This window comes from Arthrobacter sp. TB 23, assembly GCF_000294595.1.
Lineage (GTDB): Bacteria > Actinomycetota > Actinomycetes > Actinomycetales > Micrococcaceae > Arthrobacter_D.
In genome coordinates, this window is sequence record NZ_ALPM01000122.1 from 18,648 (window position 1) to 74,504 (window position 55,857).

Sequence of the window (55,857 nt, forward strand, 5' to 3'; positions counted from 1 at the left end):
CGGACACCCGCCGCGTCTGGGTGCCGGACTGGTAGTGCTCAAGGAGACGGCCGGTCGCGAGGAGCAGCGGCGCGGGAACATTGGAGCCGATCGTTGCGGCCTGCGGAGCGACCCGGACCAGGGCGGCGCGGCCGCCCGGATGCGCGAATGCATCGAGGAAGAGCCGGGGCGTGCCGGTGCCCCCCATCGGGTAGGGCCAGTAGGCAGCTGTCCCGCCGTCGAGCAGATCGTAGTCAAGCCCTGAGTAGTCGGCCAAGCCACCGGCGCTGGCACGGGCGAGCTCGTTGAACATCGTCTCGGGGTCCTCACTGAACAGCGAAGGGGCCTCCAGGAGCCGCGCGAGTTCCTGCATGATCCAGAGCTCACTGCGGGCACTTTCCGGAGGTGCCACGGCCGCCCTGCGGCGGAGGACGCGGCCCTCAAGATTGGTGATAGTGCCCTCTTCCTCGGCCCACTGCAGGACCGGAAGGACGACGTCGGCCAGCGCGGCGGTCTCGGACAGGAAAAAGTCGGAAACGACGAGCAGGTCCAGTGAGCGCAGACCGTCGATGACCGTCGTCGCGTTCGGCGCCGAGACGGCAATGTTTGCCCCGTGCACGAAGAGGCACCTGACGCCGTCCGGGCGGCCCAGTGCAGCGAGGAGTTCGACGGCGGGAAGTCCCGGCCCGGGGATCGCATCCTCGGGCACTCCCCACACGTTGGCGATGTGGGCGCGGCCGGCCGGGTCGGTGATCTTCCGGTAGCCGGGCAACTGGTCGGCTTTCTGGCCGTGCTCGCGACCGCCCTGGCCGTTGCCCTGCCCGGTCAGCGTCCCGTAGCCGCTGTGGGAGGTGCCGGGCAGCCCGAGGAGTAGGGCGAGGTTGATGGCCGCCGTCGTGGTGTCCGTGCCATCAGCGTGTTGTTCGATGCCCCTGCCGGTGAGAATGTAGGCGCCCGGACCGCCGTCGGCTCCGCTGCGTGCGCCGCGCGCCAGCAGCCGTGCAGTCGCCCGGATGGACGCAGCAGGAACGCCCGTGAGGCTCTGAACGCGCTCGGGCCACCAGCGCGCGAGCCCGCGGGCGACGTCGTCGTACCCAATGGTCCGTTCCTCAAGGAACGCGCGGTCCTCCAGGCCCTCGGCGACCACCACGTGGGCGAGTCCGAGGAGGAGGGCGAGGTCAGTGCCGGGGGTGGGCTGCAGGTGGATGCCCTTGCCCTGGTCAGCGAGGCGGGCCGTCGCGGACCGTCGGGGGTCGACGACAACGAGCCCGCCCGCACCCCGGGCGCCGCGGAGGTGCTGCACAAAGGGCGGCATCGTGTCAGCTGCATTCGAACCGAGGAGGAGGATCACCGAGGCAGCGTCGAGGTCCTCGAGAGGGAAGGGGAGGCCGCGGTCGACGCCGAACGCCCGGTTCCCGGCTGCCGCAGCGGACGACATGCAGAACCGACCGTTGTAGTCGATGCGGGAGGTGCGCAGGGCGAGGCGGGCGAACTTGCCGAGCGTGTAGGCCTTCTCGTTGGTGAGGCCTCCGCCGCCGAACACCGCGACGGCGTCCCGTCCATGAGCAGCCTGGATGGTGCGGACGCGGTTGCTGATGAGCTGCAGGACGTCATCCCAGGGGGCCTCCCGCAGGACGCCGTCGCTGCCGCGGAGCAGCGGCGCGGTCAGGCGATCCGGGTGGCGGAGCAGGTCGGCTGCCGACCAGCCCTTCCGGCACAGGCCGCCCCTGTTGGTGGGAAAATCGCGGCCGGCGACCGTAGCCCCACCGCCGGCGGTGGACGCGCTGACAGTCATCGCGCATTGCAGTGCGCAGTAGGGGCAGTGCGTTTGCTGTCCGGGGCCGGTTTGCTCCATGGTGGTCAAACCTTGCCGAGGGTCGAGGAGCGGCGAAGGTAGAAGAACCAGGTGACGACGAGCATCAGCACATACCCGCCGACGAAACCGTAAAAGGCGAAGTCGTAACTGCCGGAGGCACCCTTCGATGCGTTGAGGACCTGCGGGATGAGGAAGCCTCCGTAGGCGCCGATCGCCGAGATGAGGCCGAGTGCTGCCGCGGATTTGCGCGCGGTGCTGACTGATTCGCGCAGGTCTGTCTGTCCTGCCACGGCTCCCCTCACCGCGAAAATTATGGGGATCATCCGGTAGGTGGCGCCATTGCCGGTTCCAGCAGCGGCGAAGAGGACGAGGAAGAGGCCGAGGAAGAGCCAGAAGTTGGCGAGCGGAAGAGTCCAGACAACCGTGAGGGCGACCGCGGCCATGACGGCGAAGGCTGCGACGGTGATCAATGCTCCGCCGAAACGATCGGCGAGGCGGCCGCCGAAGGGCCGGGCGAGGGATCCAACCAGCGGTCCGAGGAACGCCAGAGACAGGGTCACCGGTCCCATCGCGAGGGTGGAAAAGGCGGGGAACGAGTCGACGATCAGTTTCGGGAACACCCCAGCGAACCCGATGAAGGATCCGAAGGTGCCGATGTAGAGCAGGGACATGATCCAGAAGTGCGGTTCGCGAAGGGCCGCGAGGGAACCCGCAATGTCGCTTTTCGCGTTGGATAGGTTGTCCATGTACTTCCAGGCGCAGAAGGCCGCGATGAGAATTAGCGGCACCCAGAGCCAGCCGGCCAGCGGAAGGTTCAGGGTAGCGGCAGCGCCCAGCGCGACGGCGATCGGTACCACCAGCTGTGCGACGGCGGCACCCAGGTTTCCTCCGGCGGCGTTCAGGCCGAGCGCCCAGCCCTTTTCACGGGCAGGGTAGAAATAGGTGATGTTCGCCATCGAGCTGGCGAAGTTGCCACCACCAAACCCTGCCAGTGCTGCGACAGCGAGCAGCACGCCGAAGGGCGTGTCCGGGTTCGAGACGCAGACAGCCAACCCGATGGTGGGAATCAGGAGAAGCAGGGCGGAGATAACCGTCCAGTTCCTGCCGCCAAATCGCGGCACCATAAAGGTATAGGGGATCCGGAGGGTCGCCCCGACGAGAGACGGCATGGAGATCAACCAGAAGATCTGCGAGGTCGAGAGGGTGAAACCGGCTGCCGGTAGGTACACGACAACGATCGACCACAGTTGCCACACCACGAACCCGAGGAATTCGCACATGATGGACCACTGCAGGTTGCGCTTGGCAATGGACTTGCCCACAGTGTTCCACTGCGTGGTGTCCTCGGCGTCCCAGTTGTCGATCCACCGGCCGGGCCGGTGCAGGAGTGTTGGCGCGGTCGTGGCGGGTCGAGCACTCAGGTCCGCCGGTGCTGCTTCGTCAATGCTCACGGAGACCTCCAGGGTTGGTGTTCCTACTTCCCCTGACGATACGGAGCCCGCGTTTCCACTCATGGCGTGCCACGTAAACGCTCCGTGACGTTCACCTATCCGGACTGGAATGGCTTTGTGAGAACTTCTACGCCATGAATCATGGGACCCTGAATGATGAGTAACATGTTACTCATGGCAATGACGCTCACAGCACCCACCTCCCTGGTCGTTGAACTTCAGTCCAGGGGAGTCTCCGACGTGCGGATCGACGCAACGTCCCGGGCGACCTACTCATCCGACGCGTCCCTGTACCGGGTGCAGCCGACGGCGGTGGTCTTTCCCCGGCACCTCGACGAGGTCCTCGCGACGCTCGAGGTCTGCCGGGAGCGCGGCATCCCCTTCACCTCCCGCGGCGCCGGCACATCCCTGGCTGGCAACTCCATTGGCACCGGAGTGGTCATCGACTTCAGCCGCCACCTCAATAGAGTCCTGGAGTTCGACGCCGAAACCCGCACCGCCGTCGTCGAACCCGGCGCCGTCCACGCCACGCTCCAGACGGTGGCCCTAGCGAACGGGTTGCGCTTCGGCCCCGACCCGTCCACCCACACCCGCTGCACCGTCGGCGGGATGATCGGCAACAACGCCTGCGGGTCCCGCGCGCTCGCCTACGGACGCACCGCCGACAACGTGACCCACCTCGACGTGGTTACCGGGTCCGGCGCCAGGCTTTATCTCGACGCGCAGGGCACGCCGTCGTCGTCGGAGACCGACGCGCTGCGCTCGCTGGTGGCCGCAGAACTGGGCACCATCAGAACCGAACTCGGCCGCTTCGGCCGGCAGGTCTCCGGGTACTCCCTCGAACACCTGCTCCCGGAACGTGGGTTCGATCTCCGCCGGGCGCTGGTCGGCAGCGAAGGGACGCTCGCCGTCGTGCTTGAAGCGGGAGTGCGGCTGGTCGCTGACGCACCGCACAAGACCATGGTGGTGCTCGGGTTCGAGACCATTGGCGACGCCGGCGACGCCGTCACCAGCGTCCTACCCTTCAAGCCCACCGCCTGCGAGGGCCTGGACTCGCGGATCGTCGACGTGGTTCGCACCCGAAAGGGCCCGCAGGCGGTGCCCGAACTGCCCGGCGGCGCGGCCTGGCTGTTCGTCGAAATCTCCGGGGACGACGCCGTCGACGTCGCCGACCGCGCGGGTCGCCTCAGCGCCATTGCGCAGGCTAAACATGCCCGCATCATCACCGACCCGCGGGAGGCGCTGGCGCTGTGGCGGATCCGTGAGGACGGCGGCGGACTCGCTGGCCGCTCACCGGCGGGCGCCCCCGCCCACGCCGGGTGGGAAGACGCAGCCGTCCCGCCTGAACGGCTGGGTGATTACCTCCGCGAATTCGACGAACTACTCCTAACCCACCACCTCACCGGGTTCCCGTTCGGGCACTTCGGCGACGGCTGCGTCCACATCCGTCTCGACTTCCCGCTGGCACACCATGGCACCACGGTGTTCCGGGAGTTCCTCACCGACGCGGCGAAGCTGGTGGCCCGCTACGGCGGCTCGCTCTCCGGGGAACACGGCGACGGCCGCGCCCGCAGCGAACTCCTGCCCTACATGTATTCTCCCGCCGCCATCGCGCTCTTCGGGAAGGTCAAGGGCATCCTCGACCCGGACAACATCCTCAACCCCGGGATCCTCGTCAATCCTGAGCCACTCGACGCGAACGTGCGGGTGGCGGAAGCGGGGCCGTTACGGTCGAGGCTCGGTTTTGGTTACCTACACGACGACGGCGATTTCAGCCAGGCGGTGCACCGCTGCACCGGGGTGGGGCTGTGCCGGGCGTCGCACGCGGACAACAGCTCGGTGATGTGCCCGTCATATCTCGCGACGCGTGAGGAAAAGGATTCCACCCGCGGCCGGGCACGGGTGCTGCAGGAAATGATCAACGGGTCAGTCACGGGTGGCGCCAAGGGCGGGGCACCGAACTGGCGTGCGCCAGAGGTGCACGACGCCCTGGACCTCTGCCTCTCCTGCAAGGGCTGTGCCTCGGACTGCCCCACCGGTATCGACATGGCCGCCTACAAGGCCGAGGTGCTGCATCAGAGCTTCCAGGGTCGGATCCGGCCGGCCTCGCACTACTCGTTGGGTTGGCTGCCCCGGTGGGCGAAACTGGCATCACTCGCCCCGCGCCTGGTAAACGCTTTGGTCCGGTTGCCTGGTGCCCGCCAGTTGGGGCTCCGGCTGGCGGGCGTCGACCAGCGGCGGTCCATCCCGGCGTTCGCACCGCAGACCTTTCACTCCTGGTTCAACGCGCGTCCCGCCGCTCCGTCTGGTGACAGGCCACCGGTGCTCCTCTGGGCGGATTCGTTCACCAACAACTTCTCCCCGGAAGTGGGACAGGCCGCGGTACGCGTCCTGGAAGCCGCCGGCTACCAGGTCAGGATCCCCGACGCACCGGTGTGCTGCGGCCTCACCTGGATTTCGACCGGCCAGCTCGACTCGGCCCGGAAGATCCTGCGGTCAAGTGTCACCGTGCTTGGCGCGTCGGTGGACCAGGGGATTCCGATCGTGGGTCTTGAACCGTCCTGCACCGGCGTACTTAGGTCCGACGCCGTCGAGCTGCTCGGACAGGCGACGGCCGGCCGGGTGGCCACCGCCACCCACACCCTCGCCGAGTTCCTCGCGAAGACCCCCGACTACACCCCACCGTCATTGGAAGGAACCACTGTTGTTGCGCAGCCGCACTGCCATCACCACGCGGTAATGGGCTGGAGCCCCGACGCAGCACTCCTTGAAGGTGCCGGTGCCACGCTTCAGAAACTCGGCGGGTGCTGCGGGCTGGCAGGCAACTTCGGTGTGGAGCGGGGGCACTACGAGATCTCGGTGGCTGTGGCGGAGCAGCAACTCCTGCCTGCTGTGCGGGGGGCAGCTGACGACGACGTCGTGCTGGCCGACGGCTATTCCTGCCGGACCCAGCTGGAGGACCTCAGCGAGCGCCGCGGCATCCACCTGGCGCAGTTGCTGGACCCCGCGAGGACCGCTGACTAGCTAGTGGGCCGGGTGGACCCGCCGCCCACTAACCTTTTGCGCGGTGATGCCGAAGAACACGTTCCGTTGGCCGGGCGCCCAGGGCTCGTCGGCGCGGCTGCCCCAAAGGGTCTTCAGCAGCTCCGGATCGTTGATGCGTTCCAGAGTGCCGTTGACCAGAATGGTCCAGCCACGGCGCGTGACGGTATCAAGGTGGTCCAGCTGGAATGCCGCCCGCTCCAGCTGCCTGGTGGCAATGACCCCCTCCTCGGCGGTACGAAAGTACACGGCGCGGTCATGAATGATGCAGTTCAACGGAAAAATGGTGACCAACCCGTCATGCAGGAACCCGATCCGCCCGGTTGTCTGCCCCGCCATCAACGCCCAGCATTCGTCGGCGTTCAGCTGCTCGGACGCACGCAAGAGGCCGGGGGTGTCCCAGAACTCGTCGTTAACGGTGGGCATGCTCATGAGGGCCTTCTTTCGCGAGGGCTGATCGGGTTCAGGAATTAGCGGCGGATCCCTTTGAGGAAGTAGAGGACCGGGCCGATGAAGTTGATCGCGATGATCGCAGTCCACATCAGCTTGGGCCCGTTCACCTGAGCTGCTGGCCGTTTGGCCAGGTCAGTCCACGCGGTGGCCGCGAGTGAAAGCTGGATGGAACCCATCACCAGGGTGACCGTCTGCTGCCGGGCGGTGAGGTCGCTCCACTTCCGGGACTTCTTACCTTTGTGCTTGGTATCCATCTGCCCACCGTAGTCTCAGGGACTACCAGCGGATAAGGGTCTTTCGGCACTGGATCAGGTGCCATTCGGGGGCGCAGGCTTAAATTCATGAGCCAGCAGCCGGTCCTGAATCCTGCCCAATTATCGAACATCCACGCCTGGTGGCGTGCAGCCAACTATCTCTCGGTGGGGCAGATCTACCTGATGGACAACCCGCTCCTGAGGGAGCCACTGCAGCCCAAACACATCAAGCCCCGGTTGCTCGGCCACTGGGGGACCACCCCGGGGTTGAACTTCATTTACGCGCACCTGAACCGGGCCATCATGGCCCGGGATCTGGACATGATCTACATCATGGGGCCAGGCCACGGCGGCCCTGCGGCTGTCGGATCGGCCTGGCTCGAGGGAACGTACAGCGAAACGTACCCGGATATTTCCTGGGATGGGGCCGGGATGCGGCGCCTCTTCCACCAGTTCTCCTTCCCCGGCGGGATCCCCAGCCACGTGGCTCCGGAAACTCCTGGCTCAATCCACGAGGGCGGCGAGCTGGGTTACGCCCTGTCCCACGCCTACGGAGCCGCATTCGACAACCCGGACCTCACGGTCGCGGCGATCATCGGCGACGGCGAAGCGGAGACCGGCCCGCTCGCGGCCAGCTGGCACTCCAACAAGTTCGTCGATCCCCGACGGGATGGGGCGGTGCTGCCGATCCTGCACCTGAACGGCTACAAGATTGCCAACCCCACGATTCTGGCCAGAATCAGCCATGCAGAACTGGACGGATTGCTGCGCGGCTACGGCCACACCCCGTACTACGTGGAAGGCTCCGACCCGGAACAAATGCACCAGGACTTTGCCCGCGTGCTGGATACCTGCCTCGATGAGATCCGGAACATTCAGAGCCGGGCACGCACCGAGGGTGAAACCGAGCGCCCGCTGTGGCCCATGATCGTGCTGCGCTCGCCGAAGGGCTGGACCGGACCCGCCGACGTCGACGGCGTCAAAGTGGAAGGCACCTGGCGTGCACACCAGGTGCCCTTCAGCGGCGCCCGCGAAAACCCGGCGCACCGCGAGATCCTGGAGAAGTGGCTGCGCAGCTACCGGCCGGAGGAACTGTTCGACGACGATGGCGTGCCGGTTCCCGCCATCCGCGGCCTTCACCCGGAAGGCGCGCGACGGATGAGCGCCAATCCCCACGCCAACGGGGGGATTCTGCTCCGGGACCTGCAGATGCCAGACTTCCGTGATTACGCGGTTTCCATCGGATCGCCGGGAACCGGGGCCGTCGAATCGACGAGGGTGCTCGGAACTTTCCTCCGGGACGTCATGACCGGCAACATGGAGTCCTTCAGGGTCTTCGCCCCGGACGAAAACAACTCCAACCGGTTGGACAACGTGCTCGAAGCCACGGACAGGACCTGGAACGCCGACGTCGTCCCAGGGGATGACCATCTTGCGCCGGACGGCAGGGTGATGGAAATCCTGTCCGAACACACGTGCCAGGGCTGGCTGGAAGGGTATCTCCTCTCCGGCAGGCACGGCTTCTTCTCCTGCTATGAAGCATTCATCCACGTGGTCGATTCGATGTTCAACCAGCACGCCAAATGGCTGAGCACCACCAACGACATCCCGTGGCGCCGGCCCGTCGCCTCGTTGAATTACCTGCTGACGTCCCACGTCTGGCGTCAGGACCACAACGGTTTCTCGCACCAGGACCCCGGCTTCATTGACCATGCGGTCAACAAGAAAGCCGACGTGATCCGCGTGTACCTTCCACCGGACGCCAACACCCTGCTATCCGTCGCCGACCACTGCCTGCGCAGCCGCCAGTACGTGAACATCATCGTGGCAGGCAAGCAGCCTCAACTGCAGTATCTGGACATGGAGTCAGCAATCCAGCACTGCATCAAGGGCGTCGGTATCTGGGAGTGGGCGAGCTCCGACGCAGGGCAGGAGCCCGACGTCGTCATGGGTTGCGCCGGTGACGTGCCGACGATGGAGACCCTCGCCGCCGTCGAGATCCTGCAACACCACTTCCCTGACCTGCGGATCAGGGTGGTCAATGTGGTGGACCTGATGCGGCTCCAGGACCAGAGCAGCCATCCGCATGGGCTCTCCAGCGTGGAGTTCGATGCCGTATTCACCCAGGACAAACCTGTCATCTTCGCCTACCACGGCTACCCCTGGCTGATCCATCGGCTGACCTACCGCCACACGAACCACAACAACTTCCACGTGCGCGGCTACAAAGAAGAGGGCACCACGACCACGCCATTCGACATGTGCGTGATGAACCAGATTGACCGGTTCAATCTGGCCATCGACGTCATCGACCGGGTGCCCCGGCTCCGGGACGTTTCCTCCCATGTCAGGGAAGAGCTTAAGGACAAATTGATCCAGCACCATCAGTACATCAGGACGGCTGGTGAGGATCTGCCGGAGGTCAGGAACTGGCAGTGGACGGCTGGTTCCTAGCCAGGGTGGGCCATGCCCACCCTGGCCAGGGTGGGCATGGTCCGCCGCCCTAGGTCCGGGGGCGCCGGGAGATCAGAATGTTCCCCTTGGCATGATGAAGAATGGCTTGGGCCGTCGAACCGACAGCACCCATAAAATTGCCCTGCCCCGTCTCGCCTACCACCACAATGCGCGCGGACTCGGCCGCTTCCAGGATTGTGCCGGCCACCGAATGGCCAGTCACCAACACGGATTCGATCTCCACGCCCGGGGCGGCGGCGCGGGCTCGAAGCGCGGCGGCGGCGAGGATCTGCATAGCTCTCACATCCGAGCCGGGGTAGGAGTGATTCCGTCCGAACAGGCGGATGTCGTCGCGCACGTGCATGAGCTTTAGCGGAGCTTTCCATAGGGCGGCGAGGGCGATGGCGTCGTCCAGTGCAGTATCGCTTTTCGGGGAGCCATCAAGGCCGATCAGCACTGATCCGGTTGCATCGGCTTGCTGACGCACCACCACCACAGGACAGGACGCCGTATTAGCGAGTTTGAGGCTGACCGAACCGACCAGCAGGCCCATGAACCCACCCAGTCCGCGGCTTCCGACCACCACCAGGTGGGCGTTGCGTGACATCCGGTCCAGGATTGCCGATGAAACCCCCGAGATGAGGCTCGCCTTCAGGTCCAGCTCGGGAGCGAGACGTCGCGCTTCGGCTTCCCCCTCTGCGACGATCGCCTCCGCCGCATGCCGCAATCCGCTGTCGGCGACGCCCTCGACCGGCCCCAGATCGTCAGTGAACAGGGGCCAGATCCAGCAGTGCACCAGATGGAGGGTGCGGTGCTCCAGCATCGCCTGCGCCACCGCCCACTCGAGTGCTGTGCGGGACTGAGCTGAACCGTCGTAGCCAACAACGATGCTGTTCTTCATTCATTACTACTTTCATTAGGGGGTGATGTTTCCGGGCCATGGGCGATCAGTACCGGACAGGATGCATGCTCGGCGACGGCGGAACTCACTGATCCCAGAAGCAGTCCGACAAAACCGCCGTGTCCCCGACTCCCGACGATCAGCATCTGCGCGGCACGACTCTCGTCAATCAGCACTCCGGCTGGTGGGCCCTGCCGGGTCAGTGCCGTGACATGGGCGGGCGGTTCGCCGTCGAACGCTTTCTCCAACGCATTGGACAGGATGGTTTTGGCAACGCTCTTTGGATCCCACCCGGAGACCGGGAATTCGTAGTAGGTGAAGGGGACCTGCCAGGCGGCAATAGCCCGGATCGAGGTGGCGACGGTTGGTACAAGCCGCTCCGCCCACTGCAGTGCGAGAACTGACGATGGTGAGCCGTCGACCCCGACGACGATGTACTTGTCTTCCATGGTTGCCCCCTCTTGTTGTCCTCCCACCATGCATCAGGAAGCCGGCCGGGGCCAGAGGCTTTGGTCCCGGCCTTCAATACTGCGGGACGCTGCCTCAGAGGGACGCTGCCTCAGAGGGACGCTGCCTCAGGGGGTGGTGTCCGGCGCCTCCCGGTTTCGGGCGACGTGGCTGCGGGCATGTTCCACGGCGGGTTCCAGGGCGGTAAAGAGGTGGTTGTGGTGACGAAGAGATTCAAGGACGCCAACCCGGGTAATGAGTCGCAGATGACGATCCTGGACTCCCTTGACCAGAACTGTAATGCCGCGGCGCTCCAGGGTATTGACGAGATCCGCGATCACCCTTGCGCCGGTCGCATCCAGCGACTGCAGCTGAGACATTCGAATGATCACCACCTCAACATTTTCGATGTCGCTGACCCGTTCCAGGACCCGCTCGGCGGCAGCAAAGAAAAGAGCTCCCTCGATCCGGTAGACGGCGATCCTTGAGTCGCCGTACTGGACTGGACCGGAGATTTCCTCCCGGTGCACCCCGCCGGACTTGACCAGGGCACGTAGGGCGAAGAACGCGGCCACCAGCACGCCGATTCCCACCGCCTGGATCAGATCGAAGGAAACCGTGACGACTGCTGTCACGATCAGGACCACAGTGTCTCCGCGGGTTGAGCCCACCACGCTGCGCAGGGTGGAAAGTGAGACCATCCGGACGGCCGTCACCATCAGCACTCCAGCCAGGGCAGCCAGGGGGATGCGCGCCACGGGGCCGGTCGCCAGATAGACCACAAAGAGCAAAACGAAGGCGTGCGTGATTGCCGCAAACCGGGTGCGCCCTCCCGAGCGGATATTCACGGCTGAGCGGGCAATCGCACCGGTGGCGGGCATGCCACCGAAAAACCCGGACGCCACCGATGCCAGGCCCTGGCCGAAAAGCTCCCGGTCCGCGTCATAGGAGCCGGTGTCGGAGATCGAGGTGGCAACCCGGGCGGAAAGCAAGGACTCGATCGCCGCGAGAATGGCGATGGTTGCTGCCGGTCCGGTCAGTACAATCACCAATTCCCAGTCCCAGCCCGGCACCGTGGGTGCCGGCAGGGAATCGGGGAGGGCCCCGATCCGCGCGACCGGCATCGCCAGCAGTTCAGCCATCACACTCGCTGCGATGATGGCGATAAGGGAGCCCGGAAGGCGATGGTGGAGCCGCGGTGCGCCGATCATGATGAGAGCCACCACCGCAACGAGCGCCCCGGCTGCCAGAAACTCGGCCGTTGAGGCGGTCCCTGCGGCCTGAAGTGCAGAAACGGCCGCATTGCTGCTTGGCCCCGCATCCTCACCGATGGCGGCTGGCACCTGCTGCAGGAAGATAATGATGGCGATGCCGAGGGTGAAGCCCTCAATGACGGGCCACGGCAAGAACGAGACCACCCGTCCCAGTTTCAACACACCCGCCGCGACCACCATCACGCCGGCGAGGACGCTCACCAAGGCCAGCGCCTCGATCCCATGCGAGGCGATGACTGGACCCAACACCACGACCATCGCACCGGTAGGACCGGACACCTGAACGTGGGAGCCTCCGAAGATTGCCGCCACCAGACCCGCTACCACTGCGGTGATGAGGCCACTGGCGGCGCCCGCGCCGGAGCTGACCCCGAACGCGAGCGCCAACGGCAGTGCCACAATTCCGACCGTCAGGCCAGCGATGAGGTCACCCCGCCAGGTCCGGGGCAGCTGGGCGTAGTCCCGAACCGAAGGGAGCAGTGCCCGGACTGTTGGGAGGATCCTCATCTGTTGTCTCCGTCGACAGTGGTGGATCCGGTGGCCGTCGAGTACTCAAGGTCTTCCTTCGTGGCGTTGAGCACGTTCTGGAGGAGTCCCCGGGCTACCGCGAGCAGTTCCGCCGCCAGCGGATCGGCAAGGGTGTAGAACTGCTGGAGTCCGCGCCGCTCCGACTTCACCAGTCGGTAGCGTCGCAGCACCGACAGGTGCTGGGAGAGATGAGAGGCCTCCAAGCCTGTCGCCGTCAACAGATCCGAGACCGAGACCTCGGGTGCGGAAGAGAGAAGTTCCAGGACGCGGATCCGGACGGGATGGGCGAGTCCCTTGAAGAGGTTCGCCTTTACTTCGTAGAGGGGTGCGCGGAAGTCGGCGTACTCCGGTGGTGAATCCTTCATTGACCTTCACTCCAACTAATTGACTATTTGATGATTCTATCATTCAAGAGGGGTACAAAGACCCTTACTCAGCGAAGCCGTCAGAGTCCACACTGGAGAAAGCTGCTGCAATCCTGCCGTGCTGACGAGAGAGGTACCCCATGGAAGCAGCTGAAGCAGTGGATCAACGCCACAAGGGCCAATCGGGCCCCAAACACTTGGCGCAGGTCGCCGAACGAACAGGGCTCTCCGCCGCCGACGTCGCTGTCCGTGTCGAATCCGGTCAGACCAACAACGTCCCGGACCAATCGAGCCGTAGCCTTTGGGACATCTTCAGGGCCAACGTCCTGACGCTCTTCAACGCCATTGTTGCGGGCAGCTTTTTACTGCTCCTCTTCCTCGGACAGTGGCGGGATGCACTGTTCGGGTTCGCTGCAGTCGGCAACGCGCTGATCGGCGTCGTGCAGGAGTTCAAAGCCAAGAAATCCCTTGACCGTCTCGCGGTTCTGAACGCCCCGCGGGCGAGGGTCCTCAGGGACAGCACGGTCCAGGACGTCGACGTCAAAGACGTCGTCAAGGACGACATTCTGGTACTCCGCGCCGGGGATCAGGTCCCCGCCGATGCGGTGATCCTGGAGGCCGAGGGTCTTGAGATCGACGAATCTTTGCTGACCGGAGAATCAGAACCTGTCGACAAGGTGATCGATGATGAGGTGTTGTCGGGCTCCAGCGTTGTGAGCGGGCAGGCCTGGGCGATAGTCAACCGAGTCGGCGCTGACTCCTTCTCCAGCCGTCTGACCGCCGAAGCCAAACGCTTCTCCCTGGTTCACTCAGAAATCCGGCAGGGCCTGAATCAGGTCCTGCGTTGGATCACCTTCGCGCTGCTGCCCGTGATGGCCATTGTGGTCAACGGTCAGATGCAAAGCCAGGGCGGATGGGAACAGGCGATCACCACCGGCGCCTGGAGAACAGGCGCGGTGGGCGCCGTCGCCAGCGTCATCGCCATGATCCCCTTGGGGCTGGTGCTCATGACAAGCGTCGCCTTTGCCGTGGGAGCCGTACGCCTGGCCCAGCAGAACGTGCTCATTCAGGAACTGGCGGCTGTCGAGGGACTGGCCCGGGTGGACGTCCTATGCCTCGACAAGACAGGAACGTTGACCGCGGGGAAGATCGTCTTCGACGAGGTTCACAAAATTGGGACCGCCCCCCAGGAGGGATGGAAACAGGCTCTTGGCTGGTTCGGGGCAGACCCGAACGCCAACGCCACCGCCCGGTGTCTGGCTGACGCCTTCGACGACGACGGTTCGCTCAGCCCGGTCGCATCGGTGCCGTTCTCCTCTGCACGGAAATGGAGTGCGGTCAGTTTTCCCGACGGCACTCCAGCAGCCGGAGCGTGGCTCCTGGGCGCCCCGGAGATCGTGCTGGAGTCGAGCACGTCGAGCACGTCGAGCACCCCGGCGGCACGGGAAGCGCTGGACGCCGCCTCGCGTCTTGCTGGTTCCGGTCTGCGCACCCTCGTTCTGGCTTATGCACCCACTCCACCAGCGGTCCAGAATGATGATGAAGCGGTGCTTCCAGCCGACCCCGCCCCGGTGGCCCTGTTGACCTTTCGTGAGCAGGTCCGGTCAGACGCCGCCCAGACGCTCGCCTACTTCACGGAGCAGGGCGTCTCGCTGAGGATCATCTCCGGTGACGACCCCCGAACCGTCGCAGCGGTCGCACGGGAGGTGGGCGTGGCCACGGACGCAGGCTTCGACGCCCGGGAGCTTCCCGAAGATCCCGAGGAGTTGGCCGAAGTGATGCAGCACCACACGGTCTTTGGCCGGGTGACGCCGGCCCAGAAGAAGGGCATGGTCATTGCCCTGCAACGTCGCGGGCACGTTGTGGCGATGACCGGCGACGGCGTCAACGACGCGCTCGCCCTGAAGGAAGCCGACATTGGTATTGCCATGGACTCGGCCGCCGCCGCCACAAAGGCCGTCTCACGGCTGGTGCTGCTGGATGGTCGGTTCGACCGGCTCCCGGGCGTCGTCGCCGAGGGGCGCCGGGTGATCGCCAACATTGAACGCGTATCGATGCTGTTTTTGGCCAAAACGGCCTACGCGGTCATTCTCTCGATAACCTTCGGAGCGCTGCTCTGGGACTTCCCCTTCCTGCCCCGGCAGCTGTCGGCCACTGATGGAATCACCATTGGTATTCCTGCGTTCTTCCTGGCGTTGATGCCCAACACCCGCCGCTACCGCAGCGGATTCTTGAAGCGTTCCCTGTCCTTTGCCATACCGGCGGGGCTCATCATTGCGCTCGCCGTCGTCGCCATCAACACTTATTCGCGGTGGACAGACACCGGCACCACCGCTGAGGTGCGGACCGCCGCAGCTCTGGTTTTGGCGTTGATCGCACTATGGGTGTTGGTTGTCCTGTCACGTCCGCTGAACCGCTGGCGGGTGCTGATCATCGGGGCGATGTTCGTGGGGCTGGGGCTGGTGCTGACGGTGCCCCTGCTCAGCGACTTCTTCGACTTCACCGTGCCGGGGTGGAACCATCTCGTGGCGTCGGGCGTCGTCGCACTGCTGGGTGGAATAGCTATTGAAATCCTGTTCCGGCACCACCGGCGGCTCCTCGCCGCGCCCGATGACACCCCAGAACGGGCCCTAAGACCCTAACGCTCACGAGCAGGTGCGGGTGAGACTGAAGGAAGCAGCTGCAACCTTGCCGCGCTGACACGGGAGGCACATCATGGAAGCATCTACCTCACCCCGCATCGTCGTCGGAGTTGACGGCTCCGAGCAATCGATTGCCGCACTGCGTTTCGCCCGGAAACTTGCACCACCATTCAACGCGGTGATCCAGGCGGTCAGCACCTGGGATTACCCGCCAGAGTACGCCGGCTATGTGCCGATCGGTAGCGACAACTTCGAGGAAATCACCCACAAACACCTCGATACTGCTGTGCAATCAGCGTTCGGGGATGACCCGCCTGAGGGGTTGGAGAAGGTCGTACTCTTTTCCCACCCGTCCAAAGGGCTGGTCAAGGCGGCTGAGGGAGCGGTGATGCTCGTCCTGGGACGCCGTGGGCACGGTACTTTCAGAGGCCTGCTCATGGGATCGGTCAGTGGCGCCTGCGTGGCCCACGCAAAATGCCCTGTCCTCGTGGTCGAGGGTTCAACAGGGGAAATGCCCGAGGATCACGCGTGAGGGCGCTGCATTATCGCACAGTCGGATCGGCCCCTGAACTCGTTGACATTCCCACCCCAGTCCCCGGACCCGGACAAGTCCTGCTGCGCGTAACCGCGGCCGGTGTCTGCCATTCCGACCAATTCATCATGGATCTTCCCGCGGACCAGTACATCTATGGTCTGCCGCTCACGCTTGGCCACGAGGGCGCAGGCACCGTCGAATCCTGGGGTGCCGGGGTAACCGGGCTCCAGGTGGGTGACTCCATGCTCGTCTACGGTCCGTGGGGTTGCGGGCGCTGCTATACCTGCGCCCAAGGCAACGAGAACTACTGCGAGGTAGCGGCAGAGCAGGGGATCGCACCCCCGGGCCTCGGCGCGCCGGGCGCCATGGCCGAGTTCATCCTGGTCGACGACCCCCGACATCTGGTGCCCCTCGGCGACCTCGACCCGGTGGCCAGCGTGTCACTCACCGATGCCGGGTTGACCCCGTACCACGCCATCAAGCAGAGCCTGCCGAAACTGGTCCCAGGCTCGACGGCGGTGGTCATCGGCGTAGGCGGGCTCGGCCACGTCGGTGTCCAGATCCTTCAGGCGCTGAGCGCGGCGACCATCATCGCCATTGACACCTCAGAGCAGAAACGTGCTCTCGCGCTCGACGTCGGCGCCGACCATGTGCTGGCCCCCGGGGAGGAGGCCGAGGCGCAGATCCGGACTCTTACCGGCGGCAAGGGTGCCACCGCGGTCTTCGACTTTGTGGGTACTCCCGTCACCACGGGGTTCGCGTCCCGGGTGGTCGGAATCGGTGGGGACATTGCCGTTGTGGGGGTTGGAGTGGGCACCGTCGACGTCGGTTTCTTCTCCACGCCGTGGGACGCCCAGGCACGTGCCCCCTACTGGGGATCCAGAGCAGAGCTGATGGAAGTGGTGGAACTGGCTCGAGTGGGGAAAATCCACGTCGAGTACGAGCAGTTTTCTTTGTCCGATGGACCTACGGCCTATGAGCGGCTCCGGGCCGGAACGCTTCGCGGCCGCGCGGTCATCGTCCCCGAAAGCACCACCTCGTGAGCGACACAGCAGGCGCTGACTTCGCCGAGGACCGGCCCATCGTCGTCGCCTTCCGGGACGGGCTGACCGGCCCGGCGCTTCTGCGCTGGGCCGTGCGGCGCGGCCACCAAACCGGGCAGCACATTACGATGCTGCATGCCCTTCCCGACCCGTCACTCATGCTCCCCGTGGCAGCGGGTGGGACACCGTACGGCAGCCTGATCGCTGCGGCTCGCCAGGCGCTCGATGAGGAGTCCCGGAAGGTGTGCGCCGACTATCCCGACGCACACGTCACCGCCAACGTGCATTGCGGCGACATCGTGGACGCCCTGGTCAGCCTCTCCGAGGATGCATCGCTCCTCGTTGTTGGTGCTGACCGGCTGGACGGAAAGACGGGCGAATACCTCGGATCCGTCGGGCAGCAGGTAGCGCTCGGCAGCACCTCTCCGGTAGCAGTGATCCCGCGTGACCCCAGCGCCGGCTCCGACAACGACGGCGACGTGGTGGTGGGTGTCGATGGCTCGGCGGAATCGCACGACGCGTTGCGCGTGGCAGCGGCCGAAGCCAGCCGGTCGGGTCACGGGCTCAAAGTCGTCACCTCAGCGACAGATACCACAGCTCCGGAGGTCAGCGGAACCGCTTCGGTGCTCGCGCAACTGAAGGTGACCTATCCGTCGCTCACCGTAACAAGGGTTCTCGATGACGAGCGGCCACCCGTGGAGTCCCTCCTGTTCCACGCCGCTGACGCGTTCCTGCTGGTGATTGGGCGGCACGGTCGGGGTGCCCGACCGGGAATTATGCTGGGCTCAGTGACTCACACGCTGCTGCTAGCTCCACCGTGCCCCACCCTGGTGGTTACTCTTCGCTCGCTACCGGCATCTCCTGCAGCTGGGGGGCAGGCGTAACGTCGAAGCTCCGACCGGTGACACTCGTGGGCACTATCCGCATAAAGCGGTCCTTCCGCCCGGGCTCCCACGGGTGTAGAGGAAGGTGGATCGTGGACATCAGTTCGGCGGTGCGTTGAATGGTTGATGCATTCCCTTTGATGACCACGCTCCAGGCTCGTGACCCGTCCTGCAGGACACCATCGGCCTCGAACGCCACCGGAGCGCCTTCGGCTGCCCGCTGTTTTGATCCCTCAGAGGTACGGAACACCAGCGTTCCGTGGTCTACCTGCGCATTGATGGGGAAAATTTCGGGCTGTCCGTCGACGCACAGGGCCATCCGACCGTAGGCGGTGCCGCGCAATAGCTCCCAACAGGTGTGGGCCGGTAAAACGGATGTGGGTGTATTCTCGGAGTCCATAGCCCGACAGTAAGGTCGGACGCCCCGCACCACTAGGGCCGGAAGACCTAATCCGCCGGGTCAGCCTCTGTATGCTCCTTCATTTTCACCACGACAACGAATCGAAGGCCAGGGTTCAACTCACTGGAGTCGCACAATGAGTCCCATCCGAACCACCCCAGTCACAGATCCCGATGACGTGCCCCCTCCGCTGAAGTCCGCGGGGGAAATTGACCATCTGCTGGCAGGATTCGCTGCCATCGCGGAAAACCAGGGTCTGCAGACCGTGCTGGAACGGGTGGTGGAGGCGGCCTGCCGGCTGGTGGACGCGAAGTACGCGGCCCTTGGTGTTATCGGTCCGGACGGAGTGCTGAGTCATTTCATCACCGTGGGCCTCGACGGGGACCAGATCAGCCAGATCGGTGCACTGCCCGTAGGACACGGGGTGCTCGGGCTGCTTATCAGCGAGCCGAAACCACTTCGCCTCGAAGACCTCCGCCAACACCCCGCATCCTTCGGGTTCCCAGCGGGTCATCCCCAGATGACGTCCTTCCTCGGTGTGCCGATCAGGGTGCGCGACACGGTCTTCGGCAACCTGTATCTGACCGAAAAGAACGGCGGTGGGGACTTCTCCCAGTCCGATGAGGATCTGACGGTTGCCCTCGCGGCGGCGGCCGGGGTGGCCATCGAAAACATGCGCCTCTTCGAAGCTGAGACGAGACGTTCCCGATGGCTGGAATGCGGACAGGATGCGGTTCAGGCGCTCCTGAACTCCTCCTCGGAGCTGAACCTCAGCGATGTGGAGATCGTTGCCGAACACGCGAAGGCTGCCTCCGGCGCATCCCTAATCCTCATCCTTACCCGGATGGCGCCCGACGAGGCCTTGTATTGCGAGGTGGCTCTCGGCCTGCACGGCGACAGTTTTCGCGGGCGGCTTGTGGGTGACGGGACGGCCCTCCGCAAGGTAACGCTTCCGTTCAGGGATACAGCAGTTCTCAACGGGCGCGACCTCCAGGACGTGCTGCCCAACTCAGAGCCCGATGTGTTCGACGCCGCCATGTACACCCGGATCACCGACCGGGGCAGCCACGCCCGGTTCCTGGTCATTGCCCGCACCAAGGATGATCCGCCGTTTTCGCCCGTGGATCAGCGAATGGTTGCCGCGTTCGCCTCCCAGATTTCCACGGCCCTGGAACTGACCCAGATGCAGATCCAGCGCGAACAGGACGCCGTCTTCGGAGACCGGGACCGGATTGCCCGGGACCTCCACGACCTGGTCATTCAGCGGATGTTCGCCGCCGGACTCAGTATTCAGAGTCTTCGAAAGCATGTGGTCGGGGAGGAGCCCCTCGCCCGGATCGCTTCCGTCACTACTGAGCTCGACGCGACTATCGGTGAGCTGAGGGCCACGATCTACTCGCTGCAATCGGTGACGAACAGCGAGGACAGTCTGAGCTCACGGATCCTCGCGCTTGTCCGCCGGTCCCTCGACGGTTCCGACGTCGAACCGGTCATCCACTTCTCCGGACCACTCGACACCGTGGTCCGGGTGGCGACGGCGGCCCATGTGGAAGCAATCCTTCGGGAAGCACTCTCCAACGCGCTGCAACATTCTCAGGCCACCACCATCATGGTGACGCTGTCTGCGAGCACGGATTCAGTCAACCTGCGGATCGCTGACAACGGCCAGGGATTCGAGCAGACCGGGCGTCGCAGTGGGCTGCGGAACATGCAGCAGCGGGCTGAGGAACTCGGCGGAGAGGTCAGGATCGAATCCTCCCTGGGCCACGGCACCACCATCGACGTGATACTGCCCCTGAGCTGACGATCCGGTGAGCAACCTGGACAGGCCGGGTCAACCTGGGCATTTTGGGTGGAGATTGTGGGCACCGATGTCCAGGTTGCCCACGGGAACGGGTTAGAGGACCGGGACGCGCGGTACGGTCGGGCTGACCGGGGCTGGAGGGCCGGGCGGGCTAGGTGCGCGGGCGCGAAATGTAGACGGCCGCCTGTGTCCGGCGCTGGAACCCGAGTTTTGCCAGCACGGAGGACACGTAGTTCTTGATGGTCTTCTCGGCCAGGAACAGTTCGGCGCCAATTTCCCGGTTGGTCATCCCGGCCCCGATCAGCGCCAGCACCTTCTTCTCCTGGACGGTCAGTCCCGCGAGGCGCGGGTCCTCGGGCTGCACGGCGGTGAAACCGGCAATAACCCGTGCCTTGACGTCCTCATCGAACAGTGACTCCCCGTTGGCTGCACGGCGCACCTTCTCCAGAAGGTCCGATCCGACAATTTCCTTGAGAATGTAGCCGGCAGCGCCAGCCAGGATTGCGCCCCGTACGGCGTCGTCGTCGTCGTAACTGGTGAGGATCACGCACTGCAGCGACGGGTCCACTGACCGGACATCACGGCACACCTCGATCCCGTTTCCGTCGGCGAGGCGGGCATCCAGAATGGTCACATCGGGTGCCAGGGCTGGAATGTGGCGAACTGCCTCAGCAGCAGACCCGGTTTCGCCTATGACAGCAAATCCTTCGCCCTCCAGGAGATCCCGAAGCCCACGTCGGACCAGTTCATGGTCATCCAGAAGGAAGACCGTGACCGGTCGGGTTGGCTCGGGCGTTTCTAGCGTCATCATCGTCTTTCATCATCGGTCAGTTGTTCAATCATCGGTGGCGACACTCTCGAACAGCAGTGCCATAAGACCCGACCACCGGGAATCGGTGCGGAATTATTCGGTGGACCACTGGCTTGCCGTAGATAGGACAGTTCACTCGAGCGGGTGCTGTCACACAAATCGCACCACAAGGAGACCCGATGAGTCACAACGAGCAGGCACCCCTGTCCGACGCGCAAACAGGCGGTATCGCATTGGTAGTCGGCGCCTCCGGCATTGCTGGGTCAGCCCTGGTAGAGAAACTCGCTGGCGAGGGATGGCAGGTGCTCGCCATGTCTCGGAGCGAAGGAACCCCGAAAGCCAACGTGCGGTACGTTCCGGCCGACCTATCCTCGCCCCAGTCGCTGAAGGACGCGCTCGCTGATGTTGCACCCACCCAGGTGTTCTTTACCGCCTGGGCCCGCCAGGACACCGAGGAAGCGAACATCCGGGTGAACGTCGCGATGCTGCGCAACCTCCTGGAGGCTCTGGTCGGAAAGCCGGTGGCGCACGTGGCGTTGATGACCGGGCTGAAGCACTATCTCGGGCCGTTCGAAGCTTACGGCGAGGGCGAGATGCCGGACACGCCGTTCCACGAAGAAGAGCCACGGTTGCCGGTCAACAACTTCTACTACGCGCAGGAGGACGAGCTGTGGGCCGCCGCTGCGGCGCAGGGCTTCACCTGGTCGGTGCACCGCGCGCACACGGTTATCGGGCACGCTGTTGGCAACGCGATGAACATGGGATTGACCCTCTCAGCCTATGCGGCGCTGTGTAAGGAGTCCGGCCGCCCCTTCATTTTCCCGGGCTCTGAAACCCAGTGGAATTCCCTGACTGACATGACCGACGCCGGACTCCTCGCCGACCACATGGTCTGGGCAGCCACGTCGCCTAACGGGGCCAACGAAGCCTTCAACGTGGTCAACGGCGACGTGTTCAGGTGGCGTTGGATGTGGCAGCAACTCGCTGCACACTTTGGGGTCGAAGCCGAAGGGTTCCGAGACCAGCCACGGCCACTCGAGGTCCAGATGGCCGGAGCCGACGCGCAGTGGCAGGAACTCGTCACGGCTCACGGGCTGGCGGAACCGCGCCTGGACCGGGTGGCCTCCTGGTGGCACACCGACGGCGACCTCGGCAGGAACCTTGAGGTAGTCGCCGATATGAGCAAGAGCCGCATCGCCGGTTTTACCGGCTACCGCCGCACGTTCGACGCGTTCACCGACCTCTTCGAGCGCTACCGTGCGGACAAGCTCATCCCCTGAGCTAGCGGCGGGCGGCAGCTTCAAGAGGTGAGGAGCGCCGCCACCCGATAGCTGGGGCCACATGCGCTGCAACGTTCTCCAACAGCTTCGCGTTGTAGTCCACGCCCAACTGGTTGGGGACGGTGAGCATCAGCGTGTCTGCCGACTGGACGGCGGCGTCGTTGGCGAGCTGTTCAGCGATGACGTCCGGCTCCCCGATGTAACTCTTCCCGAACCGGGACAGGGCGCCGTCGAGCACTCCGACCTGGTCGCGGGTTTCCCGCAGGGCGCTCAGCGCAAAGTATTGGCGATCCTCGTCGCTGACCAGCGGAATGACGCTGCGGCTGACCGACACCCTGGGCTCAAAGGTGTGGCCCTGTTCGGCCCAGGTGTCACGGAACATCTGGATCTGCTCGGCCTGCAGCTCGTCGAACGGCACGCCAGTGTCCTCGGTCAACAGGGTGGAGCTCATCAGGTTCATGCCCTGTTCGGCCGCCCAGACAGCGGTCTTCCGGGTGCCGGCGCCCCACCAGATCCGTTGACCCAGACCAGGAGACTGCGGCTGGATGGGCAGCAGACCGCTGCCCATCCGAGGATCGGCCTCGGCAATGCCGGCACCGCTGATTCCGTAGCGGAACACCTCGGTATGGCGGCGTGCCAGGTCGGCGTACTCCTCGCCGTCGACCGGAACGTAGCCGAAGGTCGCGGCGCCATTAACAGCTGGCTCGGGCGATCCCCGGCTGATACCCAACTGCAGCCGGCCGCGGCTGATCAGGTCCGCCGCGGCCGCTTCCTCCGCCATGTAGAGCGGGTTCTCGTACCGCATGTCAATGACGCCGGTGCCGATCTCGATACGGCTGGTGCGGGCGGCGACGGCGGCGAGCAGCGGAAACGGCGAAGCGTGCTGCCGGGCAAAATGGTGCACCCTGAACGATGCCCCCATCAATGCCGATCTCCTCCGCGGCCACCGCCAGGTCGATGGCCTGCAGCAGCGCCTCACCTCCGGTGCGGGTTCGCGATCCCTGCGCGGAGGACCAGTTACCAAAGGATAGAAAACCTATTCGCTTCATACCCGGATCAACCCGTTGCGGTCCCGACGCATTCCCGCTGCTCGTCCAGAGGGATCGCCCCGACCGAGCGACTAGATGATGTTTCGACCGGCCTTCCGGGATTCAGACCAGTCCTTGAAGAAGCCACGGCAGACGGTCCAGAGGACCCCTGCAACGATGACCGGCCAGATCAGCACATACACGGTGAGAAGGATTGTTTCCATGGTGATCTCCTACTTTCGGGCGGACAGCGTGGCGCCGTCCAGGTCGTCGTCAGGGGTGTTGCTGGCGTCGTCGGCCACGGGGTCATAGTCGCCGATGCGCTGTTTGATCAGGGCGAAGTCGAAGTCCTGTTTGCTCCTGACGGACATCAGATAGCAGACGATGGTGCTCACGGCGTAGGCCACCAGCGAACCGGTGAGGACCGTGTAATCGTGCAGGAACCCGATGACGAAGGGGGCCGAGGCAAGCGCGGCGACGGCGCCAGCGATTTTTGCTGGTTTCAGGCCGAAGAAGCCAAACACCATCAGGCCCAGGACAATGCCAATTCCGGCAGCCGACAGGATGTCGAACAGGATCCCGGTGACGCCGTCCATCGAGAACCAGGAGAACCTGACGGGGATGAAGACGGCCAAGGCCACGACCACCGACGTCGTAAACGCCCTGTTGGTCACCTTGTTCCAGTAGAAGCTGGCGATGACCGGGAACACGAGGGCCCCCCACAGGGCTCCCACGAAGACCAGCAGGTCGAGGATGTCCATTTGTTGACTGGCGAAGATCAAGGCCGCGGCAGTCGCCACGATCATGGTGATCCGGCCGACCAGCAGCATGGTTTTGGGGTTGGGTTTCGTCGCAATGTTCTTGCCGTAAACGTCGGCCATCATGATCGAGGACAGTGCGGACAAGTCCGAATCGGCGGTGGAGGACAGCGCGCCGAGGATCATCACAAAGAACAGGCTCAGCAGTACGGGGCCCAGGTAGGTGGATGCCATCTGCGGGATCAGGTTGTTGACGTCGCCGCCGGTGGGGCTGATACCCAGGTACAGGGCCATCACCCCGATCATGCCGATGCCGATCACGGTGGCACCGTAACCAACTGTCGCGGTGACGAAGGTCTTCTTGATCAGGTCCTCGCGGACAGCGAACAGCCGCTGCGCGATGGTCTGGTTGCCGATGGCGTAGGCCAGCACAGCAGCGATATAGGGAGCACCCTGGTTCAGGAACGCGTCACTCGAGAAGAAGTTGGACTGCTCGGGGGTCAGGTTACCGGCCCCCTGGGTGAACATGCCGGGACCTCCGGCAGCGAAGAACACCACCGGGATGATGATCGCGACGGCGCCCAGCATGGCGACCACCTGCGCAAAGTCGGTCAGTACCGAGGCGCGGAAGCCGGACCACAGCGTGTACATGAGGACGCCGACGGCGACGGCGAGTACACCCTGCCCGAAGCTGAAGGGGGAGAGCAATGCTACGAGGGCGCCTCCGGCAATAAAGTTGGAGGTCAGGCTGATCACGCTGCCAACGATGTTGGAGCCGGCGAGCATCAACTGGCTGGACCGGCCGTGGCGGGCGTGCATCACCTCGGCCAGAGTGTGGGCTTTCGGCGCTACTGCGCGGATGCGTTTCCCGAAAGGGTAGATGAACAGGATCATCAGGGCACCCCACAGCCCGTAGTGGATTGGCCCGGAGATGCCGTAGGTGTAGCCCGAGGTGGCGGATGCGTACATTGAAGCCGCCCAGATCCAGGTGGCAGTCATGCTCGCAGCGGAGATACCGAAACCCACCTTGTTGCCGGCGGTCATGTAGCCGTCGGCGTTCTCCTTCTTTTTACCAATGTAGGCGGACACCAGCAGGGTGCCACCGTAGAGGAGTACAAGAAGCAGAATCACCATCCATCCACTTAGTTGATACAACTCAGCATCGTTAGGCACTGTGATCCCTTCGTCACGACGAGCAACGCTTGCAACTCGACATCGTCATCACGCTGGCCTCCTGTGGGCCGTCCCCTCCGCAAGCGTTCCAGGCGCGGAGACCGAGCCCCGAATGAGGGCGCAAGCGCGTCAATCCCGTAGAAAATTACCTGAGGCAATCAAACAGAGCGCATAGCTATGTCTTTCGGCGGCGCGCGGCCAACCGATTCGTGGGTGTTTTGTACCCATACGGGGGCAGGTGCTCTGCAATCTTCGCCGCTAATCAATCCCAATAATGGGGGAACGGTTACTCGCGGGCAGGCGTCCTGCAACGCAGTCAGGCTAGCATGCTTCCGGCGGAGGGGACCTTTGGGCAAGTAGTGGCGCCGGGCAGTGACGATGGCGAGGTGGCCGTCGTCGACGGCGCGGACGACGGCCACTCGGGGGTCCGCTGAAACCAGTAATCCTCGGATGATGCCTGATAGAGCAGTATCATCCGAGGATTGTTGAAGGGTTAGGTGGTAGGGGGTGAGCCTCCCGAGCCTGGCTCTTAGCCGCGGTCGGTGTAGCGGCCCTCTGAATGTTCCTGAATGGACCGGTTTGATGAGGTTACGTAGGTGCCGCGGACCTGGACCGTCCCGCCGCTACGGGTAGTGACGTAGGTTCCCTCGGCTGGGGTGCCGGAGGTCGGCGTCGTCACGTAGCGCCCACCGAGCAGGGGCATCGGGCGGGCGGGGGTGACTGCTGCCCGATGGGCGGCGGCCGGGCGTGTGGTGGTGGTGCGGTTCATCAATGACATGGTGAAGCTCCTATTTTTGGGCGCGGCGAAATTGCCGAACGGTTCAGCGTTGAAGTGGTGATTTTGGGCAGAACTGATCACGGAATGCCGCGTCAGCGGGCCGTGAGAATGAGAAGTGGCTTAGCCGGTTTCGGGTGAGCCGTTGGTCTGGCAAGTGCGACACAGGCCGTTGAAAGTGACCTCGGCCGAGTAAATGGTGAAACCTGAATCATCGGAGGGGGTGAGGCATGGTGCCTCGCCGATCACGCAGTCAACATCCTGCACCAACCCGCAGCCAACGCATGACAGATGGTGATGGTTGTCGCCCACCCTGCACTCGAACAGGGCGGGAGAATTGGGCGGGTCGAATCGTCTGACCAATCCGGCACCGGTGAACGACGCCAGAATCCCGTAGATAGTTTGGGCCGATATTTTGCTCAGGCTCTTTCGTGCTTCATTAAAAACCTGATCAGCACTTGAATGGGGTGCGCTCTGGAGAATCTCCAACACCGCCACTCGAGGCGCAGTCACCTTCAGTCCCGACTCGCTGATAATGGCCCGAAGAGCATCGGGTTGGGTCTGCGAGGCGGTACCTTGTGGCATACCTCTACTGTACGGAGTTGTTTTGATTAGGTCAAAACAACTCCGCGGTAGCCTTGGACAATGACTGAACGTTACCGGTACGACGTCGAGGTGCTGCACCTGCTCGTCTCACCGGCCCACGCCTACTTTGGCCGCGCCCGCGACGGTGCCGCCGACGTGCCCACGACCGACGCCGACCGGGTAGCCCTGGTAGCCGGGAAGGGAATCGTCGGGGACCGGTTCTTCGGCAAGGCCGCACACATGGACGCCGCGGTGACGGTGATGGCGGTGGAAGCGCTCGAGGATATTGCCAGTGGCCTGGCCGCTGAACCTTTTGATCCGTTGCTGGCCCGGCGGAACGTGATTCTGCGGGGTGCCCAACTGCATCCGCTGCTGGGTCTGGAGTTTGAGCTGGAGTCCGCCGGCGACGTCGTGCGGTTGAAAGCCGGACGGCCCGCGCATCCATGCGTGTGGATGGATCGTATGCTGGCGCCGGGAGCCCACGCGGCGATGCGCGGCCGAGGCGGAGTGCGCTGTCAGGTGCTGGCGGACGGGGCGCTGCACCGCGGTCCGGCGGTACTGGTGAGCCCGGTTTTACTGGAACCGGACCGCGCTGGGGAGGCCACGATCCGGCGTCCTTCACGGTTGCCCTGATCGTTTCACGCCACCGCTGAGGAATACGTCGCCGTCCACTGGCGTTGGGTGAGGGGGACCAAATTTTTCCGCAACCAATTCTGCAGGAGCTTATCTATGCCTACGACCGTCAACGCTTACGCCGCGCCATCCGAGTCCGAGGACCTCATCGCCACCACCATCGAGCGCCGCGACGTCGGCCCCGACGATGTGCTGATCGACATCAAGTTCGCAGGAATCTGCCACTCCGACATCCACACCGTCCGCGGTGACTGGGGACCCCAGACCTACCCGTTGGCGCCAGGACACGAGATCGCCGGGATCGTCACCGAGGTCGGCTCCAACGTCACCAAGCACTCCGTCGGCGACCGCGTGGGCGTCGGCTGCATGGTCAACTCCTGCGGCGAGTGCAAGAACTGTGAAGCCGGCGAGGAGCAGTACTGCCTCAAGGGCAACACCGGCACCTACGGCGCCAAGGACCGCGACGGCTCCATCACCCAGGGTGGCTACTCCACCCACATTGTCGTCACCGAGGACTTCGTTATCCGGATTCCCGAAGGTATCGACCTCGACGTCGCCGCACCGCTCCTGTGCGCTGGCATCACCACGTTCTCGCCTCTGAAACGCTGGGGCGCCGGACCAGGCAAGAAGGTTGCAATCGTAGGCCTGGGCGGACTCGGCCACATGGCCGTGAAGCTGGCCGCAGCGATGGGCGCCGAGGTAACGGTGCTTTCGCAGTCACTGAAGAAGCAGGAAGACGGGCTGCGTCTGGGGGCCAAGCACTACTACGCCACCAGTGACGAGAACACCTTCTCCGACCTCGCCGGCTCCTTCGACCTGATCATCAACACGGTGAGTGCCACCCTCCCCATCAGTGACTACCTGGGTCTGCTGGCTCTCGACGGCGCGCTCGTCAACGTTGGAGCGCCGGCCGAGCCGCTGCCCGTCAACGCATTCGCCCTGATCGGTGGCCGCCGTTCGTTCGCCGGCTCCCTGATCGGTGGCATCCGGGAAACCCAGGAAATGCTGGACTTCTGCGCCGAGCACCACCTGGGCGCCGAGGTGGAGGTCATCTCCGCAGACAAGATCAACGAAGCCTACGAGCGCGTCCTCGCCTCGGACGTCCGCTACCGCTTCGTCATCGACACCTCAACGCTGAACTAGCGTTTCGCGTTAGTGAACCCCCGGCAGGAGCTACTCCTGCCGGGGGTTCTCGCGTTAAACTCGGGGCTATGACTGCGCACCTGAACATCACCGACGATCCCGCCGCCGACAGGTTGCTCTCCGAGGAGCCTCTAGCCCTGCTGATCGGGATGCTGCTGGACCAGCAGGTGGCGATGGAAACGGCTTTCGCTGGCCCGGCCAAGATCAAGGACCGGCTGGGCGCGTTCAACGCGGAGACGATCGCCCACAAGGATCCCGACGAATTCGTTGAACTCTGCCGCACGCCGCCCGCCGTGCACCGCTACCCGGGGAACATGGCCGCGCGAATCCAGACGCTGTGCGCCACTTTGCTCGACGACTGGGATGGCGACGCGTCCCAAATCTGGAGGAGGGACAACCCCGACGGTGCCGAGGTCTATAAGCGGCTCAAGGCACTGCCCGGTTTTGGGGAACAGAAGGCCCGAATCTTCCTTGCACTGTTGGGCAAGCAATACGGGTACGACGGCGACGGCTGGCGTGAGAGCGCGGGCGCGTACGGCGAGGAGGGCAGTTACCGCTCAGTCGCCGACATCGTGGACCCCGAATCCCTCACGAAGGTGCGTGAAACCAAGCGTGCGGCGAAGGCAGCGGCGAAGGAGGCGAAGGCCTAGCCGTGGTTTCCGGTGCAAAGTAGCCTCCCTCCTCTTCCGCCGCGCGAGTGGCGGCGTCAAGAGTCTCGTCGCGGTGAGCAATCCAGACAAAGGGGGTCTACCCGGAGATCGGTGAGGGAAAAGTTGCCCACCGCTGCCTGAATTGCCCACCGGACCGGGCAAGCCGTGCGGAACTCGTTAGGCAAAGCCGTGTTCCCGAACGGGCGATTGTAGGAGTCCTGAAACCGGGTATTCCTTTTGGGAGGGGACCGAAGCGAGGAGCCGCGCAGGATTGCCACAGGATCAACGAAATAAGCCGACTTTGTTTCAAGTCGCGGTTACACTGAAATAGGAATCGGAATTGTGAAGAATAACGATTATTTGGCAAATCGGACGCTTTGGCGCACGCCGTGATCTCTTCCATCCGTTTCGAACGAAAGAAGGCTCTCATGGGATTCAGCCATTCCCGTTGACCACTTCCGTCCTGCAGGCTCACAAGCGACTACCCTGTATCCGCAACGCGGCTTGGTAGATAGCGAAGCCCTTCTAGGCAATACTCTGTGGCCTGAGATATCCCGGTCGCTGAACCTTAGACTCCGGTCGAATGACCAGGAAAGCGAATCGCCCCCATGCTCGATCCAGTACCAAGCACCAATAGCCATTCATCAATCGACGAAACCCCCACCGGCCTGACCGATGAAGAGTTGGCGTCTGATCACAGCAGTTCTTACACACGGGCGCTCGCCGAAGTGCGAAGCTGTGTCCTTGAACAGGCCAGAAATCCTGCACAGGCAAAGGTTAGCTTCGATTATTTGATGACCCATGATTCGCTCACCGGATTGCTCAATCGGGGTGGATTTCTGGCGGAGCTTCAGCTCTGCCTTGCAAAGCGGGCCGGCAGGAAACAGCGCCGAGGACTATTGATCGTGGACCTGGATTTCTTCCGGACGGTCAATGTCGGTCTGGGGATCGCTGCTGGGGATGAGACTCTGAGTATCGTCGCGCAGCGGATCCGTGCCGCGGTGCATCCATCTGCAGTCGTCGCTCGGTTGTCGGGTGTCGAATTTGCGGTACTGGCTGACTTCGCCGACGCCGGGGAGGCGCAGTCGGTGGCCGCCGAGCTATTGGAGGCCCTGAGCGCGCCGATGGCGGTTGGCGGGACCAGCATTGAAATCACGGTCAGTATTGGCGTTTCGATGGCCAGCGAAACTGACAACCCTGACCGGCTGGTGGGTCGGGCTGCCGCGGCACTGCACCAGGCCAAGAAGCGGGGCCGTAACCGCTGCGAGGTGGAGTGCAGCATGCACAGCGATCCCGACGACGGCCAGCTGAATCGCCGCGGTGAACTGCGCCGTGCCATCGAGGACGGAGAGTTATGCCTCTTCTTCCAGCCCCAGATTGACCTCGTCAGCGGCCAGATGAACGGATTCGAGGCACTGGTGCGCTGGGATCACCCCGATAAGGGCCTGCTGGCACCTTCAGCTTTCATCGACTTCGCCGAAGAATCCGGGCTTATCCTGCCGCTCGGAGCCTGGGTGATCAACGCTGCCGTCGCGCAACAGGCCACATGGCACCGCTCTGCGGCGGGACGGCCCCCAGTACGAATGTCAGTCAATATCTCAGCCATCCAGCTCAGCGATCCCCGCCTCGAAGAAATGGTCACTGAAGCGCTTGAACGCCATGGTGTTGCTCCGGGGCTCCTGACCCTGGAAATCACCGAAACGGCGCTCACCGCGGATCCAGTTGCCGCGCTGCGGACCCTCGAAATTCTCAAGGCCCTGGGCGTCAGGTTGGCAATCGACGATTTTGGTACTGGCCATTCCAGCCTCACCTATCTCAAGCGCTTTCCGATCGACGAACTGAAAATCGACCGCTCCTTCATTGCCGGGCTCACTACCGACAGCAAGGACCACGCGATTGTTGCGTCCTGCATCCAGCTCGCCCACGCCACGAACCTGATCGCCGTCGCCGAAGGCGTTGAAATGCCAGCCCAGCTACACGCGCTGACCGAGCTGGACTGCGACCTCGCGCAGGGCTACTTCTACACCCGCCCCATGTCGGCGGAGGACCTCGAACCGTGGTTCATTCCGCGGCCCGATAATATGCGCCTGGGAGAACCCCAACTGGTTGGTCAGTAGCGTTGCAGGTTGACCTTGAAAGTCTCGCCGTTGACCGGAGCTGACGTGTGCTCGTGCACAATTTTCCAGTCACCATCGCGGCGCCCCAGAACCCAGGTCAGGCGGTTCTGCATGGAGTCCTGTTCGACGTCGTCGGGCCCAATGTCGCGGTAGGTGATGATGGCGTGCACGGTTGCCAGGTCCTCGGTAACCAGAGTCTGAACGTCATCGAAGTCCACCCTGACGCGCTCATCCCCCACCGAAGCGAACCACCCGGCCACTGATTCCCGCCACGGGTCTGCACCCTGGTGGCTCCACACGTCCCATAAGTCGAAAACCCGGACGTCGTCGTCGTACAGGGCCAGCAGGGCATCAACATCCTTCCCGAATACGGCTGCAGCATACTGTTCGAGAACCTGAGTGATCGACTCTTCATCCATGAAGGCGATCCTCGCATGCCCGACCGATGAACGGAACGGGTACGCGCAAGTCATTTATGACGACCGGTAACGGCCAGGTTTTGACCCAACAAATTTTCTGCCTTAGCGTGATCTCCAGAATCAAGAGTGTCAACCAACGGCCCTGGCCGGTTGACCAGCAACCCTCTCCCGTAGCGGGGTGCTCCAGGTGAAGATTCGGCCGCCGGAACAAGTCCCCGGACGGCAAGTACGGCGTATCCAGAATTGACCCCGCCGAGGGGTCGTCGTGGATACCGCCCGCCATCTTGAAGCGAGCCAGCATGTAACCCCGAGGAAACTCCCCGAATGTCGCTGCAGTTATCGCAGCACTTCACTCCTGCCTATCTGCCTGTCCAGTGGTAACGCCTGGCCCGTGTTATCGGCCGACCGGACCCCACTGACGTACCCCGTTCAAAGGAAAAACCCCCATGAAATCCCGCACCCTTCTCACTATCGCCGTTGCCCCATTCCTCGCCCTCACTGTGGCATGTGGTGGTTCGGGCGAGTCCGGTTCCGGAAATGAAAGCATCAAGCTCGGCGTCGTCGGCGCCAGCGACCCGGAATGGGGCCTGCTCACCGAGGCCGCTGCCGAGGAAGGCATCGAGCTGGAGGTCATCGACTTCGCCGAATACACCCAGCCCAACCCCGCGCTAAGCGAAAGTGAACTGGACCTCAACCAGTTCCAGCACCTGGTGTACCTGGCCCGCTACAACGTATCCAGCGGAGAGGAGCTGGCCCCGATCGGCTCCACGGCCATCTACCCGCTGGGCCTGTACTCAACCCAGTACGGGTCGGTGGAGGAGATCCCCGAAGGATCGACGGTTGCTGTCCCCAACGACGAGAGCAACCTCGCCCGCGGGCTGCTGGTCCTTCAGTCCGCCGGTCTGGTGGTGCTCGACGACGGCGGCAGCGCCTTCTCGACGATCGACGACATTGATGAGGACGCGTCCAAGGTCACCGTCACCACGCTCGAAGCGTCGCTGACCCCCACCTCGCTGCCCGACGTCGCCGCCGCCATCATCAATAACGACTTTGTCCAGGACGCTGGCCTGAACTTCGAGGACGCCATTGCCCAGGACGATCCGACCGATCCTGCCGCCGTCGCGTACGTGAACGTGTTCGCCGCCCGCGCCGGCGAAGAGGGCAACGAGACGTACCAGAAGCTGATCAGCATCTACCAGGAAAACCAGGAGGTGCAGGACGCCGTCCAGGAGACCTCGGGCGGGACCGCCGAGTTCCTTCAGGTCACCCCCGATGAGCTGCAGACGACCCTCGACACCGTCGAGGAAGACACCCGCGCCCAAGGCTAACCAGCCCTCCCTGCCCTGCGGCCAGCTGGCGATCCCGGCTGGCCGCAGGGCCGTTTATCAAGGAACACCATGCCACTCATTTCCCTGCAGGGAGTTACCAAAAGCTTCCCTCCGGGCCGCCGCGGCGACGCTCCGGTGCACGCGATTGACAACGTCAGCCTCGACATCGAGGCTGGAGAGATCTACGGGATCATCGGCTACTCGGGAGCCGGGAAAAGCACCCTGGTCCGCCTGATCAACGCTCTCGAAAAGGCCAGCAGCGGCACCATCATTGTCGACGGCCAGCAGGTCACCAACGTCCCGGACCGGCAACTGCGCAAACTACGTCTCGACATCGGGATGATCTTCCAGCAGTTCAACCTGTTCAACGCCAAAACAGTCTGGAACAACGTCGCCTACCCCCTGCGCGTCGCTGGGAAGAGCCGGGACGAAATCCAGGCGCGCGTCACCGAACTCCTCGACTTTGTGGGACTGGCCGATAAGGCCTCCAACTACCCCGAACAGCTGTCCGGCGGCCAGAAACAGCGCGTCGGCATCGCCAGGGCACTCGCCACCTCGCCAAAAATCCTGCTCGCCGATGAGGCGACGTCGGCGTTGGACCCCGAGACCACCCATGAGGTGCTGCGCCTGCTACGGCGGGTCAATGAGGAGTTGGGCATCACCATAGTGGTGATCACCCACGAAATGGACGTCATCCAGACCCTCGCCACGAAGGTGGCGGTGATGGACAGCGGCCGGATCGTGGAGCAGGGCGATGTGTTCGACGTCTTCTCCAATCCGCGCGAGGCCTCATCCCAACGGTTCGTTTCCACCGTGGTCCGGGGGATCCCCTCACCCGACGAACTCGCGGTTCTCCAGGAGCGGCACACCGGCCGGATCGTCACCTTCTCCTTCCGGGACGGCGACTCCTCGCAAGCCTCGGTGTTCCTCGAGTTGGCGGCCGCCGGCGTCGAGTTCGAACTGATCTACGGCGGCATCAACGACATTCGGGGCCGCGCATTCGGCCATCTCACCCTCGCACTCACCGGGCCCGACGGCGCGGTCGACGCTGCGCTGACCGGGCTGTCCGGTCGCATCACTGTGAAGGAGCTCAGCTGATGGATTCCCTCATTGACCTCACCCCGGAGCTGTGGGTCGCCACTTACGAGACCCTCTACATTGTCGGGTTCAGCCTGTTCTTTGGCGGCCTCGGTGGACTCCTGCTCGGCATCGGGCTTTACACCACCCGAGCCGGCAGTATCCTCGGCAACAGCGCCGTGTTCAGCACCTTGAATATCATCGTGAACATCTTCAGGCCCATCCCGTTCATCATCTTCCTCGCCGCGGCACAACCCTTGGCCAGGGCGGTCACCGGAACCGGAATTGGCAACAGCGCCATCATCTTCACCCTGTCGCTGGCCGCCGCATTCGGGATCAGCCGCATCGTTGAACAGAACCTCCTGACTGTCCAACCCGGCGTGATCGAGGCGGCGCGATCCGTCGGGGCCGGGCGCCTCCGCATCATCCTGACCATCCTTATCCCCGAGGCCCTCGGCCCGCTGATCCTCGGGTACACGTTCATCTTCGTGGCGCTGGTCGACATGTCAGCGGTTGCCGGGTACGTGGGCGGCGGCGGGTTGGGCAACTTCGCCATCCAATACGGTTACCGGCAGTTCAACCCCTGGGTCACCTGGGCAGCGGTGATCGTGATCATCCTGTTGGTGCAAGCGGTGCAGCTGCTCGGCAACGTACTCGCCCGGAAAGCGCTCAGACGGTAGCTTTCCGGCCNGCGGGGGGTCTCGAACGTGGTGATCCCCGGCGCGGGCAGCGCCAGCGGCAACACCACGGCGACAATTCGACCCCCGGTGCAATCACACGGAGCGAAACGAAGAAAAGGTCCCTGCAACAGTCTGAAAGGCTATTGGAGGACGAGGTCACGGTGAGCGCGAGCGTGTCAATCAAACCGGTGCTGGCGTCCTCGTCCAGGAAACCTGGATCTAATATTCGCCCGATATTGCCATTCTGGTTAGCACCGATTGAATGTGTGTGCCGAAGTTTGGTGCCCCAGCATCGACTAACGCAGCGACAAGTGTTTTCGAGCCATCACGACAACCCCAATATTGGGACTGCATCCTTAGGGCGGCTAGCACGGCGTCTGACCGACGCTCCATAATGAGACAGAGCATGTCATCGGCCACATAGGTTTCGAATTCAAATAGATCCGCGTAAGGAAAGAAATCTTCATAGTTGTTGGTGACCAGGTAATCGACGCACCCATGATCTGCAGCAGCTAACACATGCGCATCAAACTTATCTTTGCCCTCGACGAGAGTCGGGTCGATATCGTAGCCTCGGATCACTGCTTCGGGAAACGCGTCGGTCAACTTCTTGCGCCAAAGTCCGATGTCCTGATCGGAGGCGGCGGGGTTTCTACGTCGGCGATTGTAGAGCCACTCAGCTAATACGTCTTCGCTCCATCGCAACCCGATGCCTTCGGGGCCGGAATTTAGAGCAATCAGAGCGAACCAGTCTCTAAGAGTTCGCGAATAGAGGATATTCGCGTCAAGGAAGATAAGCGTGGCCCCCGGCTGCATAAGGGCTAGCCTATGCAGTTCCGGGGGCCGTGGCTATGGTCAGAACTAATCTTTGTCGAATCCCAACGAATCTTCGAATTCCAGTAGATCTCCGAAGGACTTTCTCTGATCAGCAAGGCGCGACTCGGCCAGTGAACGAAGATCGGACCGGTTAAAACGGGTATGTGACCCCACCTTATGAGAAGCGATCTGCCCAGAGGCAGCGAGTTTCAACAGGGTAGGGCGCGAGATGCCCAGCATCTTCGCTGCTTCCACACTGGTGAGGGCCTTTGGGAATTGGGTAATACCGAAGGGCTGGCCAGCAGCGGCCAAACGCACCACAGTCTGAAGCAGGTCACTGAGTCCATCGGGCACGACAATTGCCTCCCCGGAAGAAGATTCGATCTTAATCTGAAGGTCGCCAGGATCCACTTCGTCAAAGCGGCGCGATACCTCTTTTGCTTCCTCGCTCTGCGAGGTGGTCACATCGATAGTTCGAACATTTTGGATGGCTGTTAGAGCCGCCATGACAACATCTCCTCTTTTTACTTGCACTTATTATCTGACATATCTGAAATAAGTGCAATCTGGCAACGGCGGTCAGATCGTTGACCGCGTGCGGTGAACGCCGGTGATCCGACCCGCATGGTCAAGATTGCCTGCTGCATCGATCAAGGGCTGTTGTCACCCTGACGCGTTTGCGGAGCCGATCTTTCCCGATTCGACGCCGATGGTGACCCAGTAGGCCAGTTCTGCTTCGTCGTCGAGCTGGTCGCGTGACACTGTCAGCCATCCGCGCCCCATGGGTTTTTCTTTGCCCATGAGCGCCGGCACTGCGCCGCGGCGAAGCAGGTTGTCGTACTCCGCTGGGTTTGCGCGTACCAGTAGGTCACCGGAGCGATCGGCGGCAACAGCCATGCGGTCATTGACCATGAACGAGACGCCGCCGAACATCCGTATTTCCCGCACATTCGGATAGGAGGCGAAGATGTCCCGGAGGCGCCCGGAAAGGTACTCGCGAGCTGAAGCCCTGGTGGTCACGGTCGCCCCTTTGGTTACTGATGCCCTTTGAATATGAGACGAGGGGCAAAATCTGTCAAGCGTTTGGGGGCTGCGGCGCCAACCGGGCACCTGACGACGGCGACGGTTCAGCTGAGTGCGTTCGCTGCCCGCACCAGGAGTCCCGTAGTTAACTGTCCAGGAGTCAGCTCCGGAGCCGTTTCGCTGAGGGAGTCATGCGTCGGTAGCGGGGACGTAGCAATCCGTTCCAGCACCGGAGCCGACGGGCAAGCCAACTCGGGGGCGGCCCCGGTGACCGCCTCGCCGGTACGGGCAGTGACCGCCAGCCAGTCGATGGGACCTGACACTATCTCGGCTGCTACCTCCTCCAGTCCAGGAAGAATGGTCTGCCTGCCCAGGCGGGTGCTGACCATCCAGGCATCACCGAAGGGTTTGACTACTAACCGCTTTCCGGCAATTTCCTGCAGGAGGGCGCCTACGGCCGGCCGCATACCGGTCAGGGTGGCATACCCGGATATTCGGGAGATCCCGGCGCCGCCGGGACAGGCTCCGCACATCGCTAGCCCTCCTGCAGGAAATCATCCCGCGTTTAGTTCTTCTTACACTGGGTTTCTTCTACCTTGAGCAAAACACCGTAAGCAGTGGCCTACGGCATCACGTCGCCGCTGTTGGGGCCGAGGGTCTGGCCCGTGTAGAGGTTACCGCCGGGTGACGAGGCGAGCAGCAGCGCCGTGGGCGCCACTTCCTCAGGCGTGCCGAAACGGCCGACAGGCAGCTCGGCCTGCTTTGCTGCTTTCCATTCATCCGAAAGACCTTCGATCAACGGGGTGAAGATCGGCCCGGGCGCAATGGCGTTGACCAGGATTGAATGCGGTGCCAGCTCCAATGCGAGGGCCTTGGTGAGACCAATGACGCCTGCTTTCGCTGCCACATAGTGCGCCAGACCGGTGCCGCCCTTGATGCCTAACTGCGAGGAGATGTTAATGATCCGACCGCCGCCACGCTTCACCATGTGCGGCGCGGCCCAGCGTGCGGCAAGGAAGACTCCGCGCAGGTCCACATCCATCGTGCGGTCGTAAACCTCCGGACTGAGCTCCAGAAACGGGGTTTCGTCGAGGATGCCGGCGCTGCTGACCAGGATATCGATCCCGCCCAGCAGCTCCGCAGCGGCATCCATGGCGGCCTTGACGTCGTCGCTCTCCATGACATCCACCCGTCGTGCTACAGCAGTGACACCCGTTGACGAACATTCGACGGCCACGGCGTCGGCCTGGGCCTCGTCTACATCCAGCAGGAAAAGGTTCGCACCCTCGGCGGCGTAGAGCCTGGCGATGGCCGCTCCAATACCACTGCCGGCGCCTGTGATGACGGCTGTTTTGCCGCGAAGTTGGGTCATGATCGGGGTCCTAACTGCAAATGGTGGAGGAAAGATGAGCGAGCCGGGGCGTCTAGCTTGGCCAGCGGACGGTGAGGCCGCCGTCGACAATCAGTTGCTGCCCGGTGACGTAGGAGGAATCGTCGCTGGTCAGGAACCTGATCGCTCTGGCGGCTTCGTCCACGTGGCCTACCCGGCCCCACGGAATGATCCCGCCGGCCGCGTCCAACCCGTCCTTCCCCAGGGAATTCGTGCCATCGAGTGACTGCGGGCTTTCGATCAGTCCCGGAATCACAGCGTTGACGCGGATCTTCCGCGGCGCCAGTTCGACGGCGAGGGACCGGCACATGCCTAGCAAGCCAGCCTTCGCCGCCGCGTAGTGACTGTGGTCCTCCCAGCCGTACACCCCGCCAGCAATGGAGGAAGTGGCGACCATCGCCCCGCCGTTGTTCATGCGGGCGGCGCAGGAGCGGAAGGTGCGCATTACCCCGGAGAGGTCCACCGCCATCATGTCCTCCCACGCGTCGTCCGTCATGTCCGCAAGTGATGCGCGCCGGAGGATTCCGGCGGCTCCGATGGCGATGTCCAGCCGCCCGAAGGTGTCGAGGGCGGCTTGTGCCATATTCTCTGTGTCCGCGTAGCTGCGGACATCCACCGGCACTGCAACACATGTGGCGCCTGCCGCCTCCACCAGCGCCACCGTGTCGGCGACGTCGTGCGGATCGCTTTCCAGGTAGCCGACCACCGTGTGGGCGCCGGCGCGGGCATAGGCAACGGCAAGGGCCTGCCCGATCCCGCTGGCGCCACCAGAGATGACGGCTACCTTGCCTTCGAGCCCGTCATCGCGGATCATACTGCCGCCGCCGTGGGGGTGGTGTGCTGCGTGACCTTGCGGGTGCCGACCATGCACAGCGCCGAGATGAAGAGCCCGCCGGTGCCGGTGATGATTGCTGCCCACTGCATTTCCAGGCCGAGGAACAGCATCAGGCTCAGCAGACCGGAGCCTGCAATACCGCCCAAGGGGGCCATCACGTGGGCCACGTTGGTACCCATACCGCGAACGTGGGCAGGATAGGACTCGCCCATGTAGTAGAGCAGGGCGGCGTACGGGCCGGTAAGGAAGAACAGGGTCATCGCGTACATGGAGATGATGAATACGTCGCTGCTTGGGCCAAGCAGCATGATCAAGCTGGCGACGCCGCCGCCAAACCAGCCGATGATGACGGTCTTCTGCCGGCCGATGCGGTCGCCGAGCCAGCCGTGAAACACGTACCCGGCAAAGCCAACCGCGTTGGCGAGGACCAGGATCAGCAGGGCGTTTTCGAAGGTTACCTCCTTGGCTTCCACCAGGACGGTGGTGCCCAGAACAGAGAAGACCTGGATCGCAGCCCAGTTGAACAGCCAGGCCAGCGACAGCAGGATGGTGTGGCGGCGCAGCTCCGGAGTGAAGACGTCCTTGATGCCGGTTTTGTGGTGGCTGCCTTCTTCGAGTTCATGCTGGGCAGCGAGCTCGCGGGCTCCCTCGATGTCCCCGGCGGCCTGACGACGGCGAACCTCCTTGATCGCGGCGAAGGTGGGCGATTCAGGCAGGCGGGAGGCCATGACCGCGACCAGCAAGGCCATGACCGCGGCGACGACGAAACTCCAACGCCATCCGATGATTGGCAGCAACAGTGCCGAGAGGCCCGCGGACAGCAGGGCCCCCACTGGCCAGCCACCCTGGACGATCGAGTACATCAGGCCGCGGTTCTTGACCTTCCGGTAAATTTCGTTGAGGTAGACGGCATTGACCACTTCCTCCGACATGGAGAACCCGGAGAATGACCGGATGATGATCAGGCTGACCGCACCGGCGGCGAGGCCGGTGAACCCTGCCGCTGCCGCACCGCCGAGCATCAGGACGATCAGGGCATTCTTGCGGCCCAACCGGTCGATAATGGTGCCCACCGCGAGAGCCACAATGAAAATACCGACGTGAGCGATGGTGTTCACTGCCGTGGACTCGGCGGCGCTCCAGCCGAAGTCGTCAGCGATCACCGGCAGGAGGGTTCCGAAGAGAGTGAAGTCGTACACCGAGATAACCCAGGCGATGAAACAGACCACTGAGACTTTGCGGACTACCTGCGGGGTAATTTCGACGTCCCAGGGGGCGACTTCGACGGGCGGGCTCTTGGGGGTTGAGGTGGAGGTCATGGCGGGATCCTGTTCTGGTGCCGGGTAGCGGGTTAGGGTGCGGTGCGGGGGTAGCGGGCGGAGAAGTCGCGGGCGATCGTCTCCATGTTCACGAACTCGACGCCGTCGTGGCCGGCGATGTGGTCGAAGAGGCGTTCAAGCATCAACAGGTTCTGGGGCCGGCCGGAGACGTCCGGGTGGATCGTCAAAGGGAACACGGCGTAGTCCATTTCGCGGTAGACCCAGTCGAACTGGTCCTTCCACATCTGCTCAATATCGCGGGGGGAGACGAAACCGTGGCTGTTGGCGCTGCCCTTGATGAACATCATGGGAGGCAGGTCATCGAGGTACCAGTTGGCAGGGATTTCGATCAGGTCGGTTTCCTTGCCGCGAACCAGGGGCTTCATCCATTCCTGGGCGGAGGCGGCGTCGTAGTTGATCTTGGTCCACGAGTCACCCACCCGCACGTAGTAGGGGGTGAAGTCGTTGTGCATGAGGGAATGGTCGTAGAGGAAGCCGCGTTCGAGCAGGATCTCGTTGGTGACGTTGGAGAATTCCCACCACGGAGCCACGTAACCCACCGGCTTCTTCCCGGTGCGGGTGGTGAACAGGTCGATGCAGTGATCCAGCACCTCGGTCTCCTGTTCGCGTGACATCGCGATGGGGTTTTCGTGGCTGTAACCGTGCACGCCCACCTCGTGGCCTGCGGCGACGGTGGCTTCGAACTGCTCGGGGAAGGTTTCGATGGAGTGTCCGGGCCAGAACCAGGTCACCGGCATTTCGCGGTCCTGGGCCACCTTCAGCAGGCGTGGCACGCCAACCTCGCCCGCGAAGATGCCACGTGAGATGTCTCCGGGTGAATCCTCGCCGCCGTAGGAGCCGAGCCAGCCACCCACGGCGTCCACGTCAATGCCTACTGAAACAAAAATCTTCTTGGTCATGCTGTTCCTCCTGGATGGGTTGGTGCTAGGTACTGCGGGGGTGGTTCGGGTCGATTAGCTATGGACGGCGAACCGGTGCGGGAAGGTTATCGGGTCGGGATCCGCTGCCAGCAGCAGAGCGGCAAGGATCCGGGATTGGAAGGGGTTGAGGTCGCGGGCTATGACGGCGCCAGCTCGGACCAGGTCTTTTCCACCGCCGTTGCCGTAGGTCGGTATCACCGGACCCCAGGGGGTGCGGCTGCTCAGAATCACCGGCACGCCTGCCGCGGTGAGGTCGGCGACGGCGGCGGCGAATCCCGCTCCGGCGTTACCGATTCCCGTTCCGGCGAGCACTACCGCGCTGGCTCCCGTCGCTGCGGCATGACGCAGCAGTTCCGGTGTGGCGCCTGGGTAGGCGGTGACGATCTCCACGTGCACGTCATCGAACGCAGCGGTGGGCAGCGGTAACGGCTGAAGACGTGAGGGGGCGGCGGTGACGACGACGTCGTCGCCAGCCAGGTGCGCCACCTCCACCCCTCCGGCAAAAGGACTGGCCGCGGTGGTGTGTGCCTTGCGGGCGCCGCGGGCGCTGCGAATCGAACCGGCGAAGGAAATCAGCACGCCGGCGCCCTGCAGGTGCTTGTCCGCCGCAGCAATGACGGCTTCCGTGAGGTTGCGCGGGCCGTCGGGTGAGTCACTGTCGGCGAGATGTTGCGCCCCAGTGAGGACCACGGGCTTGCGGCTGTTGTGCACTAGATCAAGGAGGAACGCTGTCTCCTCCATGGTGTCAGTGCCATGAGTAATGACGACGCCGTCGACGCCGGGCTCGGCGAGTTCGGCAGCGACTTCCTCGGCGATGATCCGCAGATCATGCAGGTCCAGGGAATAACTCCCGACGGTGAGCAGATCCCGGGACGTGACCTGGTGCGCATCGGACAGCGCAGCTGCCAGCGATTCGGTGCTGTCCGAGGCGACGGCGCCGCCGGGACCTTGCCCGCGGGACGCGATGGTGCCACCCGTCCCTAGTATCCGAATCGAAGCCACGTGCTGTCTCACTCCCTGGTTGTCTTGTCCCCGCGTAGGCGAACTGGTCAGTCAATCGATTGCAGCAAACGTATGCCGCAAACGTTTGTGTAGTGCGTGATAGCGATACTATGGGGAAGTAGATGTGAAGCGCAACACATTTCACAACTGTTTACATTGGGCTCATTTTCGACACGAAATGGAAACATGCACGGCACCGTACCCGTCACACTCAAGCTTTTGGCCACCGAGCTGGGCCTCAATGTCTCTACTGTGTCGCGGGTACTGAATGACCCCGCCGGGGTGGAATCGAAGTGGGCCGCCCCGCAAACCACCGAACGAATATTATCGTTGGCCCGGGAGCGCGGTTACAGCCGAAACCCGCATGCGGCGTCGCTGCGGACGGCGCGCTCAGACACTGTGGGTGTGATTGTCCCGCGACTGCAGGACTATGTGCTGGCCACCATCTATGAGGGCATCGATGAGGCGGCAGCAGAGAACGGTCTGTTCGCGGTGGTCGCCAACTCTCTGGACGACAGCACCAAACAGCGTGCCAAGGCCGAGATGTTGCTGGGCCGGCGCATCGATGGATTGATCTTCGGCGACGCGCACCTGCAAGAGCCATACCTCGACGAGTTGGCCGCCCGCGGCGTCCCGCTGGTGCTCGTCAGCCGCACCTCCGGCGACCATGTCAGCGTCACCTGCGACGACTACGCCGGGGGCAGGCTCATGGCCGAACATTTCCTGGCCACAGGTCGGCGCACTTTTGCGTTGATTGCCGGATCCGAGGCAACGTCAACGTCGAGTGACCGTACCGCCGGATTCGTTGATGTGCTGACCGACGCGGGACTCAGAATCCCCGCTGAATGGGTCATACACAACGGGTTTGATCCCGCAGCCGGCCAGGAAGCTGCGGCGCGGATACTGGCGTCCGGCCGGATGCCGGAGGCAGTCTTTGCTGTCAACGACTTCGCGGCAATCGGTGCCCTGGGGGTGTTTCAGGAAGCTGGACTGTCGGTTCCCGATGATGTTGCGGTGGGGGGCTTCAACGACACCCCGCTTGCCGCCGGCGTGAACCTGACGACAGTCCGCTCGCCCATGCACGAGATGGGGCGCCTTGGGCTACAGGCATTGCACTTGTTGATGGCCGGCGGCGCCCCGGAGAGTCTGCGTCTGTCTCCGGAATTGGTGGTGCGCGTCAGCGCTTAGACGGTGGGGAACAATAAGGTACATGTGCACACGATTAGGGGTTGCCGGCAGTAACCAGCGGACGGTTGGCGGGGGAACATGAGTCTGGTCTATCTTGGCGCGCTTCTCTTCTCGCTCGGTGGCTCGGTGCTCCTGGATTGGAGGTTTCGCCTCACGTTCTGGCGGGACGCCCGCAAAGCCTTTTGGACCATGACCCTCGGGATTGTCTTTTTCATCATCTGGGACCTCTTCGGTATCGCGCTCGGGATCTTCTTTCGCGGCGTTACCGACCTCATGACGGGAATTCTTCTCGCGCCCGAGCTGCCCCTTGAGGAACCGTTCTTCCTCGCGCTGCTGTGCTACACCACCCTCAATGTGCTGGGGGCGGTCGCCGTCCGGGAGCGAAAGGCGGCGGCGTGACATATCTAATCCTCAACATCATCTTCTTCATTCCAATTCTGGTGATTGCAGCCTGGGCCTATCGGACGCGACGCCAGCTGCTTCCCAGCCGGCGGGCAATCGGAATCACTCTGATCGTGCTGCTGCTGGCAACTGCGGTGTTCGACAACGTGTTGATCGCCGCTGGCATTGTGGACTACAACCCTGACCTCATTCTCGGCATCCGGCTGGCGCTGGCCCCCATCGAGGACTTCGCTTACACCGTCGGGGCTTGCATCCTGCTGCCGTCGCTGTGGGCACTTGTTCCGGGCCGGGCACCCAACCAGGAGTCCAGCTCCAGCCCGGCACCCCACCCCGGCGAGAGTGGCGGAGGCTAGAAGCAGCAAGCCATTGACAGCAGATTTCCGCCCTACTAACGTCTCCATCACAAGTCCATACCTTTGATCGCTCTCGCCACTTTGTGCCAGCCCTGCGGCTGACTCGAAGTGGCTTCCCTATTTCAAAGTTTCCCTCTTCGTTGTGCGAGGAGTGCCATGAGCAGTGTTGGTTTGTTGTACGTCGGCGCGGTTCTCTTCATGAATGGCCTGATGTTGATTGGGCTGGTCCCGGGCAAGTCCGCGGCCATCCTCAACTTCTTCGTCGGGGTCATGCAGGTAGTCTTCCCGACCATCATCCTCATTCAGTCCAACAACGATCTGGCGATCATCTTCGGTGCGGCAGGGCTGTATCTGTTCGGGTTCACTTATCTCTATGTCGGGATAATCCAGATGACCGGGATCAGCGGCGAAGGCCTGGGGTGGTTCTCCGTCTTTGTTGCAGCCTGCGCCGTGGTGATCGGCATCCTCCAGTTCACCCTGGTGGGCGACCCTGTGTTCGGGGTGATCTGGTTGACGTGGGCCGTCCTCTGGTTCCTCTTCTTCCTCCTGCTTGGCTTGGGGCGGGATTCCCTGACCTTCACCACGGGCTGGTTCACCATCTTCGTCGCGCACATCACCGGGACCATTCCCGCGTTCTTTCTCCTGACCGGCAGGTACGAGACAAATGACGGGTACGCCGTCCTGGTAGCAATTGCTGCCGCAGCCGCTCTGGGCGCAGCCTTCTTCCTGGGCCGCCGAGGCATCCCGCGGGGCAAAGCGTCGCAGGAAAACCAAGCCGTGGCGCCTGCGTAGGAAACAACCCACAGAAAGGACAGCCTGACCGATGCCGATCTACGAATACCGGTGCCCCGAATGCAGCATCTTCGAGGTCATCAGCCCGATGAGCGCGGCCTCCGATCAGCAACCCTGTCCTACCTGCGGCGGCGCCGCCCGACGGAAGATGAGCGCGCCCAACCTGTCCAAGGCCGGCTCGTCGGCCTTCCAGCTCATTGATTCATCGGAACGCAGCGCCTCAGAACCGGCGGTGGTCAGCGGGGCGTTGCCGTCCAGGTCCAAACGCAAGAGCCAGCCCTACACGACCAATCCACTTCACAGTAAGCTGCCGCGTCCCTGACCCACGGTGTGCGGCCAACCCAGAGGAGATGAAATGCCCGACGTCATATTTCCACTCGACTCCGCCAAGAAGTTCGAGGATCAGGAAAAGATTGGCCACAACCGGTGGCACCCGGAGATCCCTCCAGTGGCTACGGTCAAGCCGGGTGACTCCTTCAGGGTCCACTGCCGAGAGTGGTTCGACGGCGCGATCGTCAACGATGACTCCGCCGACGACATCCTCAACGCACCCCTGATGACTGTCCACAAGCTCAGCGGCCCCTTCGCCGTCGAAGGCGTAAAGCCCGGCGACCTCCTGGTCGTCGACATTCTCGACGTCGGACCGATCCCGCAGGAAGACTCCGGTCCGTTGGCGGGGCAGGGCTGGGGGTACACCGGCATCTTCTCGCGGAACAACGGCGGCGGCTTTCTCACCGAGCAGTTTCCCGACGCCTATAAGGCGATCTGGGACTTCTCCGGCCAGGTGGCCACCTCACGGCACGTACCCGAGGTCTCCTATGTGGGGCTGATCCACCCGGGCCTGATGGGAACCGCTCCATCCGCCGAGCTCCTTGCCAAGTGGAACAAGCGCGAGGGCGACCTGATCGCCACCGATCCCAACCGGGTACCGCCGTTGGCCCTCCCGCCCGAGCCGCAATTCGCGGTGCTCGGTGGCCTTCCGGCGTCGGAGTTTGATCGGGTTGCGGGGGAGGCTGCCCGCACAGCGCCGCCCCGGGAAAACGGCGGCAACCAGGACATCAAGAATCTGTCGAAGGGGACCAGGATCTTCTACCCTGTATTCGTGGACGGGGCGAACCTGTCACTGGGAGATCTCCACTTCTCCCAGGGCGACGGCGAAATTACCTTCTGCGGTGCCATCGAGATGGGCGGGTTCATCGACCTCCGGGTCGATGTCATCAAGGGCGGAATGGAAACCTACGGGGTGAGCGAGAACGCCATTTTCATGCCGGGCATCGTCGACCCCCGCTACAACGAATGGATTGCGTTCTCCGGCACCTCGGTAACCCTGGATGGGAAGCAGCACTATCTCGACTCCCATCTGTCCTATCAGCGGGCCTGCCTGCACGCCATCGACTACCTCACCAAGTTCGGCTACAGCCCGGAGCAGGCCTACCTGCTGCTGGGGTCGGCGCCGATTGAGGGCAGGCTGTCCGGTGTGGTGGATATCCCCAACTCCTGCTCAACGGTGTACCTCCCGACGTCGATCTTCCACTTCGATGTCCGCCCCTCGGCCTCCGGTCCACATCAAATTGATCCCGGGATGGGGGCACCGAAGTCGCACAACGTGTAACTCAACGTCCGCAGACTGCCGGTGCCAGTGGGCGGGGACGCCACTGGTGCCGGTATTACGGGCCCTGCGTTGGTCGGCAGTAGGCAATCCGCGACAAACCTTAGGTGCGGATGACTCGTTGTTTCCTCGCAGCGGAAATAGCTGCTGTGCGGTTGTCGACGCCTAGCTTCTCGTAAATGTGGACGAGGTGGGTTTTGACCGTGGCTTCACTGATGAAGAGGTCCTTGGCAATTTGACGGTTCGTCATTCCGGTCGCGAGGAGACCAAGGATTTGCACCTCCCGGCTGCTCAACGAGGGGGCGGGATTTTGGATCCGCCCCATCAGCCGGGCTGCCACCTGAGGGGCGAGCGCGGTCTGGCCTGCCGCGGCGGATTGCACGGCCTGGCGGATTTGTTCCGGCGGCGCGTCCTTCAGCATGTATCCGCTGGCCCCGGCCTCGACCGCGGCCATGATATCGGCATCCGAATCGTACGTCGTCAGAATGAGCACGGGTGGTGCGGAATCGAGCTTCCTGATTTCCCGGGTAGCCGTTACACCATCCATTCCAGCGCCCATCTGCAGGTCCATGAGAACAACATCCACCGGCTCGGCCAGACTCGCCGCCCGGCTGAGGGCAGATAACGCTTCGGCCCCGTCGGAGGCCTCCGCAACCACCGTGATGCCTTCGAAATCGCTGAGCATGGCTCTTAGCCCGGCACGAACCACTGGGTGATCATCGACGAGGAGAACCCTGATCTCAGGCATGAGATTCTTCGATGTCGAAAGGGGCCAGGGGAAGACGGATAGCGACAACTGTCCCTTCACCAACGGTTGACTCAATGTCCACCACCCCACCCATGGAGGTGACCCGTTGGCGCACAGATTGCAAGCCGAATCCTGTGCCGTCGGACCGAAGCGGCGGATCTGAGAGGGTAGCCGGGGCGTCGAATCCGGTGCCGTTGTCGTAAACATCCAGGGTGACATCCGGTCCGAGGAACCCGAGCGTCACGACGGCGGTGCTGGCCTGGGCGTGCTGATCAACGTTGGAAAGGGTGGATTGGGCGGCTCGCAGGAGGGCGACTTCATACGGTGGGGGCAACGGGACAGGTTCGCCGTCGAGCTCAAACCGGCACCTCAGGGGTGAACCGTGTGCTGCGGCCTGACGTTCGGCCGTGGCGCAGATTCGGCGTAGCCGGGTCACGAGTGAGTCGGCGTTGGCATTGTTGGAGCTCAGGCCGCGGACAAAACGTCGTGCTTCGTCGAGGTTCTCTGAGGCCGTCACTTGAATGGTGCGAATTCTTTCCTGCGTGAGCGCGGTTGACCCGGCCTCGAGCGACGTTTCAGCGGCGCGGGAAATCAGAACGATACTGGAGAGCCCTTGCGCCAGGGTGTCGTGAATTTCCCGAGCCAGTCGCTCACGTTCAGCGAGGACCCCCGATTCATGTTGGGTTCGGGCAAGGGCCGCTCTGGTGTTGCGTAGTTCATCCAGTGCTCGGCGCTGGTTGACTCCCTCGGAGTAGAGGCTTTCGTAGACCATCGCCATGACCACGGCAAAGACGGCACCAAGCCCGGGCCCGATAATCATTGCCGCATGCAGTTCACCACTGTGGTTCCATTGGGCCGCCGACACCGCGCCGGTCATCAGGAGGACGGCAACAATCGCGTGCCTGGTATGAAGCAGATGAAGGTGAAGAAAAAACAGGGGAAAAGCGAGCCACGAAAAGTCTGCGCTGAGCACTAGAAGGACCAGCCAGAGCAAGGTCACACTGGCCAGCCAGATCTTGCTGTAGCGACGAGGTTCCAACCTCCAGGGCGGTATCTCTCCGTCAGCCACGCGCTTCTCAGCCAGTGTCCCGGCGAGGTAAAGCGCACCCAGAACGGCAGAAATCATGATGACCATCCAGCTGGCCGCCCGCTGGGGTGTTGCCACTGTGCTGACGGTGCCGACAACGAGGAGTGTTGCGAAACCCAGATGAAGGCTCACCCGCAGCACTTTCAGTACCGCTGCTCCGGTGTGAACCTCGGGCACCGGAGTAGTAGGAGCGGTCATGTGTCCAGCTTATCGGGGCGATATCCGGCGGGCATCAACCAAACGATTGATCGCAGGGTCATCCCCTCCATGTCAGCCAATCAACCGTGATCACGATGTGCCGGCAGGCAGTTCACCTCAGAGTGGATATAGGCCCTCAGAGGCTACCGACCTACCAGCTCACCTGCACCGAAAGAGGAACAAAGCATGTTTTTAGCACTACGAGATATTCGTTTCGCCAAGGGACGTTTTGCCCTGATGGGATCCGTAGTTGCACTGATCACTCTCCTCCTGGTCATGTTGTCCGGTCTGACCGCCGGGCTGGCAAATCAATCGACGTCTGGGATCGAGCAGCTCGACGCTACAACCATCGCGTTCGGCGCTCCCGATGGCGATGAGCCGAAAGCTTCCTACACGGAATCCCAGGTGAGCGCCGATCAGCTCCGCGTCTGGCAACAGGCTGACGGAGTCCTGAAGGCGGAAGCCTTGGGCATCAGCCAGGTTCGGATCCAATCCGGGGGAACCTCCAACGCCGCGGTTTTCGGGGCCGTCCCGGATGGTGCGCTTGCTCCGGGCCAACTGCGCGCCGGTAGCGTGGTTGTCAGCCGGCAGCTATCCACCGACCTGGCGCTCGCTGTCGGGGATACCGCCAAGATCAACGGCACCGATCTCCAGGTGGCAGCCATCATCGACGATCAGTGGTACAGCCACACCCCGGTAGTTTGGACAACCCTGACGGATTGGCAGAACCTCTCGCGAGTCTCTGACCCGAATGTCATCGGAACGGTCATCGCCGCCACTTACGACGACGCCGCGGGCCAACTGCCAGACATCGACGGTGCGGCCCGAACCACCAGTACGACGACGACGGAGAGCTTCGGCGCCCTGGCCTCCTTCGGATCGGAAAACGGATCACTGAAGATGATGCAGGGTTTCCTCTACGGGATTTCGGCTTTGGTGATTGTCGCCTTTCTCACCGTGTGGACAGTCCAGCGCACCCGCGACATCGCTGTTCTCAAGGCCTTGGGTGGTTCCAACAAATACATCCTCGGTGACGCGATGACCCAGGCAGCGATTGTCCTGGTTGCGGGCGCCAGCCTCGGAGGGGTCTTGGGGTTGGGTGGCGGATTCATCGCCGTCCAGGCCGCACCCTTCACGATCTCACCAGCCACCACTCTCGTCCCGATCGTCGGCATCGTTGTGCTGGGTTTGGTCGGATCAGTGCTGGCGGTCCGCCGCGTCACCAGGATCGACCCGCTGATCGCCCTCGGCGGCAACTAAAACCATCGATAGCCTTTCACCGAGCAAAGAGGGACACCCAATGAACGCAAACAACACACCCGCCCTGAATCTGGTCAACGTGACCCTTGAATACCCCGATGGCGACTCGGGCACCCTCAAGGCCCTGGACAACGTCAACCTGGCAGTCGCCGCCGGAACGATTACCTCACTGGTCGGACCGTCGGGCTCCGGTAAATCCAGTCTGCTGGCGGTCGCGGCGACCCTTGTCCGCGCAACTAGCGGGCACCTCGCTATCAACGGAAACGACGCCACTGCGCTGACCGATCAGGACCGAACAACACTGCGCCGCGAGGAGGTGGGCATCATCTTTCAACAGCCCAACCTTCTGGCATCGCTCACGGCCATGGAGCAGCTCATCATCGGAGAACACCTGCGTGGCACCGCGCCCCGAGTGGCCCGCCCCCGGGCAATGGAAATGCTCGACGTTGTTGGCCTGTCCGATGCTGCCAGCCGCCGCCCACATCAACTATCCGGTGGGCAGCGTCAGCGGGTCAACATTGCCCGGGCACTGATGGGAGAACCATCAGTGCTGCTAGTCGATGAACCCACGGCGGCCCTGGACCATGAGCGATCCGATTCGATCATCCGGTTGTTGTGCAGCATCACCCGCGAATTCCGGGTGGCAACCGTCATGGTCACCCACGACACCGAATTCGTTCCGCTCACCGATGCTGTAGCCACCATGCGTGATGGCAGGCTCTCCGCATCCGAACTGATCGCATCCTAGAGACTGCGTACACGACGGTGGCGCTATTGACTAGGCGAGCTGATTGAAACGGATGAGGTTGCCGGCGGGGTCGCTGAGGGCGCAGCCGCGCACGCCGGCAGTGGATTTTTCAGCTGCCATCGGCGGGGGTAACTGTTCCGGCGGTGTCCCCACCGTCGATGACGAACTCGGCTCCTGTTACGAAGGACGATTCGTCGGACGCTAGGTAGAGGACAAGGTTGGCCACTTCTCCTGGGTGGCCCACCCGGCCGAGTGCGACCCGGCTCATGTCGATGGGCACGTTTTCGGTCATGGGTGTGGAGATGACACCCGGATGAATGGAGTTGACCCTGATTCCGTAGCGTCCCAGATCAAGTGCGGCGCTCTTGGTGAGCCCGCGCACACCGAACTTGGAGGCGGTGTAGGCCGAGATCGCCTCATAGCCCCGGATCCCGGCTATCGACGAGATGTTCACTATCGAAGCGCCCCTGGACCGCTTGAGTGCTGCGATTGAGGATTTGATCCCGATGAACGTGCCCGTCAGATTGATACCGATAACCCGGTCCCACTGCTCCAGCGTGTAGTCCTCAATGGGTGCGAAATCCACGACGCCGGCATTGTTGATCACCACATCCAAAGCACCGAACATCTCAACGGCAGCGCCGACTGCTGCTGACCAGTCCTGAGGGCTGGTCACATCCAGATGCACGTAGTGAACCCCGGAGCCTATCCGTTCCGCGGTCTGCTGGCCTTCCGCGTCGAGGACGTCCCCGATGACAACCTTGGCTCCTTCGCCATGTAAACGGGCAGCCACTGCGGCTCCGATGCCGCGCGCACCCCCACTGATCAGTGCCACTTTGTCGATGACGCGGTCCATGTCACGTTCCTCTCGGTTAGTCAGGTGGTTGTCGGCGTCGGTAAGGTTGCCGACGTCGTGCACGGCATAGGCGGTGCGGGTTTCCCCGGTCAGCCGCGGCTGATGGGGACCTTCTTCGGTGCGGGGGCCTCAGCGGGTTCTTTCGGTACCGGTAGGCGTACTTCGAGTACCCCGTTGACGTACTGGGCCTTGATGTCTTCTTCCTTGACCCCGGCGGGAAGCGGGACAGTGCGGCTAAAGGAGCCGTAGCGGAACTCGGAGTGATAATCGTCCCCGTCTTTGTGTTCCTCATGTTCCCTCCGTTCGGCACGGATGTTCAGGAACCCCTCGTCCAGGGTGATTTCGATGTCCTTATCGGGATCGACGCCGGGCACTTCTGCCTTGACTACCAGATGGTCGCCGTCAACATATTCTTCTACGCGGATCGGCGACGCACCCCGTTTGGTATCAAACAGGCGGTCCATTGAATTGAGCAGGTCCAACGGGGACCACCTCGACAGGTCAGACATGGCAAGTCCTCCAGAGCTAGGAAGCGCGATAGTCCCTGCAGGGACCTATGGTCCTCCAAGTAAAGACCTGCCAAAAAAGCCTCGACAGGGACCAAAGCCCTGACCTTCAGCCTTCGGGGAGCGGCTAGACCTGCCGGATGGAGGCGCGCACGATGACAGGCATCTCCACGAGATGCTCGCCGTGAGGAGCCGTCCCGTCCAGCAGTAGTTCGACGGCACGGGCGCCCATTCCCTCGTGCGGAAGGGCTATCGTTGTCAGCCCGGGACGAAGGTACGAGGCGATTTCGTCGTTATCGAACGAGACGATCGAGACGTCGTCGGGCACCCGGAGCCCACGCTCCGTCAGCGCTTGATAGGCGCCGAAGGCGAGGGGGTCGTTGAGGCACAGCAGCGCTCGCGGGAGGACAGGTTCAGCGAGGAGCGCCTCCACCGCGGTGAACCCCTGCTGGGGTGCCCATTCCCAAATCGATTCCTCCCGCTCGAAGGTCAACCCGCGGTCCTGCATTTCTGCCCGAGTCCCCGCCAGACGCCGTGCGACGGTGGTCGACCGGAAGACATCCCGCTCGATCTCCTGGCTGTGGCCCAGGAGGACAATGCCCTCGCGGTGGCCGGCGTCGGCCAGCAGTGACACAGCCGCTCGTCCACCGCGTTCCTCATCGGGCAGGACCGACGTCGAGTGGCTGTCGCTGGTGGCGTTGAGCAGTACCAGGCGAGTGTTATCCGGGAGGACGGGAGCCACCACTTCCCGGGAACGCATGGTCGCGAAGACGATGCCGTCCACCTGCCGATCCAGCAGCGCGGCAATGGCTTCGGTCTCGCGGGTGGGGTCACCGCCGGTCTCGGCCAGCAGGATGACGTGCTCCGCCTGTTCGGCGGCGGCCAGCGCTCCCTTGATCAAACCGCTGGCGAAACGCGTGGACGCGACGGTGTCGGAGATGAACCCGATCGTTTGGGTCTTATCCACCCGGAGGCTGCGGGCCGCCACATTCGGTCGGTACCCTAACTCCGCTGCGGCGCGGTGGACGCGGTCGCTGGCGTCCTTGGACAGTCTGGTGTCCGGGCGGCCATTGAGAATCATGGACGCAGCCGACGACGACAAACCGGCCCGACGTGCGACGTCGGCAAGGGTCACACGCCTGGTTGTCATTAGTTCCTCCTGCTCGATGCTAGCTCTCCATAACGACTTGGCAAACCACTTGCATAATCGCTGAATAAGCTCCAAGCTGGGTGCTGAATGGATTTAGCATTCATCACTATGGATCTCCTGAAGAGAATCGTCGACGAAGGAGTCACCTATGAATTCACCACAACGGCGCCCTGGCCGCCGTCGACCCGTTGCCGTAGTAGCCTTCATGGCCGCCGCCTCCCAGCGCCAGTTTGTCCGCGCCCTGCTTCAGGGTGCCGTCAAGGGCTGACGCCGCTTCACTTCCCGCTTCAACCAAGGATCATCACCATGAGCTTCACTCTCGCCGACCACTGGGTCTGGGATTTCTGGCACGCCGACGACGGCGACACGCACCACCTCTTCTACCTTCACGCCCCGAAGTCGCTGGGGGATCCCAATCTCCGGCACCGGAACGCCCGCGTGGGGCACGCCACCTCGACGGACCTGACGACGTGGGAGGACCACGGAGTGGTGCTTGAGCCGGGGGAGTCCGGTTCCTTTGATGGCAGCGCCACCTGGACCGGCAGCGTAGTCCGCGGTGACGACGGGGTGTGGAACATGTTCTACACCGGGTCGCGGTTCCTGTCCCCGGATGCGGTGACCAATGTGGAGACGGTCGGCCGGGCTCTCTCTTCCGATCTTTCGTCCTGGGTTAAGCAGACCGACCCCATCTCGGCGGACCCGCGCTGGTATGAGACTCTCACCGATGCCACCTGGCATGAGGAGACATGGCGCGATCCGTGGATCCACCGCGATTCCACCGGCCTGTGGCACATGCTCCTCACCGCACGATCGCGATCGGGCGTTGGGCGGGACCGGGGCGTCATCGGTCACGCGACGTCAACCGATCTCGAGCAATGGACCGCCCAGCCGCCGTTGAGTGAGCCGGGTGCGGGGTTCGCCCACATCGAGGTGGTTCAGCTGGTGACCATCGAGGGTCGGCCAGTACTGCTCTTCTCCTGCGATACCGGACATCTCGCCGGAACGCGAGAAGCGGACGGAGTGCAGGGCGGGATCTGGGCGCTGCCCCTCGCATCGGATTCTCTGGCTGGTCCCCTCGACACTGCTGCTGCAATTCGACTGACCGACGAGGACCTCTACGCTGGCCGCGCGGTGCAAACCCGATCGGGGGAGTGGGTGCTCCTGGCGTTCGAGAACGTTGATAGGGAGGGAACCTTTATCAGTGGTATCTCGGATCCTTTACCCTTGTCCTGGGCGACGGATGGATCACTTTCAGTTTCAATTGCACGAGCAAAGGTCAGCGCGTGAGCGAAAAGCACGGTATTCATGGCTCAGTCGATGGGCGCTTCGCCTCGGTGCGGGACGCCTTTGCAGCCGCCTTCGAGGGCAAGCCCCGGATGGGCGCGGCCCTGGCGGTCCACCACCAGGGAGAACTGGTGGTTGACCTGTGGGGCGGAGTGGCTGACGCCCGCGATTCCACACCCTGGACCAGCGACACTTCGACGGTCGTCTTCTCCTGCACCAAGGGGATCATGTCGATCCTCATCGCCCGCCTCGTTGAAGCCGATCGGTTGGACTATGACAATCCGATCACCGACATCTGGCCGGAGTTCGGCGCCCACGGCAAAGACAAGGTCACCATTGGTGATGCGCTATCCCACCGCGCGGGAGTATCGGCACCCCGACGGTCAGTAACCCTTGAGGAAGCGCTCGACTGGGACACCATGACCGGCTTGATCGCCGGGCAGGAACCCTTGTGGGAGCCCGGCTCCGGGTACGGGTACCACGCGCTGACGCACGGCTGGATTACGGGCGAGATTATCCGCCGGGTCACTGGAAAGATGCCGGGTGAGTACCTGGCTGACACCCTCACGGGACCACTGGGCGCCGACCTGCGGGTGGGCGTCCCTGCCAACGAGCAGGCCAACGTTGCCCACCTGGAGGCAGGTGAAAGTCTCCGCGAGTTGGTCCAAATGCAGATTGCTGCCGCCGAGCCCGGAGTCATTGACTGGCCCATCCATGCGATGACGCTGGGGGAGGCCTTCCCTCAGGAACTGGTCAGCCCGAACTCCGGTTTCAACCGGTCCGACGTCCGGGCTGGTTTGTTTCCCGGAGCTGGCGGCATCGCGACCGCCCGCGGGCTGTCGGCTGCCTGGTCATCGGTCATCCATGACACCGCCACCACCCGTCGACTCGACCCGACGGTTCTCAAACTGGCCACCGAGGCACGAAGCGAAGGAGCGCCGGTGTTCCCTGCACCCGCTCCGTGGCCTCGTTGGGGAGCGGGTTTCCAGCTCGATTCCGAGGCACGGCACTACGTCTCTGCCGACGGGTTCGGTCACGACGGCGCTGGCGGGCAAGTCTCGTTTGCTGAACCGGAACTGGGTCTCAGCATCGCCTTCGTGACCAACTGGATGGTAGCCGGCGATTACCAAAGAGCCACGAGCATCGTTGACGAGCTACGAAAAATCCTACAGGGCGAGCGAAATTCCGGCGCTAGGGGTACTGAATATACCCCGCAGTCTCCTACCTAGATAATCCAGATACATAAGGACCTTGAACGCTGGCAGGCGCCATCTGTACAACTGCTTCTGGACTGGTTCCCGACCGGCTTTCGCCTTCCGCGTTATGTGTAGCTCGTGATGTCGGTCGCAATCGACAGATGCGTAGAATGATGGAACCGCCGCTTTAGATCACGGTGAATCTGGGGAATGGCCGACTGTTGAATCTATTCAGCTCGACGGAGATCTTTTTCAATATACGGGCTCGCTGCGGTATCCGTCTTCGCCCTTCAGTTTGTGACATAACGCGGAGGACGCGCAAGGCGCACAAGAGGACGGGATCTCCTAGTAGGCGAGCTACAGGCCTACCAGTTCGGTGTCATTGACTATGGCGTGTTGTATGGCTATAAGTGGGACGAATGAGC

General features: G+C 63.2%; 53 protein-coding genes, 2 pseudogenes and 1 riboswitch (1 of these 56 cut by a window edge). Of the genes and pseudogenes, 25 read left to right on the forward strand and 30 right to left on the reverse strand.

Features of this window, described 5'->3' with window-relative positions; all coding sequences use genetic code 11:
• Both B384_RS19360 and B384_RS0116200 read right to left on the reverse strand, forming a co-directional pair.
• A pseudogene (locus B384_RS19360) lies at window positions 1-1,834 on the reverse strand (molybdopterin oxidoreductase family protein) (it extends 316 nt beyond the left edge of the window).
• 5 nt (window positions 1,835-1,839) lie between these two features.
• On the reverse strand, window positions 1,840-3,246 hold the full coding sequence (locus B384_RS0116200) for an MFS transporter (protein WP_019484144.1): 1,407 nt from the start codon (window positions 3,244-3,246) through the stop codon (window positions 1,840-1,842).
• Between the two features lie 174 nt (window positions 3,247-3,420).
• Here B384_RS0116200 and B384_RS0116205 point away from each other — a divergent pair, with 174 nt between their 5' ends.
• Complete coding sequence (locus B384_RS0116205; protein WP_019484145.1) at window positions 3,421-6,270, forward strand: FAD-binding and (Fe-S)-binding domain-containing protein; 2,850 nt, start codon at window positions 3,421-3,423, stop codon at window positions 6,268-6,270.
• On the opposite strand, the gene B384_RS19365 is transcribed toward B384_RS0116205, so the two are convergent.
• Entirely contained in the window at window positions 6,271-6,720 is a 450-nt protein-coding gene (locus tag B384_RS19365; RefSeq protein ID WP_019484146.1) for a pyridoxamine 5'-phosphate oxidase family protein, read from the reverse strand.
• Window positions 6,721-6,758: 38 nt separating this feature from the next.
• Entirely contained in the window at window positions 6,759-6,995 is a 237-nt protein-coding gene (locus B384_RS0116215; protein WP_019484147.1) for a PLDc N-terminal domain-containing protein, read from the reverse strand.
• Between the two features lie 87 nt (window positions 6,996-7,082).
• Here B384_RS0116215 and B384_RS0116220 point away from each other — a divergent pair, with 87 nt between their 5' ends.
• Window positions 7,083-9,449 carry a phosphoketolase family protein gene (locus B384_RS0116220; protein ID WP_019484148.1) on the forward strand — a complete coding sequence of 789 codons (2,367 nt, stop codon included), beginning with the start codon at window positions 7,083-7,085 and terminating at the stop codon, window positions 9,447-9,449.
• A 49-nt stretch (window positions 9,450-9,498) separates the two neighbouring features.
• Here B384_RS0116220 and B384_RS0116225 read toward each other — a convergent pair whose 3' ends face one another.
• The 4 genes from B384_RS0116225 to B384_RS0116240 all read right to left on the reverse strand — a co-directional run bounded on the left by B384_RS0116225 (window position 9,499) and on the right by B384_RS0116240 (window position 12,964).
• Window positions 9,499-10,350 (reverse strand): universal stress protein, encoded by an 852-nt coding sequence (locus tag B384_RS0116225; protein WP_019484149.1) that lies wholly within the window; start codon window positions 10,348-10,350, stop codon window positions 9,499-9,501.
• The gene (locus tag B384_RS0116230) at window positions 10,347-10,799 is read right to left on the reverse strand and encodes a universal stress protein (protein ID WP_019484150.1); all 453 of its coding nucleotides are present in this window, start codon (window positions 10,797-10,799) and stop codon (window positions 10,347-10,349) included. Before B384_RS0116230 ends, B384_RS0116225 begins: the two co-directional genes overlap by 4 nt.
• Before the next feature lie 126 nt (window positions 10,800-10,925).
• Entirely contained in the window at window positions 10,926-12,578 is a 1,653-nt protein-coding gene (locus tag B384_RS0116235; protein WP_019484151.1) for a SulP family inorganic anion transporter, read from the reverse strand.
• Complete coding sequence (locus B384_RS0116240) at window positions 12,575-12,964, reverse strand: ArsR/SmtB family transcription factor (protein ID WP_019484152.1); 390 nt, start codon at window positions 12,962-12,964, stop codon at window positions 12,575-12,577. Before B384_RS0116240 ends, B384_RS0116235 begins: the two co-directional genes overlap by 4 nt.
• Before the next feature lie 140 nt (window positions 12,965-13,104).
• On the opposite strand from B384_RS0116240, the gene B384_RS0116245 reads away from it, so the two are divergent.
• The 4 genes from B384_RS0116245 to B384_RS0116260 all read left to right on the forward strand — a co-directional run bounded on the left by B384_RS0116245 (window position 13,105) and on the right by B384_RS0116260 (window position 18,068).
• Window positions 13,105-15,606, forward strand: coding sequence for an HAD-IC family P-type ATPase (locus B384_RS0116245; protein WP_019484153.1), 2,502 nt, complete (start codon window positions 13,105-13,107; stop codon window positions 15,604-15,606).
• A gap of 73 nt (window positions 15,607-15,679) precedes the next feature.
• Complete coding sequence (locus B384_RS0116250) at window positions 15,680-16,138, forward strand: universal stress protein (RefSeq protein ID WP_019484154.1); 459 nt, start codon at window positions 15,680-15,682, stop codon at window positions 16,136-16,138.
• The gene (locus B384_RS0116255) at window positions 16,135-17,184 is read left to right on the forward strand and encodes an NAD(P)-dependent alcohol dehydrogenase (protein ID WP_019484155.1); all 1,050 of its coding nucleotides are present in this window, start codon (window positions 16,135-16,137) and stop codon (window positions 17,182-17,184) included. Before B384_RS0116250 ends, B384_RS0116255 begins: the two co-directional genes overlap by 4 nt.
• The gene (locus B384_RS0116260; protein ID WP_019484156.1) at window positions 17,181-18,068 is read left to right on the forward strand and encodes a universal stress protein; all 888 of its coding nucleotides are present in this window, start codon (window positions 17,181-17,183) and stop codon (window positions 18,066-18,068) included. Before B384_RS0116255 ends, B384_RS0116260 begins: the two co-directional genes overlap by 4 nt.
• Here B384_RS0116260 and B384_RS20315 read toward each other — a convergent pair.
• Window positions 18,019-18,468, reverse strand: a complete 450-nt coding sequence (locus B384_RS20315) for a pyridoxamine 5'-phosphate oxidase family protein (protein ID WP_116777953.1) — start codon at window positions 18,466-18,468, stop codon at window positions 18,019-18,021. The genes B384_RS0116260 and B384_RS20315 overlap by 50 nt on opposite strands.
• Before the next feature lie 136 nt (window positions 18,469-18,604).
• On the opposite strand from B384_RS20315, the gene B384_RS0116265 reads away from it, so the two are divergent.
• Window positions 18,605-20,272, forward strand: a complete 1,668-nt coding sequence (locus B384_RS0116265; RefSeq protein WP_019484157.1) for a GAF domain-containing sensor histidine kinase — start codon at window positions 18,605-18,607, stop codon at window positions 20,270-20,272.
• A gap of 151 nt (window positions 20,273-20,423) precedes the next feature.
• Here B384_RS0116265 and B384_RS0116270 read toward each other — a convergent pair whose 3' ends face one another.
• Entirely contained in the window at window positions 20,424-21,080 is a 657-nt protein-coding gene (locus B384_RS0116270) for a response regulator (RefSeq protein ID WP_019484158.1), read from the reverse strand.
• A 182-nt stretch (window positions 21,081-21,262) separates the two neighbouring features.
• Between B384_RS0116270 and B384_RS0116275 the strand changes: the two genes are divergently transcribed.
• Window positions 21,263-22,363 (forward strand): SDR family oxidoreductase, encoded by a 1,101-nt coding sequence (locus B384_RS0116275; RefSeq protein ID WP_019484159.1) that lies wholly within the window; start codon window positions 21,263-21,265, stop codon window positions 22,361-22,363.
• Window position 22,364: 1 nt separating this feature from the next.
• Here the strand turns inward: B384_RS0116275 and B384_RS19370 are convergent.
• The 5 genes and pseudogenes from B384_RS19370 to B384_RS0116305 form a co-directional block, all read right to left on the reverse strand.
• Window positions 22,365-23,412 (reverse strand): annotated as a pseudogene (locus B384_RS19370) (LLM class flavin-dependent oxidoreductase).
• Window positions 23,413-23,483: 71 nt separating this feature from the next.
• Window positions 23,484-23,615, reverse strand: coding sequence for a putative transporter small subunit (locus B384_RS21220; protein ID WP_019484161.1), 132 nt, complete (start codon window positions 23,613-23,615; stop codon window positions 23,484-23,486).
• A gap of 9 nt (window positions 23,616-23,624) precedes the next feature.
• Window positions 23,625-25,283: a sodium:solute symporter family protein gene (locus B384_RS0116290; RefSeq protein WP_019484162.1), complete on the reverse strand. Its 1,659-nt coding sequence runs from the start codon at window positions 25,281-25,283 to the stop codon at window positions 23,625-23,627.
• Window positions 25,284-25,851: 568 nt separating this feature from the next.
• Window positions 25,852-26,100 carry a hypothetical protein gene (locus B384_RS0116300; RefSeq protein WP_019484163.1) on the reverse strand — a complete coding sequence of 83 codons (249 nt, stop codon included), beginning with the start codon at window positions 26,098-26,100 and terminating at the stop codon, window positions 25,852-25,854.
• Window positions 26,101-26,220: 120 nt separating this feature from the next.
• Window positions 26,221-26,682 carry a Fur family transcriptional regulator gene (locus B384_RS0116305; RefSeq protein WP_024475884.1) on the reverse strand — a complete coding sequence of 154 codons (462 nt, stop codon included), beginning with the start codon at window positions 26,680-26,682 and terminating at the stop codon, window positions 26,221-26,223.
• A 60-nt stretch (window positions 26,683-26,742) separates the two neighbouring features.
• Between B384_RS0116305 and B384_RS0116310 the strand changes: the two genes are divergently transcribed.
• From B384_RS0116310 to B384_RS19375, 4 genes are all read left to right on the forward strand, one after another.
• The gene (locus tag B384_RS0116310; RefSeq protein ID WP_019484165.1) at window positions 26,743-27,315 is read left to right on the forward strand and encodes an MOSC domain-containing protein; all 573 of its coding nucleotides are present in this window, start codon (window positions 26,743-26,745) and stop codon (window positions 27,313-27,315) included.
• Window positions 27,316-27,411: 96 nt separating this feature from the next.
• Window positions 27,412-28,458 (forward strand): NAD(P)-dependent alcohol dehydrogenase, encoded by a 1,047-nt coding sequence (locus B384_RS0116315; protein WP_019484166.1) that lies wholly within the window; start codon window positions 27,412-27,414, stop codon window positions 28,456-28,458.
• A gap of 68 nt (window positions 28,459-28,526) precedes the next feature.
• Window positions 28,527-29,108, forward strand: coding sequence for an HhH-GPD-type base excision DNA repair protein (locus B384_RS0116320; RefSeq protein WP_019484167.1), 582 nt, complete (start codon window positions 28,527-28,529; stop codon window positions 29,106-29,108).
• A 608-nt stretch (window positions 29,109-29,716) separates the two neighbouring features.
• The gene (locus tag B384_RS19375) at window positions 29,717-31,225 is read left to right on the forward strand and encodes a putative bifunctional diguanylate cyclase/phosphodiesterase (protein ID WP_019484168.1); all 1,509 of its coding nucleotides are present in this window, start codon (window positions 29,717-29,719) and stop codon (window positions 31,223-31,225) included.
• On the opposite strand, the gene B384_RS0116330 is transcribed toward B384_RS19375, so the two are convergent.
• Window positions 31,219-31,644, reverse strand: a complete 426-nt coding sequence (locus tag B384_RS0116330; protein WP_019484169.1) for a YybH family protein — start codon at window positions 31,642-31,644, stop codon at window positions 31,219-31,221. The two genes, B384_RS19375 and B384_RS0116330, sit on opposite strands and share 7 nt — an antisense overlap.
• Before the next feature lie 118 nt (window positions 31,645-31,762).
• A riboswitch (SAM riboswitch) is annotated at window positions 31,763-31,879 on the forward strand.
• A 211-nt stretch (window positions 31,880-32,090) separates the two neighbouring features.
• Between B384_RS0116330 and B384_RS0116340 the strand changes: the two genes are divergently transcribed.
• From B384_RS0116340 to B384_RS0116350, 3 genes are all read left to right on the forward strand, one after another.
• Complete coding sequence (locus B384_RS0116340) at window positions 32,091-32,972, forward strand: MetQ/NlpA family ABC transporter substrate-binding protein (protein ID WP_019484171.1); 882 nt, start codon at window positions 32,091-32,093, stop codon at window positions 32,970-32,972.
• A 69-nt stretch (window positions 32,973-33,041) separates the two neighbouring features.
• Complete coding sequence (locus B384_RS0116345; protein WP_019484172.1) at window positions 33,042-34,070, forward strand: methionine ABC transporter ATP-binding protein; 1,029 nt, start codon at window positions 33,042-33,044, stop codon at window positions 34,068-34,070.
• Window positions 34,070-34,729, forward strand: coding sequence for a methionine ABC transporter permease (locus B384_RS0116350; protein WP_019484173.1), 660 nt, complete (start codon window positions 34,070-34,072; stop codon window positions 34,727-34,729). The genes B384_RS0116345 and B384_RS0116350 overlap by 1 nt, the downstream gene beginning before the upstream one ends.
• Before the next feature lie 219 nt (window positions 34,730-34,948).
• Here the strand turns inward: B384_RS0116350 and B384_RS0116355 are convergent, their stop codons facing one another.
• The 9 genes from B384_RS0116355 to B384_RS0116395 all read right to left on the reverse strand — a co-directional run bounded on the left by B384_RS0116355 (window position 34,949) and on the right by B384_RS0116395 (window position 42,067).
• Complete coding sequence (locus B384_RS0116355; protein ID WP_019484174.1) at window positions 34,949-35,545, reverse strand: PIN domain-containing protein; 597 nt, start codon at window positions 35,543-35,545, stop codon at window positions 34,949-34,951.
• Window positions 35,546-35,590: 45 nt separating this feature from the next.
• Window positions 35,591-36,052, reverse strand: a complete 462-nt coding sequence (locus B384_RS0116360; RefSeq protein WP_019484175.1) for a helix-turn-helix domain-containing protein — start codon at window positions 36,050-36,052, stop codon at window positions 35,591-35,593.
• A 156-nt stretch (window positions 36,053-36,208) separates the two neighbouring features.
• The gene (locus tag B384_RS19380) at window positions 36,209-36,565 is read right to left on the reverse strand and encodes a TfoX/Sxy family protein (protein WP_019484176.1); all 357 of its coding nucleotides are present in this window, start codon (window positions 36,563-36,565) and stop codon (window positions 36,209-36,211) included.
• Between the two features lie 107 nt (window positions 36,566-36,672).
• A complete protein-coding gene (locus tag B384_RS0116370) occupies window positions 36,673-37,035 on the reverse strand; it encodes a hypothetical protein (RefSeq protein ID WP_156809133.1) in 363 nt (120 codons plus the stop codon).
• Between the two features lie 155 nt (window positions 37,036-37,190).
• Window positions 37,191-37,940, reverse strand: coding sequence for an SDR family NAD(P)-dependent oxidoreductase (locus B384_RS0116375; RefSeq protein ID WP_019484178.1), 750 nt, complete (start codon window positions 37,938-37,940; stop codon window positions 37,191-37,193).
• 52 nt (window positions 37,941-37,992) lie between these two features.
• The gene (locus tag B384_RS0116380) at window positions 37,993-38,772 is read right to left on the reverse strand and encodes an SDR family NAD(P)-dependent oxidoreductase (RefSeq protein WP_019484179.1); all 780 of its coding nucleotides are present in this window, start codon (window positions 38,770-38,772) and stop codon (window positions 37,993-37,995) included.
• The gene (locus B384_RS0116385) at window positions 38,769-40,112 is read right to left on the reverse strand and encodes an MFS transporter (RefSeq protein WP_019484180.1); all 1,344 of its coding nucleotides are present in this window, start codon (window positions 40,110-40,112) and stop codon (window positions 38,769-38,771) included. The genes B384_RS0116380 and B384_RS0116385 overlap by 4 nt, the downstream gene beginning before the upstream one ends.
• Before the next feature lie 32 nt (window positions 40,113-40,144).
• Window positions 40,145-41,032: a polysaccharide deacetylase family protein gene (locus B384_RS0116390; protein WP_019484181.1), complete on the reverse strand. Its 888-nt coding sequence runs from the start codon at window positions 41,030-41,032 to the stop codon at window positions 40,145-40,147.
• Between the two features lie 54 nt (window positions 41,033-41,086).
• Window positions 41,087-42,067 (reverse strand): asparaginase, encoded by a 981-nt coding sequence (locus tag B384_RS0116395; protein WP_237715346.1) that lies wholly within the window; start codon window positions 42,065-42,067, stop codon window positions 41,087-41,089.
• Between the two features lie 174 nt (window positions 42,068-42,241).
• On the opposite strand from B384_RS0116395, the gene B384_RS0116400 reads away from it, so the two are divergent.
• From B384_RS0116400 to fmdA, 6 genes are all read left to right on the forward strand, one after another.
• The gene (locus B384_RS0116400) at window positions 42,242-43,243 is read left to right on the forward strand and encodes a LacI family DNA-binding transcriptional regulator (RefSeq protein ID WP_019484183.1); all 1,002 of its coding nucleotides are present in this window, start codon (window positions 42,242-42,244) and stop codon (window positions 43,241-43,243) included.
• 78 nt (window positions 43,244-43,321) lie between these two features.
• Complete coding sequence (locus B384_RS20700) at window positions 43,322-43,642, forward strand: lycopene cyclase domain-containing protein (RefSeq protein ID WP_019484184.1); 321 nt, start codon at window positions 43,322-43,324, stop codon at window positions 43,640-43,642.
• Complete coding sequence (locus B384_RS20705) at window positions 43,639-43,998, forward strand: lycopene cyclase domain-containing protein (RefSeq protein WP_019484185.1); 360 nt, start codon at window positions 43,639-43,641, stop codon at window positions 43,996-43,998. Before B384_RS20700 ends, B384_RS20705 begins: the two co-directional genes overlap by 4 nt.
• Before the next feature lie 156 nt (window positions 43,999-44,154).
• Window positions 44,155-44,790, forward strand: coding sequence for an AmiS/UreI family transporter (locus tag B384_RS0116415; RefSeq protein WP_019484186.1), 636 nt, complete (start codon window positions 44,155-44,157; stop codon window positions 44,788-44,790).
• A 31-nt stretch (window positions 44,791-44,821) separates the two neighbouring features.
• Window positions 44,822-45,112: an FmdB family zinc ribbon protein gene (locus B384_RS0116420; RefSeq protein ID WP_019484187.1), complete on the forward strand. Its 291-nt coding sequence runs from the start codon at window positions 44,822-44,824 to the stop codon at window positions 45,110-45,112.
• Window positions 45,113-45,145: 33 nt separating this feature from the next.
• Window positions 45,146-46,402 (forward strand): formamidase, encoded by a 1,257-nt coding sequence (gene fmdA, locus B384_RS0116425; RefSeq protein ID WP_019484188.1) that lies wholly within the window; start codon window positions 45,146-45,148, stop codon window positions 46,400-46,402.
• A gap of 100 nt (window positions 46,403-46,502) precedes the next feature.
• Here fmdA and B384_RS0116430 read toward each other — a convergent pair whose 3' ends face one another.
• Together B384_RS0116430 and B384_RS0116435 are read right to left on the reverse strand one after the other, a co-directional pair.
• Entirely contained in the window at window positions 46,503-47,147 is a 645-nt protein-coding gene (locus tag B384_RS0116430) for a response regulator (protein WP_019484189.1), read from the reverse strand.
• The gene (locus tag B384_RS0116435; RefSeq protein WP_050995027.1) at window positions 47,140-48,432 is read right to left on the reverse strand and encodes a sensor histidine kinase; all 1,293 of its coding nucleotides are present in this window, start codon (window positions 48,430-48,432) and stop codon (window positions 47,140-47,142) included. The genes B384_RS0116430 and B384_RS0116435 overlap by 8 nt, the downstream gene beginning before the upstream one ends.
• A gap of 186 nt (window positions 48,433-48,618) precedes the next feature.
• Here B384_RS0116435 and B384_RS0116440 point away from each other — a divergent pair, with 186 nt between their 5' ends.
• Window positions 48,619-49,692 carry an ABC transporter permease gene (locus tag B384_RS0116440; RefSeq protein ID WP_026041254.1) on the forward strand — a complete coding sequence of 358 codons (1,074 nt, stop codon included), beginning with the start codon at window positions 48,619-48,621 and terminating at the stop codon, window positions 49,690-49,692.
• Window positions 49,693-49,732: 40 nt separating this feature from the next.
• On the forward strand, window positions 49,733-50,440 hold the full coding sequence (locus B384_RS0116445) for an ABC transporter ATP-binding protein (protein ID WP_019484192.1): 708 nt from the start codon (window positions 49,733-49,735) through the stop codon (window positions 50,438-50,440).
• Window positions 50,441-50,549: 109 nt separating this feature from the next.
• Here B384_RS0116445 and B384_RS0116455 read toward each other — a convergent pair whose 3' ends face one another.
• From B384_RS0116455 to B384_RS0116465, 3 genes are all read right to left on the reverse strand, one after another.
• On the reverse strand, window positions 50,550-51,296 hold the full coding sequence (locus B384_RS0116455; protein WP_026041255.1) for a glucose 1-dehydrogenase: 747 nt from the start codon (window positions 51,294-51,296) through the stop codon (window positions 50,550-50,552).
• An 89-nt stretch (window positions 51,297-51,385) separates the two neighbouring features.
• A complete protein-coding gene (locus B384_RS0116460; protein WP_019484195.1) occupies window positions 51,386-51,805 on the reverse strand; it encodes an Hsp20/alpha crystallin family protein in 420 nt (139 codons plus the stop codon).
• A gap of 124 nt (window positions 51,806-51,929) precedes the next feature.
• Window positions 51,930-52,952: a LacI family DNA-binding transcriptional regulator gene (locus B384_RS0116465; RefSeq protein ID WP_019484196.1), complete on the reverse strand. Its 1,023-nt coding sequence runs from the start codon at window positions 52,950-52,952 to the stop codon at window positions 51,930-51,932.
• A 306-nt stretch (window positions 52,953-53,258) separates the two neighbouring features.
• Here B384_RS0116465 and B384_RS0116475 point away from each other — a divergent pair, with 306 nt between their 5' ends.
• Together B384_RS0116475 and B384_RS0116480 are read left to right on the forward strand one after the other, a co-directional pair.
• Window positions 53,259-54,239: a glycoside hydrolase family 68 protein gene (locus tag B384_RS0116475; protein WP_019484198.1), complete on the forward strand. Its 981-nt coding sequence runs from the start codon at window positions 53,259-53,261 to the stop codon at window positions 54,237-54,239.
• Window positions 54,236-55,465 carry a serine hydrolase domain-containing protein gene (locus tag B384_RS0116480; RefSeq protein ID WP_019484199.1) on the forward strand — a complete coding sequence of 410 codons (1,230 nt, stop codon included), beginning with the start codon at window positions 54,236-54,238 and terminating at the stop codon, window positions 55,463-55,465. Before B384_RS0116475 ends, B384_RS0116480 begins: the two co-directional genes overlap by 4 nt.
• Window positions 55,466-55,857: the final 392 nt, after the last annotated feature.

What these genes read in the sequence shown, in the direction of transcription:
- B384_RS0116300 (WP_019484163.1), bottom strand. Translation starts at nt 26,100, where the DNA reads ATGTCATTGATGAACCGCACCACCACCACACGCCCGGCCGCCGCCCAT.
- B384_RS0116265 (WP_019484157.1), top strand. Translation starts at nt 18,605, where the DNA reads ATGAGTCCCATCCGAACCACCCCAGTCACAGATCCCGATGACGTGCCC.
- B384_RS0116230 (WP_019484150.1), bottom strand. Translation starts at nt 10,799, where the DNA reads ATGGAAGACAAGTACATCGTCGTCGGGGTCGACGGCTCACCATCGTCA.
- B384_RS0116460 (WP_019484195.1), bottom strand. Translation starts at nt 51,805, where the DNA reads ATGTCTGACCTGTCGAGGTGGTCCCCGTTGGACCTGCTCAATTCAATG.
- B384_RS0116400 (WP_019484183.1), top strand. Translation starts at nt 42,242, where the DNA reads ATGCACGGCACCGTACCCGTCACACTCAAGCTTTTGGCCACCGAGCTG.
- B384_RS0116290 (WP_019484162.1), bottom strand. Translation starts at nt 25,283, where the DNA reads ATGGTGATTCTGCTTCTTGTACTCCTCTACGGTGGCACCCTGCTGGTG.
- B384_RS0116315 (WP_019484166.1), top strand. Translation starts at nt 27,412, where the DNA reads ATGCCTACGACCGTCAACGCTTACGCCGCGCCATCCGAGTCCGAGGAC.
- B384_RS0116235 (WP_019484151.1), bottom strand. Translation starts at nt 12,578, where the DNA reads ATGAGGATCCTCCCAACAGTCCGGGCACTGCTCCCTTCGGTTCGGGAC.
- B384_RS0116420 (WP_019484187.1), top strand. Translation starts at nt 44,822, where the DNA reads ATGCCGATCTACGAATACCGGTGCCCCGAATGCAGCATCTTCGAGGTC.
- B384_RS0116275 (WP_019484159.1), top strand. Translation starts at nt 21,263, where the DNA reads ATGAGTCACAACGAGCAGGCACCCCTGTCCGACGCGCAAACAGGCGGT.
- B384_RS0116475 (WP_019484198.1), top strand. Translation starts at nt 53,259, where the DNA reads ATGAGCTTCACTCTCGCCGACCACTGGGTCTGGGATTTCTGGCACGCC.
- B384_RS0116435 (WP_050995027.1), bottom strand. Translation starts at nt 48,432, where the DNA reads ATGACCGCTCCTACTACTCCGGTGCCCGAGGTTCACACCGGAGCAGCG.
- B384_RS0116320 (WP_019484167.1), top strand. Translation starts at nt 28,527, where the DNA reads ATGACTGCGCACCTGAACATCACCGACGATCCCGCCGCCGACAGGTTG.
- fmdA (WP_019484188.1), top strand. Translation starts at nt 45,146, where the DNA reads ATGCCCGACGTCATATTTCCACTCGACTCCGCCAAGAAGTTCGAGGAT.
- B384_RS0116305 (WP_024475884.1), bottom strand. Translation starts at nt 26,682, where the DNA reads ATGCCACAAGGTACCGCCTCGCAGACCCAACCCGATGCTCTTCGGGCC.
- B384_RS0116375 (WP_019484178.1), bottom strand. Translation starts at nt 37,940, where the DNA reads ATGACCCAACTTCGCGGCAAAACAGCCGTCATCACAGGCGCCGGCAGT.
- B384_RS0116250 (WP_019484154.1), top strand. Translation starts at nt 15,680, where the DNA reads ATGGAAGCATCTACCTCACCCCGCATCGTCGTCGGAGTTGACGGCTCC.
- B384_RS20315 (WP_116777953.1), bottom strand. Translation starts at nt 18,468, where the DNA reads ATGGACTCCGAGAATACACCCACATCCGTTTTACCGGCCCACACCTGT.
- B384_RS19365 (WP_019484146.1), bottom strand. Translation starts at nt 6,720, where the DNA reads ATGAGCATGCCCACCGTTAACGACGAGTTCTGGGACACCCCCGGCCTC.
- B384_RS0116205 (WP_019484145.1), top strand. Translation starts at nt 3,421, where the DNA reads ATGGCAATGACGCTCACAGCACCCACCTCCCTGGTCGTTGAACTTCAG.
- B384_RS0116345 (WP_019484172.1), top strand. Translation starts at nt 33,042, where the DNA reads ATGCCACTCATTTCCCTGCAGGGAGTTACCAAAAGCTTCCCTCCGGGC.
- B384_RS0116385 (WP_019484180.1), bottom strand. Translation starts at nt 40,112, where the DNA reads ATGACCTCCACCTCAACCCCCAAGAGCCCGCCCGTCGAAGTCGCCCCC.
- B384_RS0116390 (WP_019484181.1), bottom strand. Translation starts at nt 41,032, where the DNA reads ATGACCAAGAAGATTTTTGTTTCAGTAGGCATTGACGTGGACGCCGTG.
- B384_RS0116355 (WP_019484174.1), bottom strand. Translation starts at nt 35,545, where the DNA reads ATGCAGCCGGGGGCCACGCTTATCTTCCTTGACGCGAATATCCTCTAT.
- B384_RS0116455 (WP_026041255.1), bottom strand. Translation starts at nt 51,296, where the DNA reads ATGGACCGCGTCATCGACAAAGTGGCACTGATCAGTGGGGGTGCGCGC.
- B384_RS0116340 (WP_019484171.1), top strand. Translation starts at nt 32,091, where the DNA reads ATGAAATCCCGCACCCTTCTCACTATCGCCGTTGCCCCATTCCTCGCC.
- B384_RS0116215 (WP_019484147.1), bottom strand. Translation starts at nt 6,995, where the DNA reads ATGGATACCAAGCACAAAGGTAAGAAGTCCCGGAAGTGGAGCGACCTC.
- B384_RS0116225 (WP_019484149.1), bottom strand. Translation starts at nt 10,350, where the DNA reads ATGAAGAACAGCATCGTTGTTGGCTACGACGGTTCAGCTCAGTCCCGC.
- B384_RS0116370 (WP_156809133.1), bottom strand. Translation starts at nt 37,035, where the DNA reads ATGCGGCCGGCCGTAGGCGCCCTCCTGCAGGAAATTGCCGGAAAGCGG.
- B384_RS19375 (WP_019484168.1), top strand. Translation starts at nt 29,717, where the DNA reads ATGCTCGATCCAGTACCAAGCACCAATAGCCATTCATCAATCGACGAA.
- B384_RS0116360 (WP_019484175.1), bottom strand. Translation starts at nt 36,052, where the DNA reads ATGGCGGCTCTAACAGCCATCCAAAATGTTCGAACTATCGATGTGACC.
- B384_RS0116245 (WP_019484153.1), top strand. Translation starts at nt 13,105, where the DNA reads ATGGAAGCAGCTGAAGCAGTGGATCAACGCCACAAGGGCCAATCGGGC.
- B384_RS20700 (WP_019484184.1), top strand. Translation starts at nt 43,322, where the DNA reads ATGAGTCTGGTCTATCTTGGCGCGCTTCTCTTCTCGCTCGGTGGCTCG.
- B384_RS0116310 (WP_019484165.1), top strand. Translation starts at nt 26,743, where the DNA reads ATGACTGAACGTTACCGGTACGACGTCGAGGTGCTGCACCTGCTCGTC.
- B384_RS21220 (WP_019484161.1), bottom strand. Translation starts at nt 23,615, where the DNA reads ATGGAAACAATCCTTCTCACCGTGTATGTGCTGATCTGGCCGGTCATC.
- B384_RS0116415 (WP_019484186.1), top strand. Translation starts at nt 44,155, where the DNA reads ATGAGCAGTGTTGGTTTGTTGTACGTCGGCGCGGTTCTCTTCATGAAT.
- B384_RS0116430 (WP_019484189.1), bottom strand. Translation starts at nt 47,147, where the DNA reads ATGCCTGAGATCAGGGTTCTCCTCGTCGATGATCACCCAGTGGTTCGT.
- B384_RS0116380 (WP_019484179.1), bottom strand. Translation starts at nt 38,772, where the DNA reads ATGATCCGCGATGACGGGCTCGAAGGCAAGGTAGCCGTCATCTCTGGT.
- B384_RS0116270 (WP_019484158.1), bottom strand. Translation starts at nt 21,080, where the DNA reads ATGACGCTAGAAACGCCCGAGCCAACCCGACCGGTCACGGTCTTCCTT.
- B384_RS0116220 (WP_019484148.1), top strand. Translation starts at nt 7,083, where the DNA reads ATGAGCCAGCAGCCGGTCCTGAATCCTGCCCAATTATCGAACATCCAC.
- B384_RS0116465 (WP_019484196.1), bottom strand. Translation starts at nt 52,952, where the DNA reads ATGACAACCAGGCGTGTGACCCTTGCCGACGTCGCACGTCGGGCCGGT.
- B384_RS0116350 (WP_019484173.1), top strand. Translation starts at nt 34,070, where the DNA reads ATGGATTCCCTCATTGACCTCACCCCGGAGCTGTGGGTCGCCACTTAC.
- B384_RS0116240 (WP_019484152.1), bottom strand. Translation starts at nt 12,964, where the DNA reads ATGAAGGATTCACCACCGGAGTACGCCGACTTCCGCGCACCCCTCTAC.
- B384_RS0116445 (WP_019484192.1), top strand. Translation starts at nt 49,733, where the DNA reads ATGAACGCAAACAACACACCCGCCCTGAATCTGGTCAACGTGACCCTT.
- B384_RS0116330 (WP_019484169.1), bottom strand. Translation starts at nt 31,644, where the DNA reads ATGGATGAAGAGTCGATCACTCAGGTTCTCGAACAGTATGCTGCAGCC.
- B384_RS0116440 (WP_026041254.1), top strand. Translation starts at nt 48,619, where the DNA reads ATGTTTTTAGCACTACGAGATATTCGTTTCGCCAAGGGACGTTTTGCC.